We start from the raw sequence: 57671 nt of genomic DNA, 5'->3' as shown, positions 1-57671 counted from the left end.
AACATTTGTGGATTGATCAGCAACGAAGAAAAAAAGCAGATATGATAGATATACATACTATTAGTGGAGAAATTGGGAATAAGAATTGCAATATTGATTTGAGAGAATCTCTAGAGCAATTGGCAGACTATCTGTCTATTAAACAATTTGTCATTGTTTTGTTAATCGATGTATTTGAATTTACAGCCAAAGAAACGGCAACCTTATTGAATGAAACAGAATCCAATATCCACACCACCTTGCATCGAGCCCGGCAGACGCTCAGCTATTATTCAAAAGTTTCTCAGCTAATCACCGATGAAAAAAATCATGGACAGCCCATAAATACAAATCCTATAAATCCCACTTTGTTTGAAGACTTTTTGGCAGCATTTCGCGAAAGAAACCCAAGAGCTATTTTTGAAGGGTATCTATCTCTAGTTGCTCATCAGGTCATTTTAAAAAGAATAAAACAAAATGGCTATACCCTCTGTTTTCAAATACAAGATCCAGACGGAAATATTATTACGATATCTGCTTAAATAAAATTTTGATATACATGTAAGAAATCTAATAAAAACCTCGTTACTTGTTATGGAAACAAAAAAAGGAGGTTTTTGAGTATGAATGAATGATTGGGTGTCTTTATACCCGTAAAGACTTAGAAGAATAATACAATGGTATATAATAATGGATTTCTTTGGGTGTCTGCAATAAAAAAAAAGAGGCTGTAGCAATGTTAAAATAGGAGTGGAAATCATATGAGTAAAGATATATTTGGAGTAGGAATTTTTATTCCAGTTAGCGATTTAGATACTTCAACCAAGTGGTATCAAAACATGTTTGGATTTGAAATTCTGCATAAGGATGAACCAGAAGCAAATGTATTGAAAATGGGAGACGGAACTGTTTTATTTTGTTTAGTAAAATCAACAGATATTACCCAGCCGACTTTCCCAAAAAACAATTATGATGTAGATCATTATTTTAACTTTCATACAAATGATGTAGAAAAGTCATATCAAAACTTTTTAAACAAAGGGGCAAATGTGAGTGAAATTCATGAGTATGATGGGATTAGAGGCTTTAGTCTTTTTGATCCAGATGGGAATCGTTTTGGGGTTGTGAAGTAAAAAATTTATCATCTGAATTTATAAATAATAGCCTTGTCTCTAAGGAGATAAGGCTATCTTTGTGCTCAACCTTGCAACATTTCGCAACCAAACTAGAAAACCCGAGAGGTGACAGGAGCAGCATTTCCCGCTAAAATAAGAGTAAGCAACTGAATAGCTTTGGCTACTAGGGGTGCCCGATGCGCGGGCTGAGAAGAAAACCGATCTGTTTTTTACCCTTCGGACCTGATCTGGGTTATACCAGCGTAGGAAAGTAGTGTTTGTGCAGTGTTTTTTCTTTTGCATACATATACCTTTCTGCCAGGTCCGACATGGATCTGGTTTTTTTTGTCCGGAGCTCCCCTATTCGAGGCTCGGTTGATGACATCTATGAGGAGGATTTACATATGAGACTGCAAGACCAAGTTGTATTAGTTACAGGAGGAAGCAGAGGTTTAGGGCGTGAGACTGTTCAGGCATTTGCTCGAGAAGGTTCTCGTGTAGTTATTAACTATTTTGGCAGTGAAGAAAAAGCATATGAATTAAAAAGAGAGATTGGCGAGAGTGCGGTTGCAATCCGTGCTGATGTCCGTGATCCAATCCAGGTGCGGAACCTTTTTAAAGAGGCTCATAAATACTTTGGCTTCCCTGTTACAACGATTGTTAATAATGCATTAGTGAATTTTCGATTTGATCCTGTCTCCAAGAAAGATGCCTTTTCCATTGGCTGGGAAGATTATCAAGGGCAGCTTGAAGGAGCAATCCGCGGGGCGTTGAATACCCTTCAGGCAGGATTGAATGATATGAAAGCACTAGGATTCGGGCGTGTGATTTCAATTGGCACCAATTTATTCCAGCATCCGGTCGTTCCTTATCATGATTACACTACAAGTAAAGCGGCACTCGTTGGCTTCACCAGAAATATGGCCAATGAATTAGGTCAATATGGGATAACAGTCAATATGGTTTCAGGTGGATTACTTAAGGTAACTGATGCAAGTTCGGCAACGTCTGACGAAGTTTTTCAATTAATCGAAAACTCTACTCCTATAAGAAAAGTCACAGATCCCGCTGAGGTAGCGGATGCGGTTGTATTTTTTGCTTCGCCATGGGCTAGAGCAGTCACTGGGCAGAATTTGATCGTCGATGGCGGTCTTGTCATGCAATAATTCATGAGGAGGAATCTAGATTTGAACGTTCAAGAGATTAGCAGTTTATTAGAAAAGCTAAGAGAAACCAATCCGCTCATTCATAACATTACAAATGTGGTTGTGACCAATTTTACCGCTAATGGGCTCCTTGCTATTGGTGCTTCTCCAGTGATGGCCTATGCCCATGAGGAAGTGGCGGATATGGCGAAAATAGCAGGTGCCCTGGTTTTAAATATAGGTACCTTAACGGCAGAAGCAGTGGAAAGCATGCTGATTGCGGGCCGGTCTGCTAATGAGCATGGTGTTCCTATCATTTTTGACCCAGTCGGTGCAGGAGCTACCCCTTTTCGCACAGAGACAGCGAAAAAGTTACTAAAGGAGCTTGAGATATCCATTATGAGAGGCAATGCAGCAGAAATTGCGAATGCAGGCGGCCTTTCCTGGCAGATTAAAGGGGTGGACGCGGGAGAAACTCCCGGAAATACGATTGAAATGGGAGTAGAAGTAGCAATGAATCTGAACACCGGTATCGTGATTACTGGCAAACAAGATGTGATTACAGATGGTGAAACAGTTTACACCGTAAACAATGGTCACCCTTATTTAACGAAAGTCACTGGTACAGGATGTCTCCTCACTTCTGTTATAGGCGCATTTGCTGCTTTGGAAAAAGAACCTATAAAAGCAGCCGTTGCTGCTATAGTGGTGTACGGTGTTGCAGCAGAAATCGCAGCCGAAAGAGTAGACGGTAAAGGTCCCGGCACGTTCCAGATTGAATTTTTAAATGCTCTGCATTCAGTTGGAGCTCAAGACATTGAAAAGTTCGCTTCATTTGAAAAGATAAAATAAGGAGGTATTCCCATGAACGTAAAAAAGGCATTAACCATTGCAGGCTCTGACAGCGGCGGCGGTGCAGGTATACAGGCTGACTTAAAAACGTTTCAGGAGCTCGGTGTTTTTGGCATGTCTGCGCTGACTGCTGTTACCGCGCAAAATACGTTAGGAGTTCAGGGTGTTTATCCAATGACAGCAGAGGCGGTCCAACAACAAATTCAATCCGTAGCCGATGATCTTCATCCCGATGCGGTTAAAACGGGGATGCTCTTTAGTGCAGAAATTATCGAAATGGTAGCAGCTGAAATTGCACGAAACCGCTGGAAAAATATCGTAATTGACCCGGTTATGATTGCAAAAGGCGGGGCCCGTCTGCTACTGAATGATGCAATTTCCGCGATGAAGGAATTTCTTCTCCCATTATCTTTAGTCATTACGCCAAATATCCCAGAAGCAGAGGTCCTGACGGGTCGTATCATTAAAACAGAACAAGACAAAAGAGAAGCAGCACAAGCATTACACGAGCTCGGTGCGAAGCATGTTCTTTTAAAAGGCGGCCATGACGGTGATAAAAATTTGGCTAGCGACCTTTTATTTGATGGAAAAGAATTTTTTGAACTTAAAAGCCCCAGGGTCTCAACTAAAAACACACACGGAACCGGCTGCACATTTTCTGCAGCGATTACAGCAGGACTTGCTGACGGCATGAGTGTTCTACAAGCATCAGAGCGTGCGAAATTATTTATCCAAGCTTCAATCGAAGACGATCTTCAGCTTGGCAGCGGTCATGGTCCAACTAACCACTGGGCTTTTAATAAGCGGAAAAAGGAAGAATTGGTTCATGGAAAGAATTAGGGATGATTATTTAAGAGAGTTGCTTAGAGTGTATTTTATCATGGGCAGTCCCAATTGTTATCAGGCATCTGAAGCTGTGCTAGAGGCTGCGATTCAAGGAGGCATCACCCTCTTTCAGTTTCGCGAAAAAGGAAAAGGATGCCTTCAAGGTGAGGAAAAGCTGCGCCTTGCCCAAAGGCTGCAAACGATTTGTAAATCATACAACATCCCCTTTATCGTCAATGATGATATCGAGCTTGCCCTTGAAATAGATGCTGATGGTGTTCATATCGGCCAGGAGGATGAGCCGGCTGATGCCGTTCGAATAAAGATTGGCCACAAAATTCTCGGGGTATCTGCGCATAACCTGACGGAGGCTGAAAAGGCTATTGCTGCAGGGGCCGATTACTTAGGGATTGGTCCCATTTATCCCACGACAACGAAGGAAGATGCCAAAGCTGCTCAAGGAATAAGTTTTCTAAAAGAGTTGAGACAGACTGGTATTGATATCCCTCTTGTCGGGATTGGCGGGATTACCGCCAGTAATGCAAGTCCGGTTATTCGAGCTGGTGCGGACGGGGTTTCGGTTATTACTGCGATCAGCCATGCAGAGGATCCTAAGGCCGCTGCCAGATTATTAAGGGAAGCTGTTTTAGCTGGCATATAAAAAAATGCCCTGATCCAGATTGGATTAGGGCATTTAATTCTCCGTCTCATTATACAAATGGCAAGCGACCCAATGATTTGTACCAGTTTCCTGAAAGGCTGGTTTTTCACTCGCACACCTTTCAAATGCATACGGGCATCTTAATCGGAACGGACATCCAGAGGGAGGATTCGAGGGATCCGGTACATCTCCTTGTAAAATGATTCTTTCTCTTTTTTCCTTCATATCTAATGACGGAATTGCCGATAAGAGGGCTTTTGTGTACGGATGAAGCGGATTTTCGTATAAATCAGTTGTGTCCGCGAGCTCCATCATTTGTCCCAAATACATAACCCCGACCCGGTCACTGATATGCTTGACCACATTCAAATCATGAGAAATAAAAATATACGTTAATTCAAATTCTTCCTGAAGCTGAATCAGCAAATTTAAGATTTGCGACTGGATCGATACGTCCAACGCGGATACAGCTTCATCTAAAATGACCACTTCGGGTTTAACAATTAACGCTCTCGCAATACTGATCCGTTGCCTTTGCCCGCCGCTAAATTCGTGGGGATAGAGTTTTAGCTGATCCCTGGATAACCCGACTTTTTCAATCATCTCCCCCGCTATTTCAACAGCTTCTTTACGGGTTGCCAGTTTATGAGTCAGCAATGGTTCGATCAATAGCTCTTTAACTGTCATTCGCGGGTTTAACGAGCTAAACGGATCTTGAAATATCATTTGCAGGTCTCTTCTCATTTTCCGAAATTGACCTTTAGAAATATCTAGAATATTGATGCCTTTAAAAATCACTTCCCCTTCGGTTGAATCATATAAACGCAGGATTGTTCTTCCCGTCGTAGACTTTCCGCATCCGCTTTCTCCTACTAAAGCAAGGGTTTCTTTTTTGCGTACCTCAAAGCTAATATCATCGACCGCTTTAAGGTATCCTTTTGTTTTCAATAATATCCCGGCTTTGATCGGAAAGTATTTTTTTAAATGTTTCACTTCGAGCACAACATTTTCGCTCATACCCCTTGACCCTCCTTTTCATGAAGCCAGCACTTACTTGTATGGCCCTTGGAAACCTGATACATCGGAGGCTCTGACGATTTACATCGTTCCATTGCGAACGGACAGCGACTGACAAAGCGGCATCCTAGCTGCTGATATTGAATGGGCATCGGGACATTCCCGGGAATAGAGTACAGTGTTCTTTTGCGATCCCTTAAAGACCGAATAGATTGAAGCAGACCTTGTGTATAGGGATGTGCTGGCTGGCTAAACAATTCTGCAACGGTGGATTCCTCCACGATTTGCCCCGCATACATAACCGCGACTCTTTCACACGTTTCATTGATGACACCTAAATCATGGGTAATCATCATTATGGAAGTTTCATGAGTTTCTGTTAGCTGATTCATCAAATCGAGGATTTGTGCCTGAATCGTGACATCTAGCGCAGTTGTCGGTTCGTCCGCAATTAATAATGCAGGCTCGCAAATCAACGCCAATGCAATCATGATCCTCTGCCGCATCCCTCCGGAAAGCTGATGCGGGTAGCTTTTGAAAATTTCCTTCGGACGGACAATGCCTACTTTTGTGATCATTTCAAGCCCCAGCTCTCGCATCTGTTGTTTCTCATACTTACGATGAAAACGGAGAACTTCGAGTAACTGGTGCTCAATCGTAAATAAGGGATCGAGTGCGGTCATCGGTTCTTGGAAAACCATTGATATTTCATTACCCCTGACCTTTTGCATCTCTCGGATTGAGAGTTTCGTCAGGTCTTTTTTCACCTTCGTATTTAAAGTGATACTTCCTTTTTTTATATGCAATGCATCAGGAAGCAGGTTCATAACCGCGAGCGACGTAAGACTCTTCCCGCTCCCAGACTCACCCACAATTCCGTACTTCATTTTTTTCCCGATTGCTAAATTGATATCTTTGATTACATTCACCGATTGCCTTTTGCTTTTTATATCAATGGATAGATCGTTTATTTCTAAAACAGCATTCAAGGTTCTTCTCCCCTTATTTATGGCAATTGCAACTTTTTGCGGAACTTAGCTGCAGTTTTTTAGGAACTTGGCTCTCGTTTTTCGAAACTTGCACTTTTTTATAACCTTTTATATAAAATTGAGGCCTTTTTCTAATCAAACCCTCGATTTAATCAAACTCAAAACCATTTAAACGAACTTAAAGCCATTTTATCGAACTCAGTACACGTTTAACCGAACTCAGCTCTCATTTAAAAGAACTCGTAACCGTTTAAGCAAACTGAGCCTACCGTTAAACGAACTCATTCCCGTTTTACTGAACTCAGCTTCCATTTAAACGAACTCACTCCCGTTTTACTGAACCCAGCTTCCATTTAAATGAACTCACTCACGTTTAACTGAACCCAGCTTCCATTTAAACGAACTCACATCCACCCAATAACCTACTGCCTCAACTTCGGATCGAGCAAATCCCGCAAACTATCACCCAATAAATTGAAACAGAATATGGTAAACACCGTGGCTCCAACCGGAAACAGAATCGTCCATGGCGCAAATTCCATATACGTCCGGCTTTCACTGAGCATCACACCCCAAGAGGGATCTGGAGGCTGCACCCCTAAGCCCAGAAAGCTTAAAGCCGCTTCTGTTAAAATTGCCCCCGATAAAGCAAGTGTCACTTGCACAATAAAGGGTGCCATAATATTGGGGGTAATATGTTTAAAAACGATCTTCACAGGGTGAACTCCGATCGCTACAGCACTCGCCAAATATTCATTCTCCTTTACGGAAAGCACGGCTGATCTTACAAGTCTTGTAAAAACCGGAGTAAAAACAATCCCGATCGCAATCATTGTATTGGTTAAGCTTGGACCTAATACAGCGACAATGGTTAATGCCAATAAAATATCAGGGAAAGCAAAGAATATGTCCATTATCCTCATAATGATTTGGTCTGTTTTCCCCTGAAAATATCCGCTTATTACCCCTAACACCAAGCCGAGGCTTGCCCCAATCCCCACTGCAATGATCCCGACTTTTAAAGACACCTGGGCCCCGTATAGAATCCGAGTCAAAATATCTCTTCCTAACTCATCTGTTCCAAATAAAAACTGGCTGCTGGGTCCCTCCAGCACATGATCCGTAAACATTTGATCTGGCCTATAGGGTGCGACAAACGGGGCTATGATTGCTACGATAATTACGATGGCAATTCCGATAAAACCAATTAACCCAATCTTGTCATCTAGTAATCTCTGAAAGAATCCTCTCACCTGAGATCTCACTTCCTTACCTTCAATGGCTTATTTGTACGTGATTCTTGGGTCCAAATACGAATATAGGAGGTCAACAATTAAATTGATGATGACAAAAACAAAGGCAATAAAGAGGACAGAGCCTTGTACAACGGTAAAGTCACGCTGATTAATTCCTGTCAGCACAAGTTGTCCCAAACCTGGCAATGAAAAAATCTGTTCAATGATAACCGTTCCCCCGAGTAAAACCCCGATTTGCATACCGATAATGGTTAAGATTGGTATCATCGCATTTCGTAAGGCATGATTAAAAATCACAACCCGCTCCTTTGCACCCTTAGCGCGAATGGTTCGAATAAAGTCCTGCCTCAATATTTCTAAAATGGAAGAGCGAGTCATCCTCATTACTGCACCAGCCATTGAGGTCCCTAGGACAAATGCCGGTAATAATAAAATTTGGAGATTTCGAATCGGATCCTCAAAAAAACCTACATATCCAACAGGAGGACTATAAGAAAAATAAATGGCTAGCAGTAAGATAATGACAATCGCAAAAGCAAAGTTTGGCACTGATACACCAAGTAAAGAAATGATTCTGACGGTAAAATCCGTTTTTGAATTTCGCTTTATTCCAGCAATAATTCCTAGAGGGATGGCAATAATCCAAGATATAATCGCTGCCAGAAGTGTTAACTCAAAGGTAATGGCAAAACGGCTTAAAATATCAGGAAGAATCTCTTTTCCTGTCCGCATCGATTCTCCGAAATCGCCTGTGAGTACGCCACCCATCCAATGGACATACTGCTCCAGCAGTGGTAAATCCAAGCCGAATTCCTTCCTCAGCTGTGCCAAGGCTTCAGGCGTAGCGTCCGTGCCTAAAATCGTCTGGGCGACATCACCGGGGATAATTCTTAATGTAAAAAAGACAACCACCGAGATTCCAAATAAAACAGGAACTAACATCAATAATCTTCTTAGAATGTATGCATACATCATGCTCACCCTTATTCAAAGTCGGAGGCTGCCCAAAAAAGCAGCCTCTGCTTCATCATTTTTTCGATGTCTCGACAATGTATTCGCCGTTATGCGGATATGGCGTAAAGCCTTCGACTGAATTCCGCACCGCCACGTACTTCATCGGTGACACCAGGAATAAATTTGGTGATAATTCTAGTAATCTTTCTTGCGCCTCTACATAGATTTGCTTTCTTTCATCTGGGTTGATTGCCGTTTTACCTGTTTCTACCAAGCTGTCAAATTCGCTGTCCGAGAAGCCCCATACATTGGCGGACCCATTTGTATGGAAGAAATAATTGAGGGCACGGTCTGGGTCGGTACCAGAACCGTTGCGACCTACTAAAATATCAGCCGACGTATTAGACCACGTATCGATATATTCGCCCCATTCGATTTGCTTAATCTCCGCATTGACGCCAATTTCTGCCCATTGCTGCTGCAGAATTTGCGCAGTATCCACCATGTCTGCATACGTTGATGCTGTCGTAATCGTAATATCAAATCCATCCGGATATCCCGCTTCCGTTAAAAGCTGTTTTGCTTTTTCAAGATCATTGGAATAAAGCTCATGCTGTGTTACATCTATTGCCCAATCTCCCATCGAAGGCGCAACCGGTCCAGAAATAATCGCATCCCCATTCCAGACAATGTCAGCTATACTTTGACGGTTTGTTGCTAAACTTAAAGCCTGGCGAACTTTTTCATGGTTTAACGGCTCCGCATTTACATTAAAACCAACATAGCTGTATTCTAAGGATTGATAGCTTTTTATCTGCACATTCTTTTCTTTTTCAATAAGTGCCGCAGATTGAGCGGTAAGGGTTGTTAAATCCACTTCCCCTGTGCGAATCGCCGATAATCTAGCAGCTTCTTCCTTCATTGTGTAGTAAATCACTTTGTCAAGCTTTGGTAAGCCTTCTTGGTAATAGTCTACATTTTTTTCTAAAACAACCCGATTATCAGGTACCCACTCTACCAACTTAAACGGACCTGTTCCTACTGCAACCTGCTGCAAATCCCCGTTTTCTTCTACAACTTCTTTAGGAACGATGGCTGCACTTGAATTCGTCAAATTCGCTAGAAACGTAGCATCCGTATTCTGTAGGCTAAACTGAATTTTATAGTCATCAAGGACTTTGATGCTTTCCACATTAGCAAAATAAGAAGCTATATGCGATGCCGTTTCTTCAGCTAAAATCCGCTCAAAGCTGTATTTCACATCCTCAGCCGTCATTTCCCGACCGTTGTGAAATTTTACACCTTTATGAAGATTAAAAATATACGTTTTATCATCCGGCTGCTCCCAGTCAACCGCCAAATCGCCAACTATATTCATGTTTTCATCAAATCGAACCAAACCGCTATAAATTTGCGAATAAATCCGTACTGATGAATGAGCTGGCGTCTTATGCGGATCTAACCCAGCCGGCTCCTGATCATTCGCGATTTTCAGCTCCTGCACCACGCCAGGATCATTGTTCGGTTCTTTTTCCTCACCAGTTTGTCCCTCATTCGAGCATGCCATTAAAAGTAAAATCAAACTTAAGAAAATGAAAGATAAAGCAAAACTCTTTTTTTTCATCCCCTTCTTCTCCCCCTTTTTTTAGGAAAAATAGAATACTTATTTCACTTTTTAATCTAACTGACCGAAACAACATATCAGTCCATATTGTTACAAATTATATTACTTTGCCTTTTTAGATATGCTGTGAAAATTGGGTTAACTTATTGAAACAAAGAGGTGAAATCGAAACATAGGGACGGTTCTTTCGTTTCACCTCTTTTTCATAAAATATTTCCAATTGGTACAAACTATGGAAAAACAGTTCATTGCAATTAGAGCAAAGGAGTAAATGGATGAACGGTGATCAATTAAAGCAATATGAAGAGTTAGTCAAACAAGAAAAAGAGCTATCTAACAATTGGATTGATTATTGGTTTGATTTTTCAGGATTGTATACCTGGGAATTTTGGTTTAATTTCATGATGCTCGTTGTGCCATTAATTGCGCTTTTCTTTTTTCTTGATCGCAAAAGAGCTTTCCACATTGGATTCTTTGGATACAGCATGCATGTTATTGCTCTATATTTCGATGGTTTCGGGACCAGAAATGATTTATGGGGATATCCCCATAAAGTCTTGCCCTTCTTTCCCGTCAACGTAGGGCTGGACTCCTCCCTCATCCCTGTTGTCTACATGCTCCTGTATCAATGGGTGCGTAAAACCGGGAAAAATTATTATGTTTACGCGTTCTTTGTTTCTGTTTTCTTTGCCTTCTTTTTTAAGCCGATCATGGAAGTAATGGGGTTGTTCAAATTAGGGGAAAACATGAAGTATATCTATTTATTTATGTTCTATATAGCAGGTGCTGTTGGAGCCAAGCTGGTTACTGATCTATTTCTGGCTGCTGAAAAAAGTGCAGATAAATCTAGCGAAGAAAAAAATGCCTGACACTAAAAATATAGTGTTCAGGCATTTGTATTTTCGGTTGGCGGGACTGTGTGGGAATCCGTAACATTTACATTGTACTTTTTATAATGATTTTCACCGCATATTTGGGAAGTGTGTCCATAAAGTTTTTTAAGGGAATTGATTGTTTTTCTACTTGCTATACGAGTTTTTTGTACTTGCTTTATTTCGATTGCCCCATCACTATCAAGGCAGAAATAAATTTGTCAATTTCCCTGTCCGTTGTGTTTTCAAAAAAATCTTCCAGATCTTGTTCTTTAACATCTGTAGATAATTTATTTAATAAGTATTTTTTTCATTATCTTTTAGGATGAAATCTTTATTAACATTTAATAACTCAATGATTTCTTCATATTCAAATCCTGACATATTGATTATAGTTTTAAATGCCTAAGAAAGAGGGTTTTTTTCTTTTAAATAAGCCCAACATCAGAATAAATTATTCTAGAACAAGAATTGAAGAAATAATTAAAAGATTTAGAAAATAATGTTGACACAAATTGGACACCGAGCTATTATTGAAAGCAAATAATTCATTATTAAAAAACATAGTTTTATATTATAAAACAACCAATCTCTTAAAAGGATAATTCCGAAATATTGCCCGTTAATTATGAGAACGGGGTTTTATAATATAAAACAATGAGTTTTCAGCCAAATGATAGCGGTTACAAAAAATTCTAGAGGAGAAGGCCGCTATTGAATTTTTACCCCTATTAAAACTGTATTTGCAAAAGTCTAGTGTGCCTGAACTCACGAATAGTTGCGTGGTGGCTGAATGAACAGTCGGAAAGCCAAAGGACATGTCATGTAGGGACTTGTTGCCTGCATTGGATAAGACAGGGAAAATAGCACTCCCAAAGCTGAAAACAACACCACTCAGAGCTGGAGACCACAAAGGAATAAAACACCTATCACACGATGAAATAGTGGACAGCTTGAAAGATTTGCAGAAGTTGCGGGTGGAGGTTAGAACCAACTGGTGAAAGCCAGTAAAATAAAGGTTTTAGGTCAAAATTCATTTAGTATTTTGACACTACGTAAACGAGAAGGGGGAGTGTATGTACGGATATGATAACAGAAATACATTTTTAGAACGTGGTGTGCATGAGTACAAGAATGTAAGTGGTGGCATGGTGTATTTGGTATGTCTAATCAACCAGAGTATTCGTATAAATCCAAAGTATGATAGGACCATCGGAATGAGTTATTGTATTTATTCGTGATGAACCATCAAAACACAAATTAACAAAAAATAAGGGATCAAAGTTATGAAAGGAATGATTTTTTTTGAAGGAAAAAGCTAGAACCCTACTGGCATATTTTTTATCGCTGGTTTTTATTTTGAGTTCTTTTTCCGCTACCGCATTGCCGGTCATCAATGCTTCAGCGGCAGAGGTTGTCAATGGGAAGGCTTTGGACACTGCAACTACGGGAACTTCAGCGACAGAGGTTGTGCCGCTGAAAGAAGTCTACAAGGACCATTTTCTTATCGGCAATACTGTTAGCCCGTCCGACTTAACCAATCCAGCGAAGTATAATTTTATGAAGTTCCACTATAACGCGCTGACGCCCGAAAATGCTACGAAGCCGGACTCCATATGGTCCAACCCCACTAGCGATCCGTCATTCACAACAGCCGACAACATGTTAACCCAAGTCAAAGCCGACGGTTTCTATACGATTGGACACGCGCTGGCGTGGCATAATCAGTCAGCTGGCTGGCCGCCGAGTGGTCAGAATTATACCGAGGCAAGGGCCAGCCTGAAAAGGTATATTTCTACAATCGCCGGGCACTATAGTCATGGTCCTTATAAGCTCGACGCCTGGGACGTTGTGAACGAAGCCATGAGGGATAATCCGGAAAATCCGACCGACTGGCGAAACGCGCTTCGCTCCGGCATTAATCCAATGGAACGGCCGTCCAGATGGTTTGCAGCTTACGCTAACGGCGGAAACGGGTGGGATTATATCTATGATGCCTTCTTGTTCGCGCGTGAGGCTGCCCCGGACGCAACTCTGTATTACAATGACTTTAACGACGAAGAACTCCCCAACAAAGCCATCGCGATTGCCTCCATGGTCAAGGAGCTCAACGAAAGATACGCGAAAGAACACCCTGAAGCAAACGGCAGGAAGCTGATCGAGGGCATCGGGATACAGGGGCATTACAACCTCAGACTCAATGTAGATAATTTAGAGGAAGTTTTAAAGATTTATAGTGAAACCGGGTGTGAGATCAGCATCACCGAACTCGACGTACAATTCAACGGCACTTCACGCGATGTTCCCCCTAACGAGGACGACGGTAAACTGGCAATGCTTAACAGCAAGACATTCCAGCCCAGACTTCAATACTCCAGAACATTATTGGAGATTGGCCAAAACGATCGAATCCGGCAAGACTTATATGGTTGTCTCCGTCAACTCAGGTCAGGCTCTGACCAATATGAACGTACCCTCCGTCCCGGTGACCGACGGTGTAACTAACGCCAAACGAGGGCTTGCGGGTACTCCTGTCACCATAGTTGACGATAGGATTGTAGCGCCGGAGCTGATCCAGGATAATACGAGATTTATCTTTACAGAGAGAACCAGCCCCGATCCGGGACCATACACAAGTGCGAACGGGTATACAGGATACACAATGTTAAGTCTGGTTCACGGCGGCCTTATCGCCCCCTCTATTATGTATCGTGATTTGAGCAGCGACGATACGGCTGCTTTACGCACAGACTCAACTATTGCAGATAGTGCATTAGATCGAGCGGTATGGTTTAACACGGGTATAGATCCCGATACAGGCGAGACGTCGCTATTTTCACATACTGGTTCCAGCGGTCACACTTATGCGCTGCACGGAAATGAATACGGTTTCATCACCCAAAGAGTCGATTCACTGGAGGACGATGCAGCCCTTCGTGTTAAGCTGTATGAGTACGTGTCCGACTATTTAGACGAAGACTTAACGAGTCTGGGCGTAGAAATAAGACTCTCCCCGGTGGAGCGTATCGTGAGTGAGCGTGACGCCAATATCCCCGTCACGGCGGATGTCCCTGACGGTTCCAAAGCGGTGTTGAAAAAGGACGGAGTTTCAGTGGCTTCCGCGACATTCGCAAACGGCAAAGCGATGATCAGCGTTAAAGGCAGCGATGTTGACGCCGGCGCGAATTATGCAGTCGTAGTGTATGATGGTTCCGAAATACTTGGCGCGGTAATTCTCCAGGTAGTCACTGCCGTCAGCGCGACGCCGTCGGCTACGGTAGAGAGACTCAATGGTAATCAAAACAGACTGACCGTTACCGTTACGGAAGTATACTCGGATGATTCGACGGAGGCTTTTACTGAAGAGATATTAATCAGGAACAACGCTGCAGACGTTTATCAGGTGGGACCATATAAGGTTTATGTGGACACTAATGGCCACAACAAGATTCGTGATTGCTATATTGTGAACGAGTAGCAGCAAGACGCTGAAAAGCAGTACGCTGCACTGCAAACCAATGTGCAGCAAGCAGCCTATTGAATGTCCACAATAAAATTGACTTCCTTTTATTGACGAATTTTCTTTCAAAGTATTTTAAAAAAAGTGGTGTTATTCAATCAACGCCAGAAGTTTATTGTTTGCAAATAATTAAAGTAGTCCTATGGGCTACTTTTATTTTTCTTGGGTTCCATCCTGCCCATTCACATATGAATATCATAAATATGAGGGCAAGGGAGTTATAAGTTCTCTATTTTTGCTATCAGTAACACTATAGGGTGAACTCCTTTACCGAAATGTTTTTATTTTTATAAATTTGCGTTTTCCAATCTGAATAACTAATTCATCAGTTATCGAAACTTGTAACTTTGGATCTACTACCTCGTTACCATTTATTTTTACTTCTCTGTTTTCAATCATTCTTCGGGCTTCGCTTTTAGAGCTTATCAATTGCAATTCAACGAGTAAATGTAGTATAAGGACTTCAGCAACTCCATCCCATTCAATCTCTGAAAATTCATCTGGAAGTGCCCCTTGCTGAAAAACTGAAATAAAAGGCTTTTCAGCTTTTTCTTCTGCTTCTATTCCGTGTTTGGAGTAAAAGCGGTTACCAGTTCAAAGTATTTCTTCATTAACTCATCCGGAATAGACACTGCTTTCCCGTACATTTCCTATGGGCTTTCATCAATTCCGATGTAGTTCTTCTTCGATTTAGACAACTTCTCTACACCATCAAGCCCCTCCAGTAATGGCATGAATATGGCTACTTGCTTTTCTTTCCTAAACTTTTCTTGAACATGTCTTCCCATCAAAATGTTGGTCTGTCGCCTATTTCTTTATCACATTCTAGTACGATGGAATCATATCCCATGCATTAAAGGGTAAAAGAATTCGTGTAACGATATAGGTTTTCCAAAAGAAATTCTTTCCTCAAAGTTATCTCTTTCTAATTACCTAATGACAGTTATTTTACCAGCTAATTGAATGACTTCTTCAAAGTTTAACTTTGCTAGCCATTTACAATTAAATGTAACTCAATAATATCCATATCGGCTCCGAATGAGCCCTTAAGGTATATCATAATGGACGTAGTATTCGTTAATGGTCCGGAGTCGCTAGTCCTTCCGATTTCTTAATTAACATATACTGCTCGAACATCAGCCCATCGTTAGTGTCTGCTCTACCTTTTCTAGGGCGGTATAGTCTCGCTTAAATCTCCGTGATACCCTTTTCTGCATACTTTTTTGCATAATAATAGCTCCCCCAACTTAATAGTGAGCGAGCCACGTTTGTCCCGATTGGTTTTAAGTCGGAACGGTTTTAGTCCGTAACAGTTTCGAGATAAGTCCTTTTAGGTCTTACCTATCAGTCTGAAACGGTCTTTCCTAAAACCGAACGAAAACCGTTATAGTCTATTACTAATATGCGTAAATAAATCAACGTAAAATCAACGTAATGAAATCACGTAAAATCACGTCAAACCCACGTCATATCTACGTTTCAGTTGGCGGGACTGTGTGGGAATCGAACCCACCAGAGACGACACGCGCCTCACATAGCGGTTTTGAAGACCGAGACGAGCACCAGCATCGTTTCCAGCCCCGTGTATATAGTGTAAATTAATGTTTAAAAGCAGTTTCTGCAAGTTTTCCTATCAATCCTTACTCGTTTCATTCATAAGTCACATGGTTTATACTAGCAAATTTAATTATTTTTGCGCAATAGAGAAACCCCTTCTTTATTAAGAAGAATTTATTTCTCCAATGATTTACTATTATCCCAGTAGCCTGGCTGTAATCTAATCTGCAGTGTCAACTTTAATCGTAATGTCATGTAAAAATTCCCCAATTCTAAATTACTGCTTGAGTCCTGATCCTATTCTGGATACATTATAGTTAAATAGGAAGAGATATTTCATCTTGTCGAATGAGGAATATGAAAAGGGGGATCAATTCTATTGGCAAATAAGAGTCATCAATTATTAAACGGCTGGACACTGATCGCACATAACTCCTATAGGCTATTTTCAAATAGCAATTCTTATGTGGTACTAGATCATGATAACGATGTAGCCTTGCAATGTGCAGTTACAGAACAGGATTTTGAAGTCATTTCATCAAGCTGGAATTTAAAATTTAAAATAATACCAGCCTTTAAGACGGTCAAAATTTTAAATGTCCCAGATGAAGAGTAATAAATATTGTTCTTAGATTCAAATATATATTCATACTTTACATTTTTTAAAAGAGACGGGTTTCCCTCTCCCCGATTTACTAGATTCTCCCTCCGTTAATCTCTTTGATTTTCTTGTCACCTCCTGAAACGAGCTTTATAATAGTAGAGACAGCAAGTTGGAAGATTGTGGGGTGAATTCGTTTTATGTTAGAAGGATGGTTTTTATGGTTCATCCTATTCTGGATTGTATTTTTAGTGGTTTCTTTTGCCATTGGCGGTTTTTTTATGTTCCGCAAATTTTTAAAGCGGCTGCCAAAAGAAGATGGCAAATCAGATATGGATTGGGAAGAGTATTATGTAAGTCAGACGAAAAACTTGTGGGAGCCTGAAGAACGGAATCTCTTGGAAGAACTGGTTAGTCCGGTTCCTGAGCTATTTCGGGATGTGGCGAGACAAAAAATTGCGGGTAAAATTGGAGAATTAGCACTTCAGGAAAAAGCTAAAAAAATTGATCAAGAGTTAGTGATTCGCGGTTATATTATGGCAACTCCGAAAAGAGATCATAAATTTTTGATTAAAAAGCTAAATGAAATGAAAATAGATATTGAACCCTACCAGCACTTATTTTAGATATGGCCGGCCTGCATTAGTTTGACCCCTCACTTGAACATAAACCGAGTGAAATTCGTGAGGAGAATAAAACAACAGGTTCGGCCTTTCCTTTTTTGGAAATATTTGAAACCATTATTATTTTTGAAACGTATTATTTGATAGTTAAATAGGGGTCAGTCAGCAGAGGGGGCTTTACATGAAAAACGGGGATAAAAGAGCCATGCTCATGATCAGTATTGGTATTATGATCTTTTTAATTTGCATCGTGATTGGCTTATTTTTCGTACCAATTAAAGAACTTTTAATGAAACCAGAGTACGGGTATTTCTTTGGCTCAAGCGGACAATCCTATATCGCTGCAACCGTTTCGATTGCTTTACTTGGGATTAGCCTAATGTTCCTCGGTTGGGTTACACGTAAAAGAAAAACTAAATGGATTATCTTCACAACCCTTTTCCTCATTTCAAGTATAGGAATTTATTATGCCATTGATGATTATTACTATATTGATCCGAATGGGATTGTCTTTGATCCGCTCGAAACGACCCAGGAAAAGGTCTTGAAATGGGAAGAGATTTCTGAATTGACTCACATTTATCGCAAAGATATGAATGGCACCCCGGTTCCTGCTGAATTGATTATAAAAATGCAAAACGGGGAAGAAGTCATCATGATCTTGGGAGCCAGGCAGTACTCAATGCGATCCTCTATTAACAGTACCGTCCGAAAATTCGGGGGTGAGAGCTACATAGAAATCTATGATCCAGAGGGAAATTTTATCGAAAGAAAAGAGTATTTTTAAAGATTTGACAAGGGGGCAGTTTTTCGATGCATAATGCAGATAGCAAAAAAGTAATGTGGATTGTAGTCGGGATTATCGTTTCACTCAGTTCACTCGTGTTGGGGCTATTGAGTAATGCTGTAAAGCAAACTATTTTTATGCCTGGTGATGCTTTCTTCTTTGGCAGCGATAGTGTGAGTGCGATGATTTCGATCGCAGCTGGATTTGCATTAGGAATCAGCATCATTTTGGCAGCTTTAGAGCTAAAGAACAAAAAACTTAAATGGGGACTCTTTACAGGGCTGTTTTCTATATCTCTTGTGTTTCTTGTTTTAACCATAGATGAATATTATTACTACAGCCCCGACGGAATATTCCGGAATGAGCTGATGGGATTTGGAACGGAGCAAACCAAATGGGAAGACGTCGCACTGATTACGAGTGAATTTCAAAATGATGAATATGGGACTACTTACCCTAAAAAGCTTTATCTTGAATTAAAAAATGGTGAAGTTCTAGAAATGAACCTGTCCGGACAGCTAAGTCGAGCAAGAGAACAAATAGATCAAACGGTCCGAACTCTTGGCGGAGATAGTATCATCCGTATTCTCGACCAAAATGGTGAGGTTATTGAAGAAAGTTTGACGGAAGGACTATAAAAGTTTAAAACCCCTGCACAATGAATGTGCGGGGTTTTTTACACTTTTAGAAAGTAAAAAGTGTTAGCGATGAAGCAAAAACAACGCAGGGAAAATTTTTAAGATAAAGTTACGACGGCCAGGATAACCTCGTCTAGCCATACATTAGCACGAGGCGTTTCGAGCTTGATAAGAGCAACTAGGCAAACGCCTGCGTCTAAAGACTTGACGCTGGCCAAGTTTTTTCTTTATATCGTTTCAGTTTTAATTTTTAATGAGGATTCAAGTTTTCGATATTGTGCATACATCGCAACTCTCCAAGGCACGATCATAAAGAAAGCAATCAGCCAAAACATGCCCCCAAGCTCACCAGGGGTTGTAGAAGTGCTAAAAAACACCTTTAACCCTAAGCGAATACAGAGGAGCGCAATAATCACGATCGCAAAAGCTTTGGACCGTTTCATATAAATTTCTCCATTGCTTATTTCAAATTTGGAGGTCTTTATTAAGAAAATCGAAAATAAAGCACCTATTACAATTGCTTCTGCGATCTCTACCGGCGTAATTCTGAAATACGGAAATACATACATCAATGCTCCAGTACTCATAAAAAGAGGAGGCAATATGATTTTTTTTGCGTTTACCGGTCTTTCTGAGGCCTTAAATCGAATGAATATAACCGCTACACCCATCAGCAGGGCCAACACCGTTGATATAATTAACATGATGAATTCAGTCCTCTATGATTACTTTCTATTTTATTATAGTCAAAATAAATGAAATTACCAATGGTAGTGCTGATTTGTTCAATTATCCGAAAGCCAAATTCAACAGCATCCAAACGTAAACAAAAAAAACATCATGAAATCGAAGTTTCATGACGCATGGCACGTTCTACTGCTTCTATTACTCTTTCTTTTTCAAAAGGCTTCACGATAAAATCCACGGCCCCTGCCTCAATCGCCTCCAGAACGAGCCTGGATTGTCCGATCGCAGAACACATGATAATCTTTGCCTTGGGGTCAATTTCTTTGATTTTCTTGACTGCTTCTATTCCGTCCATTTCTGGCATTGTAATATCCATCGTAACCAAATCAGGCTTAACTGCTATGTATTGATCAATGGCTTCTTTACCGTTTTGAGCATCCCCCACGATGGTGTGGCCAGCTTCCTGAAAAATGTTCCCTAAGGTCATTCTCATAAACTTTGCATCGTCTACAATTAGTATTTTTGCCATACTGAATCTATGACCCCCTAAATTCGATCACGAATAGGTCTATTGAATTATCTCTACTTCCTACTATATCGAAAGTACTAGAAATATTCAACTTAGATTGTATGACAAATTTCGAGTATTAAAACCCAGTAAAGCCACCGGTTACTAAAGTTAAAATACTGATGATCTGTGTCATCCAATCAAAGAAAAGAATTATTCCCATAAAGATCATTAAATATCCGCCAAATTTAATAATCTTGGCATTGTTACGTCGAATCCAGGCCATTTTCCCAATAAAAAAGGAAAGAATAAAGAAAGGAATCGCAAACCCCAGCACATAAGCAAACATATAAACAACACCGCTGCTAGGATTTTGTGCTGCCAGCACGAGAACAGCACCCAAGATGGGCCCTGAACAAGGCGTCCAACCAGCAGCAAAGGCCATTCCAATTAGTACAGAACCGATATATCCGCCTGGTTTATTTTTAAACTCAAATCTGCGATCCTTCATTAAAAATTTAGGCTGAAAAATTCCTACTAAAATCAAACCAAACAGAATGATAAAGATGGCGCCGATTTGTCTGATTAAATCTTGATAGGTAAAAAAGAATTCCCCGATAAAACTGGTTCCGAAACCGATCGCGATAAAAATGATAGAAAACCCAATTAAAAAAAATAATGTATGTAATATACTTCTCCGATTCAGCATTCCATTTTCGTTTTTCAGTTCAGCAACAGACATCCCCGTTATATACGAAATAAAGGCTGGATATAATGGAAGGCAGCAAGGAGATATAAAACTTAAGAACCCTGCACCAAACGCTAAAAATAAGTTTAAGTCAGTCATATGTTTTTTCTCCTCTTTGGAAGAGGTATTAAAACCCCAGATTTAACAAGCACTGCTGTTTAAAATTCAAATTTAATTGTACACTTTTCATTTCGATTTGTTAATGAGATGGATTTGTAGAATTTGTGACTGTTTATTTACATATTTTTAAAATTACTTCCAATTCCTTGATATTTTTGCTTGGAGATAAGATAAACATGCTTTATACTAGGGAATATATATTAATTCCCTTATTTTACAATTAATGACGGAAAGGGTTTTTATCGTGGTCAATCACTCTCTCATCGCAGCAATAGAACAAAAGCGTGAAGAACTGGTCCAAATCGTCAGCGAAAAGGGCTTTAGTTCCAGCTTAACGGTAAAGCACAGCCAAGAACTCGATGCTTTATTAAATCAATACTACTATATATACCAACAACCATACGATAAACCCTTAAAAAACAAACATAGTGCAAAAAAATAAGAGTAATAGTAAAGATGCTTGGTACATGTTATATGACCCAAGCATCTTTGTTTATTACAAATTATTGATTTTTTATTGCAACCGCATCCTCTAGACCTTCACCAGAACCATTTTGCAGAATATACATTTTATAATACAAGCCTTTTTGAGCAAGGAGCTCTTGATGGTTACCGCGTTCTACAATTTCACCTTGATGCAATACGAGAATCTGTTCAGCATCTTGGATTGTCGATAGCCTGTGAGCAATTGCAATCGTTGTCCTTCCCTGTCTCATCCTCTGCAAAGCAATCTGAATTGCTTCTTCTGTCTCTGTATCAATGTTGGCTGTTGCTTCATCTAATACTAAAACCTGCGGATTGTAGGCGATTGTTCTCGCAAACGCAATCAGCTGCCTCTGTCCGCTGGAGAAGGTTGAACCTCTTTCAGTGACAAGATGCTGATATCCATCTTCCAGCTTTTCAATAAAGCCGTGGGCCTGAACAAACTGTGCCGCCTCAATAGCCTCTTCGTCTGTCATAGTTGTTTTATGAAGCTTGATATTGTCCATGATTGTTCCATAAAACAGAAAAGGATCCTGAAGGACAAGTCCGATCTTTTCTCTCAGTTCGTTATGCTCGATTTCTTTTATCGAAGTCCCGTCAATCTTAATGTCTCCCCTATCGAACTCATAAAAGCGCATCAATAGGTTAATAATGGAGCTTTTTCCACTTCCGGTATGACCGACTAACGCGACGGTCTCCCCTTCTTTCGCCGTGAAAGATATATTTTTTAAAACATCTCTTTTGCCATCATAGGAAAAGCTCACATTTTCAAATTGAATCGTACCGCTTGTAATGGAATGTGGCTTTCCTTCTTTCTGTTGAGGTGCTTGCTCGGTTTCGTCCATTAGCTTAAATATTCTTGAAGCGGCTACAATTGCCTGCTGGAAGAAGGTTAACCGGCTCATGACTTGGTTAACCGGTTCAAAGAAACGGTCTAAATACGTAATAAATGCGTATAATACCCCAACTTCAATCGGATCATTCATCGATAGCACACTAAAATAACTTAAAACTACTACTAGCGCTGCAATATACACTAAGTCAATTGCAGGCCGTAATAATAATGCATCTACTTTTAAGTTTTTGACTCCAGCTGCAAAGTGTTTGTTGTTAATATCTTCAAATTCTTTTCTAAGCCGTTTTTCTTGGCGGAAAATTTGAATGATTGACATTCCCTGAAGGGATTCACTTAGTTTTGCATTAAGCTGACTCAGTCTTTCTCTTAGTTCAGAATAAATCTTTGAACTGTGCTTGCGGTAGGTCCGCATGATCCAATAGAACAAAGGTAAAGTAAATAAACAAAAGAATCCTAGTCTTGTATCCAAAATAAACATGGATGTGAAGACACCAATTAACAGGAAGATACTTTGTACGAAAGAAATTAATACGGACACGAACATGTCTTTAATAGCCTCTGTATCGTTCGTAACACGGGAAACGATACTTCCGGCTGGTGTTTTGTCAAAAAACTTTAAACCGAGTGAATGAACCTTTTCAAACACATCGATCCGAAGTGCCTGCACAATTTTCAAAGCTATTTTTTGAAAATGGTATAACTGAAAATAGGTTGCTGCCGCATTGATCAATTGAATCGAGATAAAGGCTGCAGCCAAAGCCATAATCGGATTCATTTCCAGTGCCTGCCCATCTGAGATAAATGGAGTCAGGTGGTCATCTATGAATACTTTCACTAAAATGGGACCTAAAATATCTCCGAGGGTCATGAGCAGCAATAACCCAAAGGCAAACACGATTTTTTTCCAATGCGGCTTCGCATAAGTCATTAACCGTTTTAATACAACCCTTTGTTCTTTACCGGTCATTGAACGTGTTGTCTCCATCATTATCCTCCATGCTCTACTAAAGACTCTAACTGCTGACGCAGATACATTTCTTTATACCAACCGCCTTGTTTCATTAATGCTTCATGGTTGCCGCGTTCGACAATTCTTCCATGATCTAAAACAATAATAAGGTCGGCATGCTGAATTGCACTTAGTCTGTGAGCTGTTATAATTGTTGTTTTTTGCTCTCTATTATTCTTTAAAGCTGTCAGAATCGCTTCTTCCGTCTTGGCATCTACAGCTGACAAAGAATCATCTAATATTAAAACTTCCGGATCCATTAAAATAGCACGTGCAATCGAAATCCGCTGTTTTTGTCCTCCTGATAAAGACACGCCGCGCTCCCCGATGATTGTTTCGTATTGATCAGGAAATTGTAAAATATCTTCGTGAATACTCGCAATTTTGCTTGCATTATGAATGTCTTCAGGAGTGGCATCCGGTTTGGCAAACGCGATATTTTCGCTGATCGTATTGGAAAATAGAAAATGATCTTGGGGTACATAGCCAAATGCCCTGCGCAATGCTTCTAGCCTGTATTCTCTAATCGACCTTCCACCAACCATAATTGAACCAGAATAGCCTTCAAATTCACGCAGCAACAATTTTAATAGCGTCGTTTTACCTGCACCTGTTTTACCGACAATTCCTAATGTCTGCCCTTTCCTTAGCGTGAAATGGATACCTTCTAGAGCACGCACCGTTTCATTAGGATAGGAAAAAGATTCGATATTCATTTCAATTTCTCCAGAAGGTGTTTCATCAATAGAACCAGGTAAATCAACGATTTCTGGAACTTCCTCTAGCAATCTGCTAACCCTTTGATAAGACGCTCTCCCTCTCTCAACAATGTTAAAAAGCCAGCCAAACGCTAGCATTGGCCATATTAATAAGCTTAAATAGGTTGTGAAAGCGACTAAATCACCAATGGACATTTCACCATTCATAACAAATTGTGAACCGAAGAAAATCGTTAGAAAATACGAACTACCTATTATAATAGAAATCGTTGGATCAAAAAGTGCATCAATCTTGGCAACCGCCACGTTTTTTTGTACAACATCTTCAGCTTGTTTTCTGAATGACTCGACTTCTTCTTTTTCCTGTCCAAACGTTTTAATCACCTTGACCCCATTAACACTTTCCTGAGTTTTATCATTTAGGGAAGAAAAAGCCTCTTGAGCCAGCCTGAACTTTTTATGCAATAAATGACCGTAATAGCTTGTCAGTAAAGCCATAAATGGTAATGGAATCAATGCTATAATCGTCAGCTTCCAGCTGATTGTAAACCCCATTGCAAGAATGACAGATCCTCCTGTTGCAAGTGAGTCAACTAATGTTAAGACCCCTGAACCGGCCGTTTGCTGAATCGCACTTAGATCATTAGTGGCATGGGCCATTAAATCCCCCACTCTTTTACGCTGATAAAACGAGGAGGTCATTTTAGTGAAGTGAGTGTAAAGAGTCTCCCTTAATTGTCGGGCTAGCTTTACTGCAGACCCGAAAATTTGAATTCTCCATAAGTAGCGCAAGCCATACATGGCGAGACCGCTTGTGACTAACAGACCTATCCAAAATAAAAGACCGAAAACCGTGATTTCGTTTTGAATAATCTCATCTACTACGACGCCCACAACCCGTGGCGGAACCAGCTGCAAACAAGCCACTAATAATAAGAAAAATATCCCTAAAATATAAGCTTTTCTTTCTTGTTTAAAAAACCATTTCAAATCTAGAAATACCCTCATTTGTTTTCCTCCACTGTTATCTTCCCAAATCATACCAAAATAGTTTACCAAAATTTCCGGCAACAAAAAAGATTGAAAATAATTTCCTTTTAATTATAGAACAAATGTTCGGTATTTGTAAATAGCAAAAAAATAAAGCACTCTAAATGAGTGCTTGTCCTTTTGTTTGTTTATTTTAGTTGCTGTTTATTCATAGCAGCCATCATTTGGTTAATTTTCTTCTGAGATGGTTTCATGCCCATTTGTGTCATCATGACACGAAGCATTTGTTCATTAATAGGTGGGTTCTTCTTTAAATAATCCATCATGTATTTTCTCGCAATAAAAAAGCCGAGCGCTACACCTGCGAGTAAAGCGATTACACCCACTAGAGTATACATCCACCACATAAAAAGCTTTCCTCCTTCATGTTGTCTACCTTACAGTGTACTAAACCAACTATGATAATACAATATGTGAACCCCTAATTGCTAGTTATTATATATATTTTCTTTCTCTCCAAGGCTTTAACCATCCATAACGTTCATTTTCTATATCAATTGCTAAGAAATTATCCATTTTTTTAAGTATTTCAAAAAACACATTCTCTATTTCGTGGTCTCCTATTGCGTGGATGGTAATTTTCTTTTCGAAAAGCTCCATATAGGCTGATTCTTCACTTTCATCATCTTTTCTGATCCAATATAAATTTCCTTCATTATAAAATGGCTGCATCCGCTTAGAGCCTTCCTTTAATAATTGGTGCAAGGGTAATATAGGAATATTTTCTGTAATGTAGTTAATTTGGCCTTCTACAATCTGTTTAAACTTTCCCTCTGAATAGCGGTATTCCTTAAACAAACCAAAGAATTGCCGCTCCCGTCCATAATAATACATCGCTACTGACTTTTCGATTCTGTACAGGTCATATTGCCGCAAGCCAACTTCCCTCCACCCTTTATTTAGTCTTTCTCTATTTTATATGAGGAAAATTTGAAAATATGTTGATATTTGTTTATTTCTTTCACTAATTTTGTCGAAAACACAAAATTTTCTTACTATTACTAGAATACACTAACATTTAGCAGAATGACTAGAGTTTCCCGCTAGAAAATACGAAATTTGAAATTCATACAGGTTAAATTCATAGCGTTGGAGAAATATATGAGACATATATTGTACAAAGGAGCCATTTATCAAAATACCAGCTATAAGTTATGAACGAAAGGAGGAGTACTAAATGAATTTTGATATAAAAGAAGCAATCGAGGTACTAGAACGTACACCGCAAACATTGGAGTACTTTTTATCTGGTTTATCCAAGGGATGGCTTGAATCCAATGAAGGTGAATATACATGGAATCCCTTAGAAGTGGTTGAGCACCTGATTGAGGGAGAAAAAAATAATTGGATGCCGAGGTTAGAACATATTCTTCAAGAAGGTGAAAGTCAGCCATTTCCTCCATTTGACCGTTTTTCACATTTAAATGGGAAGTCAGAAAGATCAATAGAGCAAAGTTTGATTGAGTTTAAAACTCTTCGAACACAAAATTTAATTAGACTTATGGAGCTGGTTGACCCCGAGAAAGACCTTGAAAAGACGGGTTCCCACCCAGCTTTTGGTGTGGTAAAAGTTAGAGAATTAATCTCAACATGGGTCGTTCATGATTTAACGCATATTGCTCAAATCGTCCGGGTTATGGGTAATAGATATAGAATCGACGTTGGGCCGTGGATTGAATACTTAGGGATATTGAATAAAAAATAATTTTCAAAGAAACGGGAGGATAACTGTGGACGCGTTGATTGAAGAGTATAGTAGAGGATACGAAATGCTGCAAAAAGCGATCGAAGGCTTGACTGAAGAGGAGCTTCATTTTAAGCCAGCACCAGACAAATGGAGTATTCATCAGATCATCATCCATGTAACCGATTCCGAACTTGTCTCGACCGCTAGGATGAAAAAAGTGTTGGCTGAGGAAGAACCAATGCTGTTTTCAGTTGACCAGGATGCATGGACAAATCATTTAGGGTATGAGCATTTGGACCGTAAGCAGCATCTGCTGCTGTTCCAATTGTTACGGACAAACATGCTGAGTATTATCGATCATTTGAAAACGGAACATTTCGAACGTGTGGGGGTGTACCCTGATGCAGGTCGTTTCACCTTCAAGGAATTGTTAGAATTTCGTGTTCAGCATATTCGCGGACATCTTTCACAAATCGAGCGGGTGAAGGAAGCATATCAGCAAAGCCAGTAAGCGAATATAAAAATCCCGAGTTTTCGATACTTTTTACAAAAGTATTGAAAATTCGGGTCCTGTTTTTTTTCGACATTATATAGTTTCTCACCCTTTTCAAATTTCTAGCAGAACTTGGTTCTCTAAATAAGTCTGTTTTTTGCCATAGTCTTTTAATCTAATGGGAAACATAGAAGTGATTGATTTCTAGGAGTGATATCCAATGAAGAAGTATCGTTCTGCTATTTTACTATCTCTTTTCCTATATATGACAATTCATACAGTTGGCTCTGCTGAATCAATGCCGAAGCCGCCTCAAGAATCTAGAGAGGAACTCTATCATGATATGTTCATTACATTACTATACCCTTATATTAATGAACCGGTAGAACAATATTACTCGAAATTCCTAACCTCTTCTCCAATGGTACATGGGTACATGGTTAATGTTATGAGTACAGATAGAGTATTTGGGTATCGGTCCTTCAAATTTTTAGTTACTCGTGAGGTTACACCCGTAGTAGGACCCCATATTTCAGTGGAAAAAGACCGTTTAGTGTTCGATATAGATCCAAGCGGGCCGAGGTTACTTGAATTTCAACATTTACTAACACATGAACTTCCCGAGCATTGGAAGCACATTATAAAAAATCGATCGGAAAAAGATTAATATACTGCAAATTCTTAAATAATAGTGACTTTCGTCAATTTGGCTTTTTGACTTTTCAATACAGCATAAGTTGCCTTATCCATTGTCGCCCCGTCGAAATTGACTAGATTACAACCAGAGGCATACTTAAAAGATACATTGCGGAATACGGCATTTTTAAAAGATGCCCCTTTTAATCCTGCAGAATAAAATATAGTGCCATTTAATGTTTGATTGTCAAATTGTACACCGGATAAATTAGAATAACTAAAATCCGTATTATCTAACATACTGTTTTTAAAACTTGTTTTTGATAAATCTGTCTTCGATAATTTAGCTCCTGAGAGATTTGCACCATCAAAGCTTACATTTCTTAAATCGCAGGATTTAAAGGAGCTGTTCGACAAATCTGCACCGGTAAAATCAGAACCTCCCAGCACGCTTTTGCTAAACTCAGCTTTTGGTAAACTTACTCCTTTAAAATCTGAATTCCTAAGATCCATTTTTGAAAAATCCCTAGCCCTTGGGTGTTGCTGGGAATCAATTCGCGTTTCTGCAACATTTTCCACTAATTCTGATATATCTCCAATGGAATTAATCGTCATACTATAAGCCGTTTCATCATCATAACCCTGTTCTTTTAAATCTTTTAATCTCTCTTGCAAATTCGTATACAATTCTTCTTTTAACTCTCTAACTGCATGTGAATCGTCGTATGGCAAAAACAAACCATCTATATGTTTGATTAATTTATTTTTCATCAGTATCACCTTTTCCTAATAATTGATCTAAAATACGTTTTGCATATTCCCAATTTTTTTTATTTTCGAAGTACGTATTTTTCCCTTTTTCTGTTATCCTATAATATTTCCTTCTTCCTCCATGAGTTTCATCTCCCCAATAGGAAACTATATTGCCATCCTTTTCAAGCCTCTTCAGACTTGAATACATGGTAGCCTCTTTCAGTTCATAATCATGATTAGAATTTACTAGTACTAATTTGGAGATTTCATACCCATAATTATCTCCGGTCATTAACAAATTCAAAATTATAGTATCTGTATGTCCTCTGAGTAAATCGGAGGACATTTTATTTTCAGTCATCTAAACACCTCCTTTGTACAATAATTAATACTATGACATATGTTCATTCACTTCTTTACAATTGAGGAATCCGAGTTCTACATAGCCATGAAGATACAGTGTTTTATAACACACCGCTGATCAATTCTTATAAGTACAATATAAATCACATTACTGTGACTGTCAAGGTATTATGATAATTTTTTTACTATTGTCATTGAAATACTTTAACGCTAAAATAACTCACAACTTGACTATAACGTAAAAAAAGTGCATCCTTCCAAGTTCGAAAGAATGCACTTTTGAAGAATAATTTTGAACCATTGGTACCACTTTTCCTCCTGTATTCTTTATTAAACACAGGGGTTTGCAAACAGCTATTTCAAATAACTCCTAATTTGTTTATATACTTGATCGGATATCCTTGATGGATCTCCAATCATATAAACTTGAAGCATATCAGCGGATTTTGCAACCTGCTCATCAAGGTAGGCTTTAATGCTGCTGTGTAATTTGTCTGGTGGCGTGAGCAAGACAGTGCCGCCAAGTTTTGACACTATTGAACTCCCAATGACGGCATCAATCCCGTCACCGTTCACAATCGCCATATTGGTAATCCCAAAACCAAAATACCTTGCGCTGTTTGCTGAAACTTCATAGACATCTTTCCCGGAAATCCGGTCAATCTGGATTTCTTTATTATATGAACGGATGGTATCTTCGACTTCCTTTGAGATAGAACTTTCATTTCCGATGATGATAAACCTTTTATAATTTGGATGGTTTTTTATGAATGTTTTAATTTTATTGGGAATATTGTCTTTTTCTACTAGAAGAATTGGGTACTGCAAAACAGCTGCTGCCGCTGATGCAGTTATCAGATTTTCACTGGAGCTGGAACTTGCAATGATTGCTGTATCAATAAAACCTTGGCCATTTTCATCAATTTTCTTAGCCGCTTGTTCTGATAGGCTAATCGGGTCATTTCCATTGATACGCTTAATCTCTTTAATTCCGAGTAATCTAAGTTCTTTTACAATCTTGGGTGAAATGACTTTTGGACTCCCTAGAAGAACGACGGTTGTTGGCTTTAGTGCACGAATTTGTTTCATGATACTTTTAGGCAAGTGATGTCTGGTGGTAAGAAGTATTGGGGCATTGTGAATTTTGGCCAATGGTGTGACTGACAGAGAATAGGAAGGGTCATCTCCATTTGCTAGAAAAACAGTATCGATTTTTTCTGGCTCATCATTGACTGGATATTTTGCATATTCAGCCGCAGCATTTGCCGATACTTCATACATGTTCTTTCCTTCGACCCGGATTATATGCGGGTGGATGAACTCATAATTTCGATTTATACGATTTCCTGATTCATTAATTGCTGTTATACAGTAGGCACTGTGAGTCGGACTAGCATCGGTAAAATAAAGCGTTTGTTTAAATGGGCTTTAGATGATTTCAGCAGGCAGATCGGGACCAAAGATTCCGAATCGAACCTCTTTCGCATTTGAACTGCCCTCGATGGTTACCGTTTGGTCTCCTGCAGGAAGACGATTGACATTCTTTTGAGGACTAGTGACATGTAATTGCGGTAATGTAGCATCGGGAAGTTTCTTAAACGGCAAACCACTTAGAGTAAAATCATAGCTTACTATACTTGGGTCATCAGGTGATTCCACAGGATTGGTGCTGACCACAAAAAAATAATCACCTTTAGGCAAAACATCGCCTAACCAATAAATCTTAGACCAATGTTTATCAGTAATGATAAAATCAGACCCCAATGTGTCTTGCCCCCAAGTAACTTCTATAGTTCCTTCTGCGACTGTTGTAAATTTATAATAATGGGTTTCCACATCTCGCAGGATTTTCCCTTTAAACTGAACATCTGCCTTCACGGAAGCATTTGCCTTCTCTTCTGAAGGAACAAAATAAGAAAAAAGTAGGGCAGATAAGAAAACCAAGCTTATTAAAATCTTTCCTGTTTGTTTACCCACAAAACACTCCCTTTCTTCCCCTTTGAGATAAATTTTTTACATTAAATAAGACTTTGCAAAAGAAAAAAAGTTTCAAAGTTTAATGACCATGAATAAAAAATAAAAAAGTGCATCCTCCCATGTGCGGAAGAATGCACTTTACCATTTATTAAAACATAGCCTTCACTTTAGAAACTACATTTTCAACCGTAAAACCGTATTCTTTAACGACTATTTCACCAGGAGCCGATGCACCGAATTGGTGAATACCAAGGATTTCTCCTTCATCCCCTACGTATCGGTCCCAGCCAAGTGGTGAAGCCATTTCAATCGCAAGCCGCTTTTTAACAGCCTTTGGCAGCACAGCTTCTTTATAGGATGCTGACTGTTCTTCAAATCGGTCCCAAGCAGGCATACTGACGACAGAAGCTTCGATTCCGTCCTTGCGAAGAGCTGCTTGTGCTTCTACTGCGAGACTCACTTCACTTCCGGTGGCCAGTAATAAAACATCTGGCACTTCTTTTTCCGCAGGAGAAACGATATATGCCCCCTTTGCTACACCTTCGTCTGCAAGAGACGCGGTATTTTCCAAGGTCGGTAAGTCCTGACGTGACAGCACTAATAAGGTTGGCCGTTCTTTTGAAGATATTGCTATTTTCCAGGCAGCTTTGACTTCATTGGCATCTGCAGGCCTGATTACAGATAGATTTGGCATAGCCCGAAGTGATGGCAATTGCTCAACAGGCTCATGAGTTGGCCCGTCTTCACCGACTGCAATACTATCGTGTGTTAACACATAAGTGACTGGCACCCCCATTAATGCAGATAAGCGAATGGCAGGTCGGAGGTAATCAGAGAATACAAAGAAGGTCCCTCCGAATACGCGCAGTCCTCCATGCAAGGCCATCCCATTGAGAGCAGCAGCCATTGCAAACTCACGGACACCAAACCAAATATTCCGGCCCTGATAGCTTTCGGCACTGAAATCATCTGAGCCTTTAATCATCGTTTTATTAGAACCGGCTAAGTCAGCAGATCCGCCAAAAATATAAGGGACATTTTGCGCAAGGGCATTTAAAACTTCTCCTGAAGATGCGCGGGTTGCCTTGCCTTTTCCAACCTCATATTCAGGAAGTTCTTGATCCCAATTATCTGGCAATTCTTGATTGATAGCCTTTTGAAGCTGATTCGCTAATTCCGGATATTTAGAAGCATAGGTCTGGAACAATTGGTTCCACTTTTCTTCCTCCTGCTTTCCTTTTTCTAAAACACTGGATTTAAACAATTCATACACTTCTTCAGGGACGTGGAAATCTGACTCAAAATCCCATTTATATGCTTGCTTCGTCTTAATCAGCTCTTCTCTTCCTAAAGGAGCACCGTGAGCACCAGATGTGCCAGCTTTACTTGGAGCACCAAAGCCAATCACGGTTTTGACTTCGATTAGTGTTGGTGCTGAAAGCTCAGCTTTAGCCTCTTCAATGGCTTTTGCAATTTCTTCTAAGTCTGTTCCGTCATTGACACGAAGATAATGCCATCCATAGGATTCAAAGCGTTTTTGAATGTTCTCAGAAAATGATTTATTTAAGTCTCCATCTAATGAAATGTCATTGGAATCGTAAAGAACAATTAAGCGGCCAAGCTTTAAATGTCCGGCAAGAGAGACAGCTTCAGCAGCTACTCCCTCCATTAAATCACCATCTCCGCAGATGGCATATGTATAATGATCAATCAGATTAAGGTCTTCTTTATTATAGGTTGCAGCTAAATGTCTTTCAGCCATTGCCATTCCGACAGCCATCCCAATCCCTTGTCCTAATGGGCCTGTCGTAGCTTCAACGCCAGGGGTGTGTTTGTATTCTGGATGTCCAGGTGTGCGGCTGCCCCACTGACGGAAATTTTTAATATCATCGAGCGTTAAATCATATCCGGATAGATGCAATAAGCTATAGAGCAGCATAGATCCGTGTCCTGCGGAAAGAACAAATCGGTCTCTATTAAACCAGGAAGGATTCTCCGGGTTGTGATTCATAAAGCGTGTCCATAGCGTATAAGCCATTGGAGCGGCACCCATCGGCATACCTGGATGCCCTGAATTTGCCTTTTCAACCGCATCGATTGATAGAGTTCGTATTGTATTTACCGCGAGCTGATCCTTTTCATTAAACATTAGAAACATTCCTTTCATCACTTTTTCCACATTCGCTATCATAACTAAAGTTTTCCTAAGGTTGGCAAGGAGTATGTACAAATTCTGGGATGTATAGGCATTTGTTTAAGAGAATACCAATATTTTTCTATGGCTAAAATTTTATACTTTAAAGCACAAAAAATCCAGTTAAAAAAGGGATACAATTTTATGCTGTATCCCTCTTTTTGCCTAATGCAGTTTTTTACGATTTTTTCTCTCGACTAATTTTGAAGGTGTCACATCATTTCCTTTTGGGTCTACAATGGTGACAGACTCCAACGTATTTAACATAGATGAACGAAATACTTGGAGGTATTCTTTACGAAGTGCAGTCTGTTCTTTTGCCTCTGATTCTGTTAAACCTTCTTTTTTAGCTTTTTTTGCGAGCTCATTGATTCGTTTTAATTTTTTTGCTGGCAGCATGGTTATCGCTCCTTTACTTAAGCTTCCCGAGCAATCTTTCCCCATGATACTAGATGTCCTTTTGGATTTCAACTATTGTGATGTGTGGTCTTTTGATTGTTCGTATTCCTTATATCTGCGATGCACGGTTGCTTTCGACACATCGTAACCGAGTCCCCGCAACGTAGCGGCGATTTCTTGAAAGGTTAATTTGTGTTGTCTTAATCTGATAATTTCGCCGATTGGAACTTCGATTTTATCTCTGCCTGCTGCCTGATTTACATTTTTTAAATTTCGGCTGGGGTCAAAGCCTTTATCCAATGCCCGCCGCATCCCTCTGCTGATTTTCATATTTCTTAATTTTCTTTGATACTCTTCCACTAAAGAAATAATTTGAAGGACTAAGGTGTCCCCTTCCGATAATTCTAATTCTCCACCCTGATGGAGTGAAAATATTTTAGCATTCTCTTTTATTAAAAAATGCAGTAAGACAATTCTGGCATTACCTCTGCCGATCCTGGTTTCGTCCTGAATAAATACAGAATTTGCCTTGCCTGACTTAATCAATTCAAGAATTCGGAATATCCCTTCCCGTTCGATTTCATAACCGCTCTGCTGTTCCTTTATAATTTCGACAATTTGAGCTCCATTATGCTTGGCCCATTGGACTAATTCCTGCTCCTGACGTTCAAGAGAAGTCTCCTGTGAATCTTTGGTTGTACTGACCCGGCAGTAAATGATCGCTTCAAGCATTTATTATTCTCCTGATGATGCAAAATATTGAGGGTCGTTAACGACATTTTCAATTGGAATGATAATTTGGTCTCCTGGCCTAATATCACGGCCTGTAATTTGATTCTGTTCTTCAACCCAGGCTATAAAGTCTGGGATAGAATAGCCCGCTTCTTGTTGATGCTCTAAGGCAATCTCCCATAAAGTGTCGCCTGATGAAATAGTGATAGTTTTATATTGATCAGTAGTAGAGTCTGTAGTTAATTGTATGTAAGCAAATGCTAGAAGCCAAGCGACGACTAAGAAAAGAATGGTGTACGAATTTTTCTTTATAAATGTACTCATTTTCAATTTCTCCTTTATACGAATATTCGTTCGGAATGTATGTTCGTTTTTATGATAATACGAACATACGTTTTAGTCAAGAAAAAATTCGAACTTATGTTTGTATATTTATATGAGTCATGCTATAATTGTTCCAAGAATTGCTAGACGAGGTGCGGTAAAAATGACAAAACTTTCTAAGAGGCAGCAAGATATTCTGAATTTTATAAAGGATGAAGTGAAAAGCAAAGGATATCCTCCGTCTGTAAGAGAAATTGGAGAAGCTGTCGGACTAGCTTCAAGTTCAACAGTTCACGGTCACTTAGCCCGGCTTGAGAGCAAAGGCCTCATTCGCAGAGACCCTACCAAGCCAAGAGCGATAGAAGTGCTAGAATTAGAGGAAGAACATATTCCTAGAAACGAAGTTCGCAATGTACCTATAGTCGGTAAGGTTACGGCCGGGATCCCGATTACAGCCATTGAAAATGTCGAAGAGTACTTTCCATTACCGGAAAGACTTGCACCGCGCGATGAACAGGTGTTTATGCTTGAGGTTATGGGCGACAGTATGATTGAAGCTGGTATTTTAGATGGTGACTATGTCGTAGTCAGACAGCAGCAAACGGCCCAAAACGGGGAAATTGTAGTTGCTATGACGGAGGACGATGAAGCAACTGTAAAGCGCTTTTTCAAAGAAAAAGATTTTATCCGATTACAGCCTGAAAATTCCACAATGGACCCGATTATTGTTCGGAATGTTGTGATTTTAGGTAAAGTGATTGGTGTTTATCGGCATATTCATTAATGAGCAAGCGCTATATAAAAACCCTATTCCCGAGAGTATTCGGATGAGTAGGGTTTTTTATTTGTTTGAGGGGTTTTATAGGCTTAGGTTCGTTGTCTTTGTTTGATGGATTTTAATATCTGGTCTATCGGTCAATTCCGCGGGTCTATCGGTCAATTCCGCGGTCTATCAGTCAATTCCGCCGTCTATCGGTCAATTCCGCGGGTCTATCGGTCAATTCCGCGGTCTATCGGTCAATTTCGCGGTCTATCAGTCAATGCCGCGGTCTATCGGTCAAATCTGCGGGTCTATCGGTCAATTCCGCGGGTCTATCGGTCAATTCCGCAGGGCTATCGGTCAATTCCGCGGGTCTATCGGTCAATTCCGCGGGTCTATCAGTCAAATCCGCGGTTTATCAGTCAAATCCGCGGGTCTATCGGTCAAAACTTGTTTCTATACGTCAATTTTCCATTCTTATCAGTCAAAAGTAGATTCTATGAGTCAAATCCCCGAGCCTTATACAAATTAAACCCTTTTTCATTCAGAACAAACTTACACTATTTCTAAAAGAATGATAGAATAGCTATAGTTGCAACTGCACCAGGGGAGGTTACTCATATGCCTGTTCTATGGATTCTAATTGGTATATTCGCTGCTATCTTAGTATTAGCAGGTTTACTAGACATTTATATTAAAAAAACCAATAAAAAGTTTATTCCAGACAGAAGACGAAAGGAAAAGGATCAGGCTCATTTAAAAGAAAATGATCCGCGGAGATTATTCTAATCTTCTTCCCTCTCTTCGCGTTTATAAATTAAAAAGCCTTGGTTAACTAGGATGAACTAGCTAATCAAGGCTTTTATTTTTAAATATAACAAACCCTCCATACCAGTGATATAGAGGGTTTTGCTTTTTTTAGTACATTTGCATATATTGTTCTCTTTCCCAAGGGTGGACTTGAGTGCGGAACATATCCCATTCAATCTCTTTTGCTTCAATGAAGTGATCTAAAATGTGCTCACCGAGAGCTGAAGTGATGATTTCGTCAGATTTTAGATTTTCAAGAGCTTGATAAAGAGTTGATGGAAGGTCAATAATTCCAGCTTCTACTCTCTCTTGTTTGGTCATAACATAGATGTTGCGGTCAATTGGAGCTGGAGCCTGTAATTTATTTTTGATTCCATCAAGACCTGCTTTTAGTAATACAGCCATAGCTAAGTATGGGTTAGCTGCTGGGTCTACACTGCGAACTTCAACACGAGTGCTCATTCCGCGGGATGCAGGAATACGCATAAGCGGAGAACGGTTTCTTGCAGACCATGCTACGTATACAGGAGCTTCGTATCCAGGTACTAAACGCTTGTAGGAGTTTACAGTTGGATTGGTAATGGCCGTAAAGTTCGGTGCATGCTTAAGAATTCCAGCGATGAATTGGTAAGCTGTTTCACTTAGTTCTAGCTTTCCATTTGGATCATAGAATGCATTTTCACCATTTCTGAATAAAGAAAGGTTGCTGTGCATTCCGCTTCCGTTAACACCGAATAGTGGTTTTGGCATAAATGTTGCATGTAAACCGTGCTTACGGGCAATTGTTTTTACGACAAGCTTGAATGTTTGGATATCATCACAAGCTTTAACAGCACTTGCATATTTGAAGTCAATCTCGTGCTGTCCTGGGGCTACCTCATGGTGAGATGCTTCGACTTCAAAGCCCATTTCTTCAAGCTCAAGAACGATATCACGACGGCAGTTTTCACCAAGGTCTGTTGGAGCAAGGTCAAAGTATCCGCCATTATCGTTCAAATCAAGAGTTGGTTCGCCTTTTTCATCCAATTTAAATAGGAAGAATTCTGGCTCTGGTCCAAGGTTGAAATCAGTAAACCCTAGCTCTTCCATTTCAGCTAGCACTCTTCTTAAGTTATTTCGAGGGTCACCAGCAAATGGAGTTCCGTCTGGATTGTAAATGTCACAAATCAAACGTGCTACTTTACCTTTTTCAGCAGTCCAAGGGAAAATAACCCAAGTGTCTAGATCCGGATATAGGTACATATCAGATTCTTCAATACGAACAAATCCTTCGATAGAAGAACCATCAAACATCATTTTGTTATCTAATGCTTTATCTAATTGGCTGATAGGAATTTCAACGTTCTTAATCGTTCCAAGAATGTCCGTAAATTGAAGCCTGATAAATTTTACGTTTTCTTCTTTGGCAAATTTTTTAATGTCTTCTCTTGAATACTTACCCATTCTCTTTTCCTCCCTTAATTGTAAGAAAGCTTATTTTTAGTGGAAAAATCTAGACATATCCCCTTGACGCAAAGATGCTGATTTTTGGAATCGTCCTGCATGGAGCAGCTCTTCACGGAGTAATCTGCGCAGTTCTTCGTCACTTAATTCTTTTTGGCTTTTATCTTTTGCCTTATCCTCTTCAATGGCCGAAGTTGCTTGATTCACTTCCAATAGCTTTCTGATCCCCGCCATATTGATTCCTTGATCTAAGTAATCTTTAATTTCAAGAAGACGGTCAATGTCATTGAGAGAAAAAAGTCGGCGATTCCCTTCCGTCCGAGCTGGTGAAATCAGTTTCTGTTCTTCATAGTATCTTATTTGTCTGGCGGTTAATTCAGTCAGTTCCATAACAGCACCAATCTGAAAAACAGGCATAGAACGTCGGATTTCCTTATTCGCCATATGACTTTCCTCCTCCCTTTCCTTTGATAGTTTCATTATATTAAAGTGTAATATAATATGTCAACAATATGTTAGATTTTCTCACATTATTTTTTCGAAGTATTTATCGATTTGGTGACCTTATAAAAAAACAAAAGACTCCCCGAAGGAAGTCTCCTCTTTCATTTATAATACCCGATCAATCGCATAACAAACGGCCAATTTCACATGCTCATACGTTAATCCGCCTTGTACATAAGCAACATAAGGCGGTCTGATTGGACCGTCAGCCGTTAATTCAAGGCTGGCTCCCTGAATAAAAGTTCCCGCTGCCATAATCACTTCGTCTTCGTATCCCGGCATATAGCTTGGATATGGTGTGACATGAGAATTGATTGGGGAAGCAAATTGGATCGCCTGACAGAATGCTACCATCTTTTCTGCCGAATCAAATTGAACCGATTGTATGAGGTCTGTTCTCTTTGCATCCCAAGAAGGTTCTGTCTTCATTCCAAATTGCTCTAAGAAGCAAGCTGTAAAAACCGCACCTTTTAAAGCTTGTCCAACCACATGCGGTGCGAGGAAAAAGCCTTGGTACATTTCTTGTAAACTATAAAGCGAGGCGCCTGCTTCTGCCCCAATCCCTGGAGATGTCAGGCGGTAAGAGCAAGATTTTACATACTTCTCTTTCCCGACAATATAGCCTCCTATTTTAGCGAGACCGCCACCTGGGTTTTTGATGAGAGAGCCTGCCATCAGGTCTGCCCCGACTTGGCAAGGCTCGATTTCCTCCACAAATTCTCCGTAGCAGTTATCGACAAAGACCACGATATCGTCTTTTATGCCTTTAACAAAATCGATCATTTCTTTAATTTCTGTTACCGTAAACGACGGTCGAACAGCATAGCCCTTGGAACGCTGGATTCCGATCATTTTTGTATTCGGCTTAATCGCTGCCCGGACAGCTTCATAATTGATTTGACCTTGTTCAGTTAGAGGAACGGCCTTGTAACTAATGCCAAAATCCTTTAAGGATCCGTCCCCTTCACCTCTAATTCCGACGATTTCTTCGAGCGTATCGTACGGGTTTCCCGTAATATACAGTAGTTCATCGCCTGGGCGAAGGATTCCAAACAATGCGATCGTTATGGCGTGCGTTCCGGAAATAATCTGTGGCCGGACTAGGGCAGCTTCTGCGCCAAAGACATCGGCATATATTTTTTCCAGTGTATCTCTCCCCATATCGTCATAGCCGTAACCGGTAGTCGGATTAAAATGTGAGTCACTTACTTTGTTGGACTGAAAGCTTCTCAGTACTTTATTTTGATTAAACAAGACGATCTCATCAATTCGTTTATGAATCGGTGCGATGGTCTGTTCAACCCGTTCGACCGTTTCTTTTATTTGTTTGCCATGTTTTAAATCTAAAAACATATTCTCTTACCTTTCTAGATGTGTAAATAGTGGATGCCATTCGGGAGCATAGCCTTTACAGCGGTATTCATCCTTCTCTTCATCATAAACAACCTCTTTTACGATGGTTTCCATTTTCAGCTGATTAATGGTTTTTCCCTGTTTACTCGAGAAGTTCATATCATATGGTTTCATTTCTGCCTGCACGAATTGCTGAATCGTGTGCAGGAGTAAATCTAAATCTTCTTTATGCAATGCACTAATGTGTAAACTGTTGTGTACAGTTAATCGTACAAAGCTCGCTGGCGAGGCATCTCTCTTATTATAGACTACAATTTCAAGAATGGTAGAGGCATCGAGCTTTTCCAGGAGCGATCGGACCGTTCTCTCATGCTGGTCGTAGTCTGGATGAGAACTATCGACAACATGTATTAAAAGATCCGCTTCCTTTACTTCCTCTAGCGTCGAACGGAAAGCTGCTACTAACGTGGTCGGCAAATGCTGAATAAACCCGACTGTATCTGTGAGTAATGCCTGAAAACCGCTTGGCAGACGCAGTTTTCTTGTTGTTGGATCCAGTGTCGCAAACAACAGATTTTCTTCCAGAGTCTCTTCATCGGTTAGCCTGTTGAAAATCGTGGATTTACCAGCATTTGTGTATCCAACTAATGAAATTTGGAATACTTTATTTTTCTTGCGGCGCTCCCGATACCGTTCACGATGCTTTTTGATCTGTTCAAGCTGACGTTTTAAATCATCAATTCGACGGTTGATATGTCTTCGATCCGTTTCCAGCTGGGTCTCCCCCGGTCCTCTTGTCCCAATACCCCCTCCTAATCTAGAAAGCTGGGCACCCTGCCCTCCTAATCTTGGCAGCAAATATTCCAGCTGAGCAAGTTCTACCTGAAGTTTCCCTTCTTTTGACTTCGCTCTTCTTGCAAAAATATCTAAAATCAGCTGCGTTCGGTCTATAATTTTTGCATTTAGGTCTCTGGCTAAATTCCGTACCTGACTAGGAGATAATTCATCATTAAAGATAAAGAGACTTGGTTCGAGTTCTTCCTCTAAAGCCTGCAGTTCTGCTACTTTTCCTTTTCCTATGTATGTTGCATTGTCAATCCGGTCCCGCTTTTGGACAACCTCCATCACCACTTCAGCATTGGCCGTGTGTGCCAGGGACGCTAATTCTTCCATTAAATACTGAAACCTTTCATCTTCCATGTATGGCAGCTGGCATCCGACAAGTATCGCTTTCTCTTTGATTTCTTGAATTATTTGTATCAACTATACCCCTCTTTCTGATTTTGCGAATTTCTCTATGTTCAACGGTTTTATGGTATTCTGTAATCCCACGATTAATCTAATCATGAAAGTGATTGTACATCAAGTGGAATGGGTGTGGATACTATTATTTTTGCCGGATGGCATGAGGGGTTATAACTGATACTTGGGTTTGGCGGACGTTATTTTGGATTTTCGCGAGGTAAATCCGATTTTTGCGCACTCATTCAGTTTTTCGCGCACTTATTCTGATTTTCGTGCAGTATATCCGATTTTCGCCTATTCATTTCATGTTTTCGCGCGGTAATTCAGATTTTAGCCAGCCATTGAAATTGCTAAAAAAAGGGTTAGCCCCGTAAAAATGGGTCTGACCCTTCTCTTTAATCAATCATCATCTTCCTCAAAATGCAAATCATGACTGCGGATTGTCATCAGCTCTTGACGATCATATTGATTGTTAAGTAATAGTCTCATTGCTTGTGAACGGATGGAGCGTTCTATGATATTGCGAACGTATCGGCCGTTGGAAAAGGCGGATGGGCTTAAGAGTGATTTTTTCCATATTAAATGGTCTCTCAGCTTTTTTTCTGCCTCCAGACTTAATACGTATTCTTTTTCTTTTAACATTCGGTTTCCAATTTCCATTAATTCATCCACACTGTAATCTGGAAAGTCAATAACAAGAGGAAATCTCGATTCTAATCCAGGGTTTAAGGTTAAAAAATGCTCCATCTCCCTAGAATAGCCGGCTAATATTAAAATAAATTCGTGCTGCTTATCCTCCATGTGCTTTACCAGAGTGTCAATGGCTTCCTTCCCGAAGTCCTTTTCACCGCCGCGGCCCAGAGAATAGGCCTCATCAATAAATAATATACCTCCGATGGCTTTTTTGATCAGATCTCTTGTTTTCTGGGCTGTATGTCCGATGTATTCCCCGACTAAATCTGCACGTTCTGCTTCAATCAGATGCCCTTTTGACAAGACATTCATTTTCTGAAACAGCTTTCCAATCAATCTTGCTACGGTCGTCTTTCCAGTACCTGGATTCCCGCGAAACATCATGTGTAATGCCTGTTTTCCTGATTTAAGCCCGGCTTCTTCCCGCTTCTTATTGACGTATATCCACGCATAAATTTCTTTTATCATTTTCTTCATTTCGGTCATGCCTACTAAGGCACTCAGCTCTTCTTCAATCTCTCTTAATTCGGCATGTTCATTTTGCACAGAATGGGAGATTGTGTACTTTTTTTCAAATGGCGATTCTTTTAGATTCTTACGTTTCTGAGAATTTAACACGATGCTTATTTGACCATTATTCTTTAATCGAATTGGTTGGTCCAAAGCCTTCACCTCTCAATCTCTAACAGTATACGCTTACGATGTCAAATGGGTGACAAATGCCTATATTTAGTAAAAATGCTAATAGAACACACCTGGTATAAACAGGACCTCCCGTGTCCCATGATCTCCAGGGCAACGCTCTCCAAACTGCTTTACCAACCATGACTCAAAATGGCGCGTTTATACATATGTATTCAACAATGTCCCATTCCATTAAAAAAATCTGTCCAAAATCGGAATTTGTGAAGTTACTACTTGCAAAAATAAGGAAATGAATGATTGATTAAAACAACGTATAAAAAGTTATAAAGCCCTTCTTTCTGCAAAGAAGAGCTTTTACCATCTTTCTCAATAAATTTTAAAAGGTATGAGCTAAATCCTTAGCTCTTGCAATGGCTTTTTCTTTTATTTCTTGCGCCTTATCTGGCATGGCAGCATGACCTTCCACAAATAAGCCCTCGAATGATGGGACTCCATAAAATTTCATTATAATATTTAAATATCGGTGTCCCATTTCCATTTGAGCAGCTGGCCCTTCTGAATAAATACCTCCCCGAGCTTGGATATGTAAAGCTTTTTTATCAGTTAATAGCCCTACGGGACCTTGTTCCGTATATTTGAATGTTTTTCCAGCAACAGAAACTGCATCAATATATGCTTTTAAAACTGGCGGGAAAGAAAAATTCCATAAAGGTGTAACAAACACATATTTATCAGCGGCAATAAATTGGTCACACAGTTCAGATAGTCTGCCTACTTTTGCTTTCTCATCTGAAGAAAGCTCTTCAAAACTCTGCCCAGACCGGAGCTTACCCCAGCCATTGAAAACATCTACATCAATTTGTGGAATATTTTCCTTATACAGATCCAAGTTCACAATTTCATCATTAGGATGAACTTGTTTATAGGTATCGATAAAAGCTTTTCCAACGGCGATACTGTATGACTGAGTATCATCATGCGGATGAGCTGTGATGTACAATACTTTTGCCATTTTTTGAACGTCCTCTCTTTCATCCTTCTTTATTCTTTATAGTGTGTGTGGAAAATCGATTATATACTCAGCCTGAATAGATATGATTCGATTTCGGGTTTTGGCACTAATAGACTTTGAAAAGAAAAAAGGTACCTTTTTAGGCACCAATTTATTTCACTCAATTGTGTTTATATAAGGATTTCCGCTAATATTTTTCCTCATTTCTTCCGTAATTTCAAATGCTTCATTGCTAGATTCTTCATTCTCTAATTGATGATTGCTTTGAATACTTCCATCATAATGTAATGGTTTATTTTCCATGTGTAAGTTCCCCCTATCGATAGTAGTATATCTATCTTACTAGTTATGTATCCCTTTTAATAGAGTGTTTTGAAAAATAAGACTTTTTTATGATCGGCTCTATTTTTCATGATGATTTTTGGCATCCCTGTAAAGTATTTCGCAATATCGCTGGCCCCAGCTTATTAGTTTTCGAATTAGATACACGCAGTTCCACTCGTGTATTCGCAGGAATTCCGTAAGTAATCTCATCAAATTTTCCTACCCACGGAGATCCGCCAAACCAGCTTGGACTGTCTTCCTTTACAGGGTACATCTTAAATCTCCAGCTTATCACACCAGGTACTTGAGCGAATCCTTCGTATTGGTCAAAATCGCCGAATGAAGAAGGAGATGGCAGCCAATCTCCATAAATCCCTATACTTTCCCTCTCTCTAACTGGACTCATCGGTGAATCGGTATATGGCTTTTTTACTTTGGTAATCAAAGCAACACCCTGGGCATTGGATGTATTTTTAACTGAATGAAGAACTACGCTGCATGGATAGGTAACTTGCGCGGAAGTTTGTGCGTGAATCGTTCCCGGATTCGATGCCATTAGGATTGTTAAAAGGGTTACACGAATTACCTTTATTATCAGTCTGACCACCCCCAAATTTAGGGATAGTTTTGCAATCTGTTCTCTCAACATTCATTACTAGTTCTAAGTGCTAATAACTTTTCCAATTAATTTTGTAATGAAACAAGGAAAGCTTGGAATCATAGTATTATCGGTCTAAATAGGAGGTGTTACTATTGACAAAGCGTGATAATCGACATGGCAGTAAAAATCAAAGCTCACCAAGAAACAGCGGAAAATTAGACACTGAATTTGGCCAAGAGGCAGCTAGCGGAGATAACAGTAAAGGTAAACATTATAATTCGAATCGCGGCAGCAAATCTCACTTAAAAAATCCGAATAATCATTAAATGTAAAAGGAACCAATACGGTTCCTTCTTGATTATTACCCTCTTCTGGCGAACAACTTATCCTCCAATTTGGTTATGCATTTGTAAATGGTATTAAGATCATGAAACGGGATCGATCATTGCTTTATACCTCAGCTTCCACTACCCATAATAAAATTAACCCCAAGGTTCAGGAAGTAAGGTGATTGTTTCGTAAATTAAAATTCCAATTAACCAAACTAAAATGTATAAGGTTTATTTCATGATGGGACTTAAAAGGGGTATCAATTTAAAAACATCAAATTCACTGGAGGAATTAGAAAAGTATGAGGCAGAATCCTTGCCAATCGATTTCGTGAATTACCAATACCCGTTATATGTAAACTCCACTATGACATCAAAGGATATTTGAACAATCAATGGTAAACATCCGATATGGACAATTTGATTGGCTTTTAATCTTTTATTTGTTTTAAAGGCGATGAGAATAAAATGATAAATGATTAACCCCATTTCCTTTTTTTATTTAAAATACCGCATATATTACGTATTTATGCGACTGTTTCGTTGTAAATAGCGTGAACCCCTGTTTGTTTCAACGGGCATGTTTGCATGATTTCAGCTAGATCCTTTTAATTTCTCATATAAATACTGTACTCCATATAATAAGTAGGCTTTATAGTGTAGGTATATAAAAAATTGAAAATGATTTAACCGATTGAGACGTATGATTTTAAGCTTTTTAAGAACATCGATAAAAAGAAAAGCAAAGAGTCCATCAGCAATAGCATTAAGCAACACAAACTTTTTAAAGTTTCCGTACGAATATTTAAGCAACCACATCGAAAGAGGCATATAAGGGCCGATACTAAAAGGAAGTTCATCCTTTATAAAGGATCTTGGCGTATCATAAAACTTCCACCACTTCCTTTTATGTCCATACCAATGATTTATAATCTCGAAAATAACGATAACTACTCCAGCTAGAGAATAACGTTTTACATTACTCTTTCCTAAAAATAATAACGATAACCACGGGATCATTATTATACAGAGATTAAAAGCAAAGTGCCTCCTTGATACCATGATGAAATCACCTCACCCTATTTTTTTACGACACTTTTTAAAGTACCCAAATTTTTTTAAAAAAACGCACATCGTATTGTTAACCCTCACAAAAAAAAGCAAGTCAAATGACCTGCTTTTTTAAGGAAGTACAACCTCATTTAGCTTATTGAATGTGTTGATATGATGAGCTTCAATTTTATGGTTTGATATGGTATAGAGTGTGTCTTCGATATACATGATGCGTTGTACGCCTTTATCAAAATCCGGATAATAGCCCATTTTCAATGCATCTCCATCAGAGATATGTGTAATCTGTTTCTTTAAGGTGAAGCCATTTTCTAAATCTAATCCGTAAACAAAGGCACCTTGGAAGGTAAATTCACCATAGGCATCTCCCTCTGGATTCTTGATTCCATCCGGTAATTGATAAAGATTAACCGGAAATGCAATCAGATTTTTTTCCTTTGAAAAGAGTAAGGCTTTGTGGTTGTATAGCAGTTCTGAGTCAGTTCCCCGATCGCCAATGATTTCAACAAATTTTTCTTTTGGATTGTTTACATCCGTTATATCAAACAAGGCCATTTTCATTCCCTGGTAATAAGCAAAATCTCCTTTTGTAGCTTCTACAGCATCTTTACCAAAGCCAATAATATGGTTTTCATCATAAGGATGTAAGTAATCACTGTATCCTGGTATCTTTAATTTTCCTAGAATAGTTGGGTTATTTGGATCTTTTAAATCAAAGACAAATAGAGGGTCTACTTTTTTAAAGGTGACCATATAGCCTCGATCTCCCATAAAGCGAACCGAGTAAATTACTTCTTTTGGCGCAATATCTCGTATTTCACCTGTTTTCTTTAAATTCTGGTCTAAGATAAATAAATGATTTTTAGAAGGATTCGTCTCATCCCAAACTTCCCCTGTAGTTGTGGCAATTCGGAAGTGGCCATTGTGCTCATCCATCGAGAATTGATTTAAGATTCTTCCTTCGACTTCTCCTTCAGCGATAAATGTAGCCGTTCCGTTTGCTAATTTAAATTTAAATATAGCCGTATTTATATCAATAGCACGTTTAATCAATAACCCGCTTTCTTCATAAGTAGGTATGGTTACGTATAAATGGTCTTTCGATGCATAAAGATTTTGACTTGCACCTAAGTATGTCGATACCGATGCGGGTTTTTCATGATTGCTTAAATCTATGCCTGAAACTATGAGATAGTTCGGTTCGTCGAATTCAGGCAAGTAATAAATCTCGTCCCAATCGGAACGTTTGATTTCTTCACCTAACACACTGTCTTTGTAGGCGGGTTTTAATAGGTTTTCATCTACTGTCTCGTCCCTTTCTAATATGTGGACAGGAATATATTTATTAGAAACCACATACAAGCTATTCCCAATTTTACGGGAAGAATTATAGTGTCCTTCAATTTCCACTTCTCGAACCAGTTCTAAATTGTGACGATCCTTTAATTCATAAACTAATACCTTTACACCTGACTCTGGAAAAAAGTAAGGATTACTTTTGGCATCCGTTTCCATAGTTGGGTCGTTAAACCGACTATGACCAATCACGATCAGCTGCTTTTCATCTACATACAAATCAGAAGGATTAAAATCATCTTCATATTTTTGTTGATACACTACTTTCATTTCATTGGCAGGGTACACACTTGAAATGATCAATTGATTTTCTTTTATTTGGTACATGTAGGTTCCATCTGTTTTGATATGGTCTGCTTCATCCACGCCGTTCACCTGTACATTTGTGGTTGAGTAGTCAGCACCTGAAGAACCATCCTCACTTTCTGCACTTTCTGCGGTATCACTAGAAAATAAAATTGATATTTCGCCTCTATCTTTTTCTATATTTTTCATCATTTTTTTAAAAGCATCGAAGGAACCTACCACATTTAAAGGCTCCACTGATGGCTCTTTCAGTTGTTTTGATTCTGCTGTTTCGCGAGTCATCACTTCTCCTTGTTTATCCTGCGCAAATATAAATGAAGCTGCCATTCCAAAAACCAATATTCCTGTTAAAATCCAAAGTTTTTTAATCATCTACATCCCCTCTATTACATTTCTTATATGGATATAGACGATGTTTTTGGGAAAACGTCTCACTAAAGATGAGACGATCTCTGCTTTAGTTCATTTATTTGCTTGGTAAGCTCATTGAATTTCTTATCAAGTTCTGCGTATTCTCCATCCTTTGGAGTCATAAAGCTAAGCCTGCCTAATACTTCTTGTCTTTCCGTTTCCAGCTTTAAAAGCAACTCCTCCCCATTATCCCTTTTGACGGGAAGTTCATTCATGTGTTTCTGAATGCTCTGATTTGAAATAACAAGTTTGTGATTTGTTATTTTTTCAAGAAAATAGCGGTCATGCGAGACTGCGATTAACGTTCCATTATACTGTGCTAAGGTTTCCTCAAGCTGTTCTCGAGAAGGCAAATCGAGATGATTCGTCGGTTCATCCAAAATAAGCACATTTTTTTCTTCCAGGATATACTTCATAAGCTTACACTTTACCCGCTCACCCATACTCATATTTCGGATAGGTTCTGTCCATTGCGATGCCACAAAGCCCAGATGTTTCATCAATGTTTGGACTTTCCCTCTCTCCTCGTAGGTTTCTTGGAAAAAGAGCTGCTCGGGTGTTTGATCAAGCGGCAAATCAAACACTTCTTGTGTTAGATAACCAATATCGGCAGAGGGTGAAACCCAGACATCGCCTTCAGCTGGTTCCTGACCGACTATTATTTTCAGCAGGGTTGTTTTTCCGCTGCCATTTGGACCCAGTATGGCAACCTTCTCCCCATGCTGAATTGTGAAATTAACATTTCTAAAAAGTGTTGTTTTACCAAAAGACTTGGCTACATTTTTAGCCTCTAAAAACCTTTTGCCTACCTTGTTGTTTGATTTAATTGAAAAGCGGACTGTATATTCTGACTCAACCGGTTCTGCCTTAACTCTTTCAAGCTCTTTTTCAAGACGTTTTTGCTTGGATTTGATCTGAGCATCCATACGCTTCGCTTTTACTCGGTAATATTCTTTAAACCCTTCTTTTTTCGTAGATTGTGCATGTGCTTTGCTCGACCAAGAAGTCAGTTCCTTGATTTGGCCTTCAATCCGTTCCACCATTTTTTGCTGTTTTTCATACTCGCGTTGCTGTGTCAGTCTTTTTTGTTTGCGAAACTCCATATAGCTAGAATAATTGCCTTTGTGTTCAATCAGTTTTTTCCCTTCAATCGACCATATCTTCGTCGCAACTTCATCCAAAAAATATCGATCATGCGAAACAAATATAACAGTCCCTCTATAATTTTGAAGTTCAGTTTTGAGCAGATCTATACTAGATTCATCAAGATGATTGGTTGGCTCATCCAATAGCAGAAGGTCAGCATCCTTCGATAGACCCTTTGCAAGTCGCGCTTTCAGTTTTTCCCCGCCACTTAATACTGCGAATAAATGGATTGGTACCTTCCATTTTTCAAGCAATGCGACTTCTCTGGGAGTCAAATTTTCAAAAGAATGTGATTCGGTTTCTTGTTCGACCATAACTATATTCAAGTTTGGCTGAAGCCATTGAATAGTTCCATATGTCGGAGCTAGCATCTTGTTAATCAGCTGCAGCAGCGTAGATTTCCCGGCCCCATTTTTCCCAATGACACCGATTATGTCTCCTTGCTGTACGCTGGCATTTACCCCTTCAAATATAGTAAGGTCCATTACTTCATAGCTAATGTTTGATAATTTAAATAGTTCCCTCATTTGCCTGATCCCCTTCTTGAAAGGGAGAATTAAAAAATCCTCCCTATTTAATAGGAAGGATTAGCCGTACCAGTCCAGCATGAAATAAGCTATTTCATCAGAAGTAGCACTTTAAATTTATAAAGATGGGCAGACTAATCCTATTTTTGTGTGATTTGAAATATACGATTTCAAATGTGATAAATAAGATTAGTCAATCATCGTCCACCCATCATTCCTTTCTGGCATTCGTATTATAAGTATACACAAACCCTGCTGCAAATACAAAGTAAAAATCCCTTATTTTTGATTTTGAATAGATCTTAGCGAAATAATAAAAAGGATGCTCCTGCTGGAACATCCATTCGTATTTTGATCCGATCGGATTAAGCTTCCGTTTCAATGGTTACATTACGTTGCGGGGCGAAGGTTGAGATTGCATGCTTGAATACAAGCTGCTGCTTGCCTTCAGATTCAAATAAAACTGTAAAGTTATCGAATCCTTTAATATATCCCCGAATTTGAAATCCGTTTAATAAAAAGACGGTTACTGGGATCCCTTCTTTTCGTAACTGATTCAAAACTTGATCTTGAATATTAACCGGTTGTTTCATGGCCCTGCCTCCTATTCTCTCTCTGCGAAGGTGTTTTTCGCTTTTGTTTTATGTATTCGCTCCAAGTTTCAGCTTTCCTGCAAGATATTGTGAGATTTCCTCAATTTTTTTCTCAATTGCGGAAATATCGGTCATGTCAAACCATTTGACATCAAGCTGATTGCGGAACCAAGTGAGTTGCCTTTTTGCGTAATTTCTAGAGTTTTTCTTTAATTTTTCTACAGCGTGCTCTAAATCAGCTGTTCCATCAAAGTATTCATACAGTTCTTTATAGCCAATCCCCTGAACAGACTGTGTTCCGCGAATCCCCTGATCATACAGCTTTTTTACTTCATCTAATAATCCAGCTTCCATCATGGCATCAACACGCTGATTTATGCGGTCATACAAAAGATCGCGTTCCATTGTCAGACCGATGATCGCTGCTTGATACAAAAGCTGATTGGTTTGAGACTCCTTCCACTCTGAAAAAGCTAGCCCTGTATCCAGATAAACCTCTAGTGCACGAATCACCCTTCTTATATTATTTGGGTGAATGACATCAGCACTTTTAGGATCTACCTCTTGAAGCTTTTGAAATAAAGGCGCAATTCCCTCTTTTTCATATTGGGCATAAAGCTTTTCCCGCGTCTCTGTAGACGATTCCTCTTGAAACTGATAATCGAATAAAACCGATTGAATATACAGCCCCGTTCCTCCAACGATGAAAGGAAGTTTTCCGCGTTTTTCAATTTCCGTGATTTTCTCTCTTACCAGAGCTTGAAAATCTGCAACTGTAAAAGAATCCTCTGGGTCGCGAATATCAATTAAATGATGCGGAACCCCGTCCATTTCTTCTTCCGTCACTTTAGCCGTTCCAATGTCTAAACCGCGGTAAATCTGCATGGAATCGCCGCTAATGATCTCGCCATTCCATCTCTTCGCCAGCTCAATACTGACTTTTGTCTTCCCAACGGCAGTGGGGCCGATAATGACTGCAACTTTTTGCCGTTTGTCCATGTCACTTGTTCCTTTCACCTGAGTCTACTGACTCAAACATCCTCTTATTATAGACGGTAAGAGGTATTTTTAAACATTTTGTCGAATGAACCAATTTTAATTGATTCGATATTTCTTTCAACTCAATCAAAATACCCCTTACATCACCCGCTTAAACATTTTTTCCAATTCATAGGTTGTAAATTTAACGATGATCGGTCTTCCATGCGGGCAAGTAAACGGATCACTGGCATAACGTAAATCATGAAGCAAGGTTTCAATTTCTTCCTGCCTTAAGTAGCGATTTGCTTTGATTGAGCCTTTGCAGCTCATGAGAATGGCCGCTTCCTCCCGGATTTTTTCGATGCTGATTTTATTCATATTTAATAGTTGTTCAATCATTTCCTCAATCGTTTCTTTTTCTTCTCCCTTTGGAAACCAGGTAGGGTGAGAGCGAACAATGAAACTGTTCATGCCAAACTCCTCTAGAAACACCCCGACAGCTTCTAATTTGTTTTGGTTTTCTTTAATTTTGATGAAGTCATCAGGAGCGTATTCCAGAGTTAAGGGGATCAGGAGATCTTGAACGTCGTTTGCAACCTCTTGGACTTTGACTCTATAAAATTCGTATTTCAGCCGCTCTTGTGCCGCATGCTGATCAATTAAATAAAGTCCCTCGTCATTCTGAGCAATAATATAAGTTCCATGAGCCTGTCCGACATAATAAAGCGGCGGAATTCTAGGACTTCGAACTTCCAGATTTGAGGCAGGGAGCTCCTCTTCCTTCTCATTTCTCCATTTAGTCGGTTCCTCTGTTGAGGTATCCAATGTTCTCTCTGCTTCTTTAACAAAATCCGGTTGAACATCAGTCTCATCCACAACTGGATGAATCGATCCCTTACCAGGCTCTTCTTTGCTGCGTCCGCCAGCATCCACTGAAGTATGAATGGCAGAGTAAATGCCTTGTTTTGCATTCCTCTTCTCTTCCTCCATACCTATATCCAAATCAATCGTTGTTTGAACGGATTTCTGTTCCCGTTTTTCCATCACAGAAGCGGCGGAAGGAATCAATGTTTCTTTTCTCCATTGACCTCGGATTGCAGCCGTTATTTGTTCCATTAGTTCTCGTTCTTTGCTGAAGCGGACCTCAAGTTTCGAAGGGTGGACATTGACATCGACTAATATTGGATCCATTTTTATATCTAAGAGACAGATTGGAAAACGTCCGACCGGTAAAAACGTGTGGAATCCGTCTAAGATTGCTTTTTGGATCGCATGATTTCGGATAACACGTCCATTCACGATAATGGTCATATAGTGTCGCGAAGCTCTTGTGATTTCAGGTTTTGCCATGTATCCCTTTACTTCAAAGTCTAAAGAGGATGCCTGAAATTGAACCATATTTTTCGCAATTCCGACTCCGTAAATCGAAGCTAACACCTGCAGCGGATCCCCATTTCCGCTTGTCTGCAGTACTTTTTTATCATTATGTACTAAACGGAATGAAATAGTTGGATTACATAGAGCAAGGCGGCTGACTACATCTGTAATATGACCCAGCTCTGTATGTAAGGTTTTCATATATTTAAGGCGGGCAGGAGTGTTATAAAATAACTCCTGCACCGATAGATCGGTTCCCTTTCTTGCTCTGGCTCTTTCAAAGGAGACCACTTTTCCTCCTTCTAACACCACTTCTGTCCCTTCAGTTTCAATTTCCGAGCAGGTTTGAAGGGTAACTTTAGATACAGAAGCGATACTTGGAAGTGCCTCGCCTCTAAACCCAAGGGTCCGGACGCGGAACAAGTCGTCTTCGTTATGAATTTTACTGGTCGCATGACGTTTAAACGCAGTTAAAACGTCCTCATGTTCAATCCCGGAACCATTATCAATAATACGGATTTCTTCAAGTCCTGCCTCTTTGACAAGGATGTCTATGACGGTACTCCCTGCATCTACTGCGTTCTCGACAAGCTCCTTCACCACAGAAGCAGGCCGTTCTACCACTTCACCAGCTGCAATTTTATTGGAAAGTGCGTCTCCGAGTTCGTGTATTTTTCCCATCATAGGACCTCCTTTATGGTCAAGCCTTTGTCATTTTCTGCAGTTCATATAAAGCGTTCATCGCATCAAGCGGTGTCATTTGCATCAGCTCTAATTTCTCTAGCTTTTCCAGGATTAGCTTTTGTTTTTGCTGCTCCTCGTCACCAACGGTCACATCAAAAAAGGATAATTGCGTCTCTTCTGGTTCATGCGTTTTCGGTTCTTTTACAATAGCTGATACGGTTTCGTCTTTATTTTCAAATGCGACAAGAATTTCACGTGCCCTTGTAATCACTTCGTTCGGAAGCTCAGCCAGCTGTGCAACATGAATTCCGTAGCTTTTATCAGCAGCTCCCTCTCTCAGTTTATGTAAAAAGACAATATTCCCTCGTTCTTCTGAAACACTGACATGGATATTTTGCAATTTAGGCAGTTTTTCAGCCAGAACCGTTAATTCATGATAGTGTGTTGAGAATAGGGTCTTGGCCCCAATGTGATCATGAATGTATTCAATCATGGCTTGAGCAAGTGCCATTCCATCGTACGTCGAAGTGCCGCGACCAATTTCATCAAATAATATCAGACTGTTTTCCGTTGCTTTGGTTAATGCATTTTTGGCTTCGAGCATTTCAACCATAAAGGTACTTTGGCCAGAGACTAAATCATCTGCTGCTCCAATTCTCGTAAAGATCTGGTCAAAGATTGGCAGTTCGGCAGCATCAGCCGGAACAAAGCAGCCGATTTGTGCCATAATTGCCGTTAGCGCAACCTGTCTCATATATGTACTTTTTCCGGCCATGTTTGGACCAGTAATTAATAAAAGCTCCCTTTCCTGGTTCATGTAGCAGTCATTTGGAACGTAAACCTGCATTCCCAACACTTTTTCCACAACCGCGTGACGCCCGTTTTGAATGATCAGCTTCCGGTCCTGGCTAAAAGTCGGCTTCACATAATGGCGTTCTTCACTGACTGTCGCAAAGCTTTGCAGACAATCAATTTCACTGATTGCTTTCGCAAGTGTCTGTAAGCGCGGAATGTACGTTTTTACTTCTTCGCGAATCGCTGTAAAAATATCGTATTCGAGTTCAACGCTTCTTTCTTCTGCTTCTAAAATCAAAGCTTCCTTTTCTTTTAATTCAGGTGTAATAAACCGTTCTGCGTTGGTTAAGGTTTGTTTTCGCTCGTATTGTCCCTCTTTTAACAGGTGCAGGTTTGCCTTTGTTACCTCAATATAGTAGCCGAACACACGGTTATAGCCTACTTTTAATGACTTAATCCCTGTTTTTCTTCGCTCTTCCTGTTCCAGTTCAGCAATCCAGCTTTTTCCGTTTCTGCTGGCTTCGCGGTATTGATCAAGTTTCGGATGATAGCCGTCTTTAATCAATCCGCCTTCCTTCACTGATACTGGCGGGTTTTCATGGATTGCTTTTTCTAGAAGATTATAAACCTCTTCACAAGCATCAAGGGAAGCCTCCCATTTATTCGGTGATGACAGAATCCCGAGAATAATAGATTGAATCTCAGGAATTTGTTTTAAAGAATGCTTTAATTGGATAAAATCACGGGCGTTTACATTTCCAAAAGCTATTCGGCCAGCCAGTCTTTCGAGGTCGTAAACCTTTTGCAATTTTTCGCGGAGCTCCTGGCGTTCAAAGAACTTTTCTTTTAAAAGCTGGACAAACTCCATTCTCTCTTGAATTTCGTTTAAGTTAGTGAGCGGCCGGTCAATCCACGATTTCAATAAACGTCCGCCCATTGCTGTCATTGTTTCATCCAAAAGCCAGAGCAAACTGCCCTTTTTATCTTTTGCACGGATCGTCTCTGTTAACTCAAGATTCCGTTTTGAATACTCGTCCATTTTTAAGTAATGCTCAGTTTGATAGCGTTGTGCCTCTTGAATATGGTCTAAGCTGCGTTTTTGCGTTCGATACAAATAGCTTAATAACCGGATTACGGCCGTTTTTTCTTCTGCACGCGTCAATGCCGAAACCGTGGATTCAAATTTAGTTTCATCATCTAATTCGTTTTGCAGCGAGATGGTCACACCATAACGTTCTTGTAAAACAGTAGCCCATTTTCCAGCGAATTCATCAGCCACTACCATTTCTTTTATACCAAGCAAGGCACATTCATTAAAGCAATCTTCTACCCGCTCCAATAAAGTAACTTTTAATTCTCCTGTAGATAAATCACTGTATGCAAACCCAAACGTATGACCAGTCTGATTGATGGAAGCAATATAGTTGTTTTCCTTGTCGAGAAGCGTGTGGCTATCCATTAAGGTTCCAGGTGTAATCAGCTGGACGACTTCACGTTTTACAACACCTTTGGCCAGCTTCGGATCTTCGACTTGTTCACATATTGCGACTTTATATCCTTTTTTTATAAGCTGTTCTATGTATGATGCCGCTGAATGATAAGGAACTCCGCACATCGGAATTCGTTCTTCCGAACCGCCATCGCGCGATGTTAAGGTGATTTCTAATTCTCTGGAAGCTTTAATGGCGTCCTCAAAAAACATTTCATAAAAATCTCCGAGGCGAAAAAAAAGAAATGCATCCTGATAATCTTTTTTAATCTCTAAATACTGCAAAATCATCGGCGTGTAAGAAGCCATCTATATCACAAAACCTTTCTTCTCTATCAATCTTTTACATTACCCCATTATATCATAGAGATTGGGATGCAATCACGGTTTAGAAACAGAATAGCTGCAACGAAAAAGAAAACTTGCCGGTTGGCAAGTCTGGAAAAAGTATTTATTATTTTCTAGTTTTGATTTATACCGTTTTTGGGTGTTAAATGGCAATTATGGCCTCACTTCTGCCTCCAAAACTTTTTCCGCATCCATAAGCGGGCGTAATCGTTCTTGCTGGGTTTGAAGGGCAATTCCGTCAATGTGGCGCCGGTCCATCATAAAGCCTTTAGTTTCATAGGATTGCAGATAAGGAGAAGGTCCAACTGAACATAAGATCTTAAATCCGGACTCAAACAGATAGTTAAATTTATCCCCGCCTGTATCTGGTCTGCTTCCGTATGGGTAAATATAAACATTTGTTGGACCAACTAGAGATTCAACCTCTTGCTTCCATCTTTCTGTATCCTGGACGAACCGGTTGTAATCTACTTTATTTGCATCTAAATGCCCCCAGCCATGGGAGGCGAATGTCCAACCGGTTTCTTTTAAACGTCTGATCACTTTTAATGCATCTGCTTTTTCCTGATGGTAAGCCGGGCTATTAACCTGATTCGTTCGGTACCCTAACACTCCTTCATATCCTGTTAAGGCAATTAACCCTTTTGCTCCTCTAAACGAGAAATCAGGGTGGCTTTGCACAAACTGGTCTAGGATCGGAACAATCGCGTGATCATATGAAATCAAATCTTCGCCTTGCGGACTTTTCGCATAGGAAGCAATTGTTCCATTTTCATTAAGCACCAGTTTATAAACATTCCCATTTTCCCTCATATAATCGTAATAATTCATATCATCAATTGAGAGAATTAATGGTTTTTTCCCCTCAGGCAGTTTCAGTTCTCTCCGTGTAATAGATTGATCCCCATTTATTTGAAACAGTTCGTTAATGTCTATTAATATATAGTTATTTTTATAAAGTTCATTCAGTACTCTCTTAAATTCATTGACGGTTACAAAATAATCATTATATCCTTGAGCCATTGCATCTCCGTCAAAAGCCAGTTCAGGATAGACAATGAGCGGGTGGAAAAAGATATGTTCAACCGGACCCTCGTAATCTACCAATTTGACTGGTTCGTTATTTTTTGCAGGCGGCTTGGATGCATCATTTCCCATTTCATTTTGGCCATCTTCTTGATTGTCAGGTATTGGAGGCAGCGGATCCTCTGGCCACTTTGGAATTGCATTATTTTTAGGTGGTTCTATGATACGGTTATCCGTGTGAGGCTGATTATCCATTCCCTGTATTGAACAGGCTGATAACCCCAATAGCAGTACCCACACTATTACCTTTGTAATTAATTTCATGAAAAATCCCCCATCCCTTATTCAAAAAATAAGACGTATGAGAGACCTTTATGTTACAAAAATGTTATTAATAAAACTAGCCGGCCAGCTAACATTGAGGCAAAGACAGAGGGGCAGTTGCACTTACAAAAAAAAACTAGGAAGTAATCTCTTCCTAGTGTGTTATTCTTCTTCAGTTCCAACCAAAAAGTCAGGGTTCAATTCTTCAAATTCTTCATCGTCAACATCAAGTTCCCAGTCGTGGTCGTCCTCTACGCCGTCCGGATTAATGGCAACAGCGATTTTGGTTTCACCCACTACTTCTACAAGGAATTCTCTTTCGGCATTAACGATAATCTTATTGCCATTTGGCGAAACAACTGCTTCTACGCAATTTGGCTGTTGAAGAACACGGGCAATTACTTGTTCTTCTCCTAAGACGTCTGGATCCCGATACTTAAGCTTTATGACATCCGTGTACGGTACTTTTGCAGAACATACTTCCGTTTTTGTATTATCAGAATGGGAATACCAACAGTTAATATCATAATGTCCGCTAACCTCTACCGCATTGCCAGATTTCTTTGCTGAATACGTATGGTTTATGATCCAGGCACCTAGAATGCTCGACGGATTTTTAGCTGGGCTAACCGTATGATTGGACTGGGTAAACTTGCGTCCTTTAGCAACGACAGCCTTCGTTATAATCTCTCTGTATTCTGCCATGCGAGCGATACCTCCTCTAGTCTTTTCATTTCATCCTATGCGGGTCATTAGACTAGTGTG

57 protein-coding genes, 1 tRNA gene, 1 pseudogene and 1 riboswitch (1 of these 60 cut by a window edge) are annotated in these 57671 nt (G+C 39.7%); of the genes and pseudogenes, 20 read left to right on the top strand and 39 right to left on the bottom strand.

Features of this window, described 5'->3' with window-relative positions; genetic code table 11:
• From MLE14_RS01830 to thiE, 6 genes are all read left to right on the top strand, one after another.
• Nucleotides 1–521 carry the 3' portion of an RNA polymerase sigma factor gene (locus tag MLE14_RS01830; RefSeq protein WP_243296548.1) on the top strand. Its footprint begins 211 nt before the window's first position, so 521 of the gene's 732 nt are visible here — the last part of the coding sequence; the start codon falls outside the window, past its left edge; its stop codon occupies nucleotides 519–521.
• A 219-nt stretch (nucleotides 522–740) separates the two neighbouring features.
• Nucleotides 741–1112 (top strand): VOC family protein, encoded by a 372-nt coding sequence (locus MLE14_RS01825; RefSeq protein WP_243296547.1) that lies wholly within the window; start codon nucleotides 741–743, stop codon nucleotides 1110–1112.
• A gap of 158 nt (nucleotides 1113–1270) precedes the next feature.
• Nucleotides 1271–1381: riboswitch (TPP riboswitch) on the top strand.
• A 117-nt stretch (nucleotides 1382–1498) separates the two neighbouring features.
• Entirely contained in the window at nucleotides 1499–2260 is a 762-nt protein-coding gene (locus MLE14_RS01820; RefSeq protein ID WP_243296546.1) for a 3-oxoacyl-ACP reductase, read from the top strand.
• A gap of 21 nt (nucleotides 2261–2281) precedes the next feature.
• The gene (thiM, locus tag MLE14_RS01815) at nucleotides 2282–3091 is read left to right on the top strand and encodes a hydroxyethylthiazole kinase (protein ID WP_243296545.1); all 810 of its coding nucleotides are present in this window, start codon (nucleotides 2282–2284) and stop codon (nucleotides 3089–3091) included.
• 12 nt (nucleotides 3092–3103) lie between these two features.
• A complete protein-coding gene (thiD, locus tag MLE14_RS01810; protein ID WP_243296544.1) occupies nucleotides 3104–3931 on the top strand; it encodes a bifunctional hydroxymethylpyrimidine kinase/phosphomethylpyrimidine kinase in 828 nt (275 codons plus the stop codon).
• On the top strand, nucleotides 3918–4577 hold the full coding sequence (gene thiE, locus MLE14_RS01805; RefSeq protein ID WP_243296543.1) for a thiamine phosphate synthase: 660 nt from the start codon (nucleotides 3918–3920) through the stop codon (nucleotides 4575–4577). Before thiD ends, thiE begins: the two co-directional genes overlap by 14 nt.
• A 33-nt stretch (nucleotides 4578–4610) precedes the next feature.
• Here the strand turns inward: thiE and MLE14_RS01800 are convergent, their stop codons facing one another.
• From MLE14_RS01800 to MLE14_RS01780, 5 genes are all read right to left on the bottom strand, one after another.
• Nucleotides 4611–5594, bottom strand: coding sequence for an ABC transporter ATP-binding protein (locus MLE14_RS01800; RefSeq protein WP_243296542.1), 984 nt, complete (start codon nucleotides 5592–5594; stop codon nucleotides 4611–4613).
• Nucleotides 5591–6583 (bottom strand): ABC transporter ATP-binding protein, encoded by a 993-nt coding sequence (locus MLE14_RS01795; protein WP_243296541.1) that lies wholly within the window; start codon nucleotides 6581–6583, stop codon nucleotides 5591–5593. Before MLE14_RS01795 ends, MLE14_RS01800 begins: the two co-directional genes overlap by 4 nt.
• 422 nt (nucleotides 6584–7005) lie before the next feature.
• Nucleotides 7006–7848 carry an ABC transporter permease gene (locus tag MLE14_RS01790; protein WP_243296540.1) on the bottom strand — a complete coding sequence of 281 codons (843 nt, stop codon included), beginning with the start codon at nucleotides 7846–7848 and terminating at the stop codon, nucleotides 7006–7008.
• 18 nt (nucleotides 7849–7866) lie between these two features.
• Complete coding sequence (locus MLE14_RS01785) at nucleotides 7867–8811, bottom strand: ABC transporter permease (RefSeq protein ID WP_243296539.1); 945 nt, start codon at nucleotides 8809–8811, stop codon at nucleotides 7867–7869.
• 55 nt (nucleotides 8812–8866) lie between these two features.
• A complete protein-coding gene (locus MLE14_RS01780; RefSeq protein WP_243296538.1) occupies nucleotides 8867–10417 on the bottom strand; it encodes an ABC transporter substrate-binding protein in 1551 nt (516 codons plus the stop codon).
• A gap of 275 nt (nucleotides 10418–10692) precedes the next feature.
• Between MLE14_RS01780 and MLE14_RS01775 the strand changes: the two genes are divergently transcribed.
• From MLE14_RS01775 to MLE14_RS01765, 3 genes are all read left to right on the top strand, one after another.
• Nucleotides 10693–11286, top strand: coding sequence for a CBO0543 family protein (locus tag MLE14_RS01775; RefSeq protein ID WP_243296537.1), 594 nt, complete (start codon nucleotides 10693–10695; stop codon nucleotides 11284–11286).
• 1308 nt (nucleotides 11287–12594) lie between these two features.
• Nucleotides 12595–13794, top strand: coding sequence for an endo-1,4-beta-xylanase (locus tag MLE14_RS01770; protein ID WP_243296536.1), 1200 nt, complete (start codon nucleotides 12595–12597; stop codon nucleotides 13792–13794).
• Entirely contained in the window at nucleotides 13682–14767 is a 1086-nt protein-coding gene (locus MLE14_RS01765) for a hypothetical protein (RefSeq protein ID WP_243296576.1), read from the top strand. Before MLE14_RS01770 ends, MLE14_RS01765 begins: the two co-directional genes overlap by 113 nt.
• 309 nt (nucleotides 14768–15076) lie before the next feature.
• On the opposite strand, the pseudogene tyrS reads toward MLE14_RS01765, so the two are convergent.
• Both tyrS and MLE14_RS01750 read right to left on the bottom strand, forming a co-directional pair.
• Nucleotides 15077–15816: pseudogene (gene tyrS, locus MLE14_RS22850) on the bottom strand (tyrosine--tRNA ligase); the annotation flags it as partial.
• Nucleotides 15817–16293: 477 nt separating this feature from the next.
• Nucleotides 16294–16391 (bottom strand) — tRNA-Sec (locus tag MLE14_RS01750).
• Between the two features lie 354 nt (nucleotides 16392–16745).
• On the opposite strand from MLE14_RS01750, the gene MLE14_RS01745 reads away from it, so the two are divergent.
• The 4 genes from MLE14_RS01745 to MLE14_RS01730 all read left to right on the top strand — a co-directional run bounded on the left by MLE14_RS01745 (nucleotide 16746) and on the right by MLE14_RS01730 (nucleotide 19015).
• Complete coding sequence (locus MLE14_RS01745; protein WP_243296534.1) at nucleotides 16746–16982, top strand: hypothetical protein; 237 nt, start codon at nucleotides 16746–16748, stop codon at nucleotides 16980–16982.
• A gap of 185 nt (nucleotides 16983–17167) precedes the next feature.
• Entirely contained in the window at nucleotides 17168–17593 is a 426-nt protein-coding gene (locus MLE14_RS01740; protein ID WP_243296533.1) for a DUF2621 domain-containing protein, read from the top strand.
• Between the two features lie 178 nt (nucleotides 17594–17771).
• Nucleotides 17772–18377: a hypothetical protein gene (locus MLE14_RS01735; protein ID WP_243296532.1), complete on the top strand. Its 606-nt coding sequence runs from the start codon at nucleotides 17772–17774 to the stop codon at nucleotides 18375–18377.
• 26 nt (nucleotides 18378–18403) lie between these two features.
• Nucleotides 18404–19015 (top strand): hypothetical protein, encoded by a 612-nt coding sequence (locus MLE14_RS01730; RefSeq protein WP_243296531.1) that lies wholly within the window; start codon nucleotides 18404–18406, stop codon nucleotides 19013–19015.
• Between the two features lie 227 nt (nucleotides 19016–19242).
• Here the strand turns inward: MLE14_RS01730 and MLE14_RS01725 are convergent, their stop codons facing one another.
• From MLE14_RS01725 to MLE14_RS01715, 3 genes are all read right to left on the bottom strand, one after another.
• Nucleotides 19243–19722 carry a CcdC family protein gene (locus MLE14_RS01725; RefSeq protein WP_243296574.1) on the bottom strand — a complete coding sequence of 160 codons (480 nt, stop codon included), beginning with the start codon at nucleotides 19720–19722 and terminating at the stop codon, nucleotides 19243–19245.
• Nucleotides 19723–19853: 131 nt separating this feature from the next.
• On the bottom strand, nucleotides 19854–20231 hold the full coding sequence (locus MLE14_RS01720; RefSeq protein WP_243296530.1) for a response regulator: 378 nt from the start codon (nucleotides 20229–20231) through the stop codon (nucleotides 19854–19856).
• Nucleotides 20232–20349: 118 nt separating this feature from the next.
• Nucleotides 20350–21057 carry a cytochrome c biogenesis CcdA family protein gene (locus MLE14_RS01715; protein ID WP_243296529.1) on the bottom strand — a complete coding sequence of 236 codons (708 nt, stop codon included), beginning with the start codon at nucleotides 21055–21057 and terminating at the stop codon, nucleotides 20350–20352.
• A gap of 244 nt (nucleotides 21058–21301) precedes the next feature.
• Here MLE14_RS01715 and MLE14_RS01710 point away from each other — a divergent pair, with 244 nt between their 5' ends.
• Nucleotides 21302–21520, top strand: coding sequence for an aspartyl-phosphate phosphatase Spo0E family protein (locus MLE14_RS01710; RefSeq protein ID WP_243296528.1), 219 nt, complete (start codon nucleotides 21302–21304; stop codon nucleotides 21518–21520).
• 61 nt (nucleotides 21521–21581) lie between these two features.
• Here MLE14_RS01710 and MLE14_RS01705 read toward each other — a convergent pair whose 3' ends face one another.
• From MLE14_RS01705 to sirA, 4 genes are all read right to left on the bottom strand, one after another.
• Nucleotides 21582–23402, bottom strand: coding sequence for an ABC transporter ATP-binding protein (locus tag MLE14_RS01705; RefSeq protein WP_243296527.1), 1821 nt, complete (start codon nucleotides 23400–23402; stop codon nucleotides 21582–21584).
• Nucleotides 23403–23404: 2 nt separating this feature from the next.
• Nucleotides 23405–25153: an ABC transporter transmembrane domain-containing protein gene (locus MLE14_RS01700; protein WP_243296526.1), complete on the bottom strand. Its 1749-nt coding sequence runs from the start codon at nucleotides 25151–25153 to the stop codon at nucleotides 23405–23407.
• A gap of 170 nt (nucleotides 25154–25323) precedes the next feature.
• Complete coding sequence (locus MLE14_RS01695; protein ID WP_097160509.1) at nucleotides 25324–25542, bottom strand: YneF family protein; 219 nt, start codon at nucleotides 25540–25542, stop codon at nucleotides 25324–25326.
• An 88-nt stretch (nucleotides 25543–25630) separates the two neighbouring features.
• Complete coding sequence (gene sirA / locus MLE14_RS01690) at nucleotides 25631–26071, bottom strand: sporulation inhibitor of replication protein SirA (protein WP_243296525.1); 441 nt, start codon at nucleotides 26069–26071, stop codon at nucleotides 25631–25633.
• Nucleotides 26072–26372: 301 nt separating this feature from the next.
• Here sirA and MLE14_RS01685 point away from each other — a divergent pair, with 301 nt between their 5' ends.
• From MLE14_RS01685 to MLE14_RS01675, 3 genes are all read left to right on the top strand, one after another.
• Nucleotides 26373–26900 (top strand): DinB family protein, encoded by a 528-nt coding sequence (locus MLE14_RS01685; RefSeq protein WP_243296524.1) that lies wholly within the window; start codon nucleotides 26373–26375, stop codon nucleotides 26898–26900.
• A gap of 25 nt (nucleotides 26901–26925) precedes the next feature.
• Nucleotides 26926–27393 (top strand): DinB family protein, encoded by a 468-nt coding sequence (locus tag MLE14_RS01680; protein ID WP_243296523.1) that lies wholly within the window; start codon nucleotides 26926–26928, stop codon nucleotides 27391–27393.
• A 202-nt stretch (nucleotides 27394–27595) separates the two neighbouring features.
• Nucleotides 27596–28042, top strand: a complete 447-nt coding sequence (locus MLE14_RS01675; protein ID WP_243296522.1) for a DUF3888 domain-containing protein — start codon at nucleotides 27596–27598, stop codon at nucleotides 28040–28042.
• Between the two features lie 14 nt (nucleotides 28043–28056).
• Here MLE14_RS01675 and MLE14_RS01670 read toward each other — a convergent pair whose 3' ends face one another.
• From MLE14_RS01670 to yneA, 8 genes are all read right to left on the bottom strand, one after another.
• Nucleotides 28057–28782, bottom strand: a complete 726-nt coding sequence (locus MLE14_RS01670) for a pentapeptide repeat-containing protein (protein ID WP_243296521.1) — start codon at nucleotides 28780–28782, stop codon at nucleotides 28057–28059.
• Nucleotides 28772–29125, bottom strand: a complete 354-nt coding sequence (locus MLE14_RS01665) for a PadR family transcriptional regulator (RefSeq protein WP_243296520.1) — start codon at nucleotides 29123–29125, stop codon at nucleotides 28772–28774. Before MLE14_RS01665 ends, MLE14_RS01670 begins: the two co-directional genes overlap by 11 nt.
• A 356-nt stretch (nucleotides 29126–29481) precedes the next feature.
• The gene (locus tag MLE14_RS01660; RefSeq protein WP_313897722.1) at nucleotides 29482–30429 is read right to left on the bottom strand and encodes a cell wall-binding repeat-containing protein; all 948 of its coding nucleotides are present in this window, start codon (nucleotides 30427–30429) and stop codon (nucleotides 29482–29484) included.
• 126 nt (nucleotides 30430–30555) lie between these two features.
• A complete protein-coding gene (locus tag MLE14_RS01655; RefSeq protein WP_243296518.1) occupies nucleotides 30556–31104 on the bottom strand; it encodes a hypothetical protein in 549 nt (182 codons plus the stop codon).
• Nucleotides 31105–31252: 148 nt separating this feature from the next.
• Nucleotides 31253–33253, bottom strand: a complete 2001-nt coding sequence (tkt, locus tag MLE14_RS01650; protein WP_243296573.1) for a transketolase — start codon at nucleotides 33251–33253, stop codon at nucleotides 31253–31255.
• 210 nt (nucleotides 33254–33463) lie between these two features.
• The gene (locus MLE14_RS01645; RefSeq protein WP_243296517.1) at nucleotides 33464–33697 is read right to left on the bottom strand and encodes a DUF896 domain-containing protein; all 234 of its coding nucleotides are present in this window, start codon (nucleotides 33695–33697) and stop codon (nucleotides 33464–33466) included.
• A 72-nt stretch (nucleotides 33698–33769) separates the two neighbouring features.
• The gene (locus MLE14_RS01640) at nucleotides 33770–34429 is read right to left on the bottom strand and encodes a YneB family resolvase-like protein (protein WP_243296516.1); all 660 of its coding nucleotides are present in this window, start codon (nucleotides 34427–34429) and stop codon (nucleotides 33770–33772) included.
• 3 nt (nucleotides 34430–34432) lie between these two features.
• The gene (gene yneA, locus MLE14_RS01635) at nucleotides 34433–34753 is read right to left on the bottom strand and encodes a cell division suppressor protein YneA (protein ID WP_243296515.1); all 321 of its coding nucleotides are present in this window, start codon (nucleotides 34751–34753) and stop codon (nucleotides 34433–34435) included.
• Between the two features lie 163 nt (nucleotides 34754–34916).
• On the opposite strand from yneA, the gene lexA reads away from it, so the two are divergent.
• A complete protein-coding gene (lexA, locus tag MLE14_RS01630) occupies nucleotides 34917–35537 on the top strand; it encodes a transcriptional repressor LexA (RefSeq protein ID WP_243296514.1) in 621 nt (206 codons plus the stop codon).
• Between the two features lie 597 nt (nucleotides 35538–36134).
• Complete coding sequence (locus tag MLE14_RS01625) at nucleotides 36135–36302, top strand: hypothetical protein (RefSeq protein WP_243296513.1); 168 nt, start codon at nucleotides 36135–36137, stop codon at nucleotides 36300–36302.
• Nucleotides 36303–36431: 129 nt separating this feature from the next.
• Here MLE14_RS01625 and glnA read toward each other — a convergent pair whose 3' ends face one another.
• The 8 genes from glnA to MLE14_RS01585 all read right to left on the bottom strand — a co-directional run bounded on the left by glnA (nucleotide 36432) and on the right by MLE14_RS01585 (nucleotide 44098).
• Nucleotides 36432–37766 carry a type I glutamate--ammonia ligase gene (gene glnA / locus MLE14_RS01620; protein WP_243296512.1) on the bottom strand — a complete coding sequence of 445 codons (1335 nt, stop codon included), beginning with the start codon at nucleotides 37764–37766 and terminating at the stop codon, nucleotides 36432–36434.
• A 36-nt stretch (nucleotides 37767–37802) separates the two neighbouring features.
• Nucleotides 37803–38210, bottom strand: a complete 408-nt coding sequence (locus MLE14_RS01615) for a MerR family transcriptional regulator (protein ID WP_243296511.1) — start codon at nucleotides 38208–38210, stop codon at nucleotides 37803–37805.
• 165 nt (nucleotides 38211–38375) lie between these two features.
• Nucleotides 38376–39623, bottom strand: a complete 1248-nt coding sequence (locus MLE14_RS01610) for a methionine gamma-lyase family protein (RefSeq protein WP_243296510.1) — start codon at nucleotides 39621–39623, stop codon at nucleotides 38376–38378.
• Nucleotides 39624–39629: 6 nt separating this feature from the next.
• Nucleotides 39630–40886 carry a GTPase HflX gene (gene hflX, locus MLE14_RS01605; RefSeq protein ID WP_279326739.1) on the bottom strand — a complete coding sequence of 419 codons (1257 nt, stop codon included), beginning with the start codon at nucleotides 40884–40886 and terminating at the stop codon, nucleotides 39630–39632.
• 381 nt (nucleotides 40887–41267) lie between these two features.
• Complete coding sequence (gene spoVK / locus MLE14_RS01600; protein WP_243296509.1) at nucleotides 41268–42224, bottom strand: stage V sporulation protein K; 957 nt, start codon at nucleotides 42222–42224, stop codon at nucleotides 41268–41270.
• Nucleotides 42225–42582: 358 nt separating this feature from the next.
• Entirely contained in the window at nucleotides 42583–43218 is a 636-nt protein-coding gene (locus tag MLE14_RS01595; RefSeq protein WP_243296508.1) for an FMN-dependent NADH-azoreductase, read from the bottom strand.
• 156 nt (nucleotides 43219–43374) lie between these two features.
• Nucleotides 43375–43521: a hypothetical protein gene (locus MLE14_RS01590; protein WP_243296507.1), complete on the bottom strand. Its 147-nt coding sequence runs from the start codon at nucleotides 43519–43521 to the stop codon at nucleotides 43375–43377.
• Nucleotides 43522–43627: 106 nt separating this feature from the next.
• Nucleotides 43628–44098 (bottom strand): hypothetical protein, encoded by a 471-nt coding sequence (locus MLE14_RS01585; protein WP_243296571.1) that lies wholly within the window; start codon nucleotides 44096–44098, stop codon nucleotides 43628–43630.
• A gap of 188 nt (nucleotides 44099–44286) precedes the next feature.
• Here MLE14_RS01585 and MLE14_RS01580 point away from each other — a divergent pair, with 188 nt between their 5' ends.
• Nucleotides 44287–44469, top strand: a complete 183-nt coding sequence (locus MLE14_RS01580; protein ID WP_243296506.1) for an imidazoleglycerol-phosphate dehydratase — start codon at nucleotides 44287–44289, stop codon at nucleotides 44467–44469.
• A gap of 597 nt (nucleotides 44470–45066) precedes the next feature.
• On the opposite strand, the gene MLE14_RS01575 is transcribed toward MLE14_RS01580, so the two are convergent.
• The 9 genes from MLE14_RS01575 to MLE14_RS01535 form a co-directional block, all read right to left on the bottom strand.
• Nucleotides 45067–45534: a hypothetical protein gene (locus MLE14_RS01575; protein WP_243296505.1), complete on the bottom strand. Its 468-nt coding sequence runs from the start codon at nucleotides 45532–45534 to the stop codon at nucleotides 45067–45069.
• A 120-nt stretch (nucleotides 45535–45654) separates the two neighbouring features.
• Nucleotides 45655–47577, bottom strand: coding sequence for a beta-propeller domain-containing protein (locus MLE14_RS01570; protein WP_243296504.1), 1923 nt, complete (start codon nucleotides 47575–47577; stop codon nucleotides 45655–45657).
• Nucleotides 47578–47639: 62 nt separating this feature from the next.
• Entirely contained in the window at nucleotides 47640–49289 is a 1650-nt protein-coding gene (gene abc-f / locus MLE14_RS01565; RefSeq protein WP_243296503.1) for a ribosomal protection-like ABC-F family protein, read from the bottom strand.
• A gap of 365 nt (nucleotides 49290–49654) precedes the next feature.
• On the bottom strand, nucleotides 49655–49882 hold the full coding sequence (gene hfq / locus MLE14_RS01560; protein WP_243296502.1) for an RNA chaperone Hfq: 228 nt from the start codon (nucleotides 49880–49882) through the stop codon (nucleotides 49655–49657).
• A 48-nt stretch (nucleotides 49883–49930) separates the two neighbouring features.
• Nucleotides 49931–50881, bottom strand: coding sequence for a tRNA (adenosine(37)-N6)-dimethylallyltransferase MiaA (gene miaA / locus MLE14_RS01555; RefSeq protein ID WP_243296501.1), 951 nt, complete (start codon nucleotides 50879–50881; stop codon nucleotides 49931–49933).
• A 138-nt stretch (nucleotides 50882–51019) separates the two neighbouring features.
• Nucleotides 51020–52921, bottom strand: a complete 1902-nt coding sequence (gene mutL, locus MLE14_RS01550) for a DNA mismatch repair endonuclease MutL (protein WP_243296500.1) — start codon at nucleotides 52919–52921, stop codon at nucleotides 51020–51022.
• Between the two features lie 19 nt (nucleotides 52922–52940).
• Nucleotides 52941–55517, bottom strand: a complete 2577-nt coding sequence (mutS, locus tag MLE14_RS01545; RefSeq protein WP_243296499.1) for a DNA mismatch repair protein MutS — start codon at nucleotides 55515–55517, stop codon at nucleotides 52941–52943.
• Nucleotides 55518–55709: 192 nt separating this feature from the next.
• Nucleotides 55710–56906 carry a polysaccharide deacetylase family protein gene (locus MLE14_RS01540; RefSeq protein WP_243296498.1) on the bottom strand — a complete coding sequence of 399 codons (1197 nt, stop codon included), beginning with the start codon at nucleotides 56904–56906 and terminating at the stop codon, nucleotides 55710–55712.
• Nucleotides 56907–57068: 162 nt separating this feature from the next.
• Nucleotides 57069–57611, bottom strand: a complete 543-nt coding sequence (locus tag MLE14_RS01535) for an outer spore coat protein CotE (protein WP_243296497.1) — start codon at nucleotides 57609–57611, stop codon at nucleotides 57069–57071.
• Nucleotides 57612–57671 lie beyond the last annotated feature (60 nt).

The organism is Bacillus litorisediminis (assembly GCF_022808645.1).
Lineage (GTDB): Bacteria > Bacillota > Bacilli > Bacillales > JC228 > Bacillus_BF > Bacillus_BF litorisediminis.
This window is presented reverse-complemented; position numbering and strand designations above follow the sequence as displayed.

Excerpts from the sequence above, each read along its gene's own strand:
- MLE14_RS01825 (WP_243296547.1), top strand. The coding sequence starts at position 741 with ATGAGTAAAGATATATTTGGAGTAGGAATTTTTATTCCAGTTAGCGAT.
- MLE14_RS01820 (WP_243296546.1), top strand. The coding sequence starts at position 1,499 with ATGAGACTGCAAGACCAAGTTGTATTAGTTACAGGAGGAAGCAGAGGT.
- thiD (WP_243296544.1), top strand. The coding sequence starts at position 3,104 with ATGAACGTAAAAAAGGCATTAACCATTGCAGGCTCTGACAGCGGCGGC.
- thiE (WP_243296543.1), top strand. The coding sequence starts at position 3,918 with ATGGAAAGAATTAGGGATGATTATTTAAGAGAGTTGCTTAGAGTGTAT.
- MLE14_RS01800 (WP_243296542.1), bottom strand. The coding sequence starts at position 5,594 with ATGAGCGAAAATGTTGTGCTCGAAGTGAAACATTTAAAAAAATACTTT.
- MLE14_RS01785 (WP_243296539.1), bottom strand. The coding sequence starts at position 8,811 with ATGTATGCATACATTCTAAGAAGATTATTGATGTTAGTTCCTGTTTTA.
- MLE14_RS01780 (WP_243296538.1), bottom strand. The coding sequence starts at position 10,417 with ATGAAAAAAAAGAGTTTTGCTTTATCTTTCATTTTCTTAAGTTTGATT.
- MLE14_RS01775 (WP_243296537.1), top strand. The coding sequence starts at position 10,693 with ATGAACGGTGATCAATTAAAGCAATATGAAGAGTTAGTCAAACAAGAA.
- MLE14_RS01740 (WP_243296533.1), top strand. The coding sequence starts at position 17,168 with ATGTTAGAAGGATGGTTTTTATGGTTCATCCTATTCTGGATTGTATTT.
- MLE14_RS01735 (WP_243296532.1), top strand. The coding sequence starts at position 17,772 with ATGAAAAACGGGGATAAAAGAGCCATGCTCATGATCAGTATTGGTATT.
- MLE14_RS01730 (WP_243296531.1), top strand. The coding sequence starts at position 18,404 with ATGCATAATGCAGATAGCAAAAAAGTAATGTGGATTGTAGTCGGGATT.
- MLE14_RS01720 (WP_243296530.1), bottom strand. The coding sequence starts at position 20,231 with ATGGCAAAAATACTAATTGTAGACGATGCAAAGTTTATGAGAATGACC.
- MLE14_RS01715 (WP_243296529.1), bottom strand. The coding sequence starts at position 21,057 with ATGACTGACTTAAACTTATTTTTAGCGTTTGGTGCAGGGTTCTTAAGT.
- MLE14_RS01710 (WP_243296528.1), top strand. The coding sequence starts at position 21,302 with ATGACGGAAAGGGTTTTTATCGTGGTCAATCACTCTCTCATCGCAGCA.
- MLE14_RS01705 (WP_243296527.1), bottom strand. The coding sequence starts at position 23,402 with ATGGAGACAACACGTTCAATGACCGGTAAAGAACAAAGGGTTGTATTA.
- MLE14_RS01700 (WP_243296526.1), bottom strand. The coding sequence starts at position 25,153 with ATGAGGGTATTTCTAGATTTGAAATGGTTTTTTAAACAAGAAAGAAAA.
- MLE14_RS01695 (WP_097160509.1), bottom strand. The coding sequence starts at position 25,542 with ATGTGGTGGATGTATACTCTAGTGGGTGTAATCGCTTTACTCGCAGGT.
- MLE14_RS01685 (WP_243296524.1), top strand. The coding sequence starts at position 26,373 with ATGAATTTTGATATAAAAGAAGCAATCGAGGTACTAGAACGTACACCG.
- MLE14_RS01675 (WP_243296522.1), top strand. The coding sequence starts at position 27,596 with ATGAAGAAGTATCGTTCTGCTATTTTACTATCTCTTTTCCTATATATG.
- MLE14_RS01670 (WP_243296521.1), bottom strand. The coding sequence starts at position 28,782 with ATGAAAAATAAATTAATCAAACATATAGATGGTTTGTTTTTGCCATAC.
- MLE14_RS01665 (WP_243296520.1), bottom strand. The coding sequence starts at position 29,125 with ATGACTGAAAATAAAATGTCCTCCGATTTACTCAGAGGACATACAGAT.
- tkt (WP_243296573.1), bottom strand. The coding sequence starts at position 33,253 with ATGTTTAATGAAAAGGATCAGCTCGCGGTAAATACAATACGAACTCTA.
- MLE14_RS01645 (WP_243296517.1), bottom strand. The coding sequence starts at position 33,697 with ATGCTGCCAGCAAAAAAATTAAAACGAATCAATGAGCTCGCAAAAAAA.
- MLE14_RS01640 (WP_243296516.1), bottom strand. The coding sequence starts at position 34,429 with ATGCTTGAAGCGATCATTTACTGCCGGGTCAGTACAACCAAAGATTCA.
- yneA (WP_243296515.1), bottom strand. The coding sequence starts at position 34,753 with ATGAGTACATTTATAAAGAAAAATTCGTACACCATTCTTTTCTTAGTC.
- lexA (WP_243296514.1), top strand. The coding sequence starts at position 34,917 with ATGACAAAACTTTCTAAGAGGCAGCAAGATATTCTGAATTTTATAAAG.
- MLE14_RS01625 (WP_243296513.1), top strand. The coding sequence starts at position 36,135 with ATGCCTGTTCTATGGATTCTAATTGGTATATTCGCTGCTATCTTAGTA.
- glnA (WP_243296512.1), bottom strand. The coding sequence starts at position 37,766 with ATGGGTAAGTATTCAAGAGAAGACATTAAAAAATTTGCCAAAGAAGAA.
- MLE14_RS01615 (WP_243296511.1), bottom strand. The coding sequence starts at position 38,210 with ATGGCGAATAAGGAAATCCGACGTTCTATGCCTGTTTTTCAGATTGGT.
- MLE14_RS01610 (WP_243296510.1), bottom strand. The coding sequence starts at position 39,623 with ATGTTTTTAGATTTAAAACATGGCAAACAAATAAAAGAAACGGTCGAA.
- MLE14_RS01595 (WP_243296508.1), bottom strand. The coding sequence starts at position 43,218 with ATGGCAAAAGTATTGTACATCACAGCTCATCCGCATGATGATACTCAG.
- MLE14_RS01590 (WP_243296507.1), bottom strand. The coding sequence starts at position 43,521 with ATGGAAAATAAACCATTACATTATGATGGAAGTATTCAAAGCAATCAT.
- MLE14_RS01585 (WP_243296571.1), bottom strand. The coding sequence starts at position 44,098 with ATGGCATCGAATCCGGGAACGATTCACGCACAAACTTCCGCGCAAGTT.
- MLE14_RS01575 (WP_243296505.1), bottom strand. The coding sequence starts at position 45,534 with ATGGTATCAAGGAGGCACTTTGCTTTTAATCTCTGTATAATAATGATC.
- MLE14_RS01570 (WP_243296504.1), bottom strand. The coding sequence starts at position 47,577 with ATGATTAAAAAACTTTGGATTTTAACAGGAATATTGGTTTTTGGAATG.
- abc-f (WP_243296503.1), bottom strand. The coding sequence starts at position 49,289 with ATGAGGGAACTATTTAAATTATCAAACATTAGCTATGAAGTAATGGAC.
- hfq (WP_243296502.1), bottom strand. The coding sequence starts at position 49,882 with ATGAAACAACCGGTTAATATTCAAGATCAAGTTTTGAATCAGTTACGA.
- miaA (WP_243296501.1), bottom strand. The coding sequence starts at position 50,881 with ATGGACAAACGGCAAAAAGTTGCAGTCATTATCGGCCCCACTGCCGTT.
- mutL (WP_243296500.1), bottom strand. The coding sequence starts at position 52,921 with ATGGGAAAAATACACGAACTCGGAGACGCACTTTCCAATAAAATTGCA.
- mutS (WP_243296499.1), bottom strand. The coding sequence starts at position 55,517 with ATGGCTTCTTACACGCCGATGATTTTGCAGTATTTAGAGATTAAAAAA.
- MLE14_RS01540 (WP_243296498.1), bottom strand. The coding sequence starts at position 56,906 with ATGAAATTAATTACAAAGGTAATAGTGTGGGTACTGCTATTGGGGTTA.
- MLE14_RS01535 (WP_243296497.1), bottom strand. The coding sequence starts at position 57,611 with ATGGCAGAATACAGAGAGATTATAACGAAGGCTGTCGTTGCTAAAGGA.